At 33.2% G+C, this 43,134-nt stretch carries 36 protein-coding genes and 2 pseudogenes; 22 read left to right on the top strand and 16 right to left on the bottom strand.

The features are described 5' to 3' along the window. Nucleotides 1-378: 378 nt before the first annotated feature. Entirely contained in the window at nt 379-1,017 is a 639-nt protein-coding gene (locus tag F0000_RS20320) for a hypothetical protein (protein WP_149626560.1), read from the top strand. A gap of 440 nt (nt 1,018-1,457) precedes the next feature. Here the strand turns inward: F0000_RS20320 and F0000_RS20315 are convergent, their stop codons facing one another. Next, nucleotides 1,458-3,053, bottom strand: a complete 1,596-nt coding sequence (locus F0000_RS20315) for an arylsulfatase (protein WP_149626559.1) — start codon at nt 3,051-3,053, stop codon at nt 1,458-1,460. A 199-nt stretch (nt 3,054-3,252) separates the two neighbouring features. On the opposite strand from F0000_RS20315, the gene F0000_RS20310 reads away from it, so the two are divergent. The 5 genes from F0000_RS20310 (at nt 3,253) to F0000_RS20290 (ending at nt 8,508) form a co-directional block, all read left to right on the top strand. Then, on the top strand, nt 3,253-3,954 hold the full coding sequence (locus tag F0000_RS20310) for an SGNH/GDSL hydrolase family protein (RefSeq protein WP_149626558.1): 702 nt from the start codon (nt 3,253-3,255) through the stop codon (nt 3,952-3,954). 191 nt (nt 3,955-4,145) lie between these two features. Further along, nucleotides 4,146-4,994: a methylated-DNA--[protein]-cysteine S-methyltransferase gene (locus F0000_RS20305; RefSeq protein ID WP_149626557.1), complete on the top strand. Its 849-nt coding sequence runs from the start codon at nt 4,146-4,148 to the stop codon at nt 4,992-4,994. Nucleotides 4,995-5,006: 12 nt separating this feature from the next. Further along, entirely contained in the window at nt 5,007-5,720 is a 714-nt protein-coding gene (locus tag F0000_RS20300; protein WP_149626556.1) for a 2OG-Fe(II) oxygenase, read from the top strand. A 4-nt stretch (nt 5,721-5,724) separates the two neighbouring features. Continuing rightward, nucleotides 5,725-5,970 carry an Ada metal-binding domain-containing protein gene (locus F0000_RS20295; RefSeq protein WP_149626555.1) on the top strand — a complete coding sequence of 82 codons (246 nt, stop codon included), beginning with the start codon at nt 5,725-5,727 and terminating at the stop codon, nt 5,968-5,970. Between the two features lie 333 nt (nt 5,971-6,303). After that, the gene (locus F0000_RS20290; RefSeq protein ID WP_149626554.1) at nt 6,304-8,508 is read left to right on the top strand and encodes a radical SAM protein; all 2,205 of its coding nucleotides are present in this window, start codon (nt 6,304-6,306) and stop codon (nt 8,506-8,508) included. Here F0000_RS20290 and dprA read toward each other — a convergent pair whose 3' ends face one another. Further along, the gene (gene dprA, locus F0000_RS20285; RefSeq protein WP_149626553.1) at nt 8,509-9,612 is read right to left on the bottom strand and encodes a DNA-processing protein DprA; all 1,104 of its coding nucleotides are present in this window, start codon (nt 9,610-9,612) and stop codon (nt 8,509-8,511) included. A gap of 226 nt (nt 9,613-9,838) precedes the next feature. On the opposite strand from dprA, the gene F0000_RS20280 reads away from it, so the two are divergent. Together F0000_RS20280 and F0000_RS20275 are read left to right on the top strand one after the other, a co-directional pair. After that, nucleotides 9,839-10,831: an SPOR domain-containing protein gene (locus F0000_RS20280; protein ID WP_149626552.1), complete on the top strand. Its 993-nt coding sequence runs from the start codon at nt 9,839-9,841 to the stop codon at nt 10,829-10,831. Nucleotides 10,832-11,024: 193 nt separating this feature from the next. Beyond that, nucleotides 11,025-11,534 (top strand): acyl-CoA thioesterase, encoded by a 510-nt coding sequence (locus F0000_RS20275; protein WP_149626551.1) that lies wholly within the window; start codon nt 11,025-11,027, stop codon nt 11,532-11,534. A 108-nt stretch (nt 11,535-11,642) separates the two neighbouring features. Here F0000_RS20275 and F0000_RS20270 read toward each other — a convergent pair whose 3' ends face one another. Then, complete coding sequence (locus F0000_RS20270; RefSeq protein ID WP_255452821.1) at nt 11,643-12,473, bottom strand: DMT family transporter; 831 nt, start codon at nt 12,471-12,473, stop codon at nt 11,643-11,645. Nucleotides 12,474-13,080: 607 nt separating this feature from the next. Between F0000_RS20270 and F0000_RS20265 the strand changes: the two genes are divergently transcribed. The 13 genes from F0000_RS20265 (at nt 13,081) to F0000_RS20205 (ending at nt 28,569) form a co-directional block, all read left to right on the top strand. Then, nucleotides 13,081-14,373: a M12 family metallopeptidase gene (locus F0000_RS20265; RefSeq protein ID WP_223148927.1), complete on the top strand. Its 1,293-nt coding sequence runs from the start codon at nt 13,081-13,083 to the stop codon at nt 14,371-14,373. A 698-nt stretch (nt 14,374-15,071) separates the two neighbouring features. Next, nucleotides 15,072-15,971: a GTP-binding protein gene (locus F0000_RS20260; RefSeq protein ID WP_149626550.1), complete on the top strand. Its 900-nt coding sequence runs from the start codon at nt 15,072-15,074 to the stop codon at nt 15,969-15,971. Between the two features lie 826 nt (nt 15,972-16,797). Beyond that, complete coding sequence (locus F0000_RS20255; protein WP_149626549.1) at nt 16,798-17,280, top strand: 3-hydroxyacyl-ACP dehydratase FabZ family protein; 483 nt, start codon at nt 16,798-16,800, stop codon at nt 17,278-17,280. 41 nt (nt 17,281-17,321) lie between these two features. Next, nucleotides 17,322-18,590 carry a beta-ketoacyl synthase gene (locus F0000_RS20250; RefSeq protein WP_149626548.1) on the top strand — a complete coding sequence of 423 codons (1,269 nt, stop codon included), beginning with the start codon at nt 17,322-17,324 and terminating at the stop codon, nt 18,588-18,590. A gap of 12 nt (nt 18,591-18,602) precedes the next feature. Next, entirely contained in the window at nt 18,603-18,872 is a 270-nt protein-coding gene (locus tag F0000_RS20245; protein ID WP_149626547.1) for an acyl carrier protein, read from the top strand. A 10-nt stretch (nt 18,873-18,882) separates the two neighbouring features. After that, complete coding sequence (locus F0000_RS20240) at nt 18,883-19,911, top strand: thiamine-monophosphate kinase (protein ID WP_149626546.1); 1,029 nt, start codon at nt 18,883-18,885, stop codon at nt 19,909-19,911. Nucleotides 19,912-19,918: 7 nt separating this feature from the next. Further along, nucleotides 19,919-21,208: a pyridoxal phosphate-dependent aminotransferase family protein gene (locus F0000_RS20235; RefSeq protein WP_149626545.1), complete on the top strand. Its 1,290-nt coding sequence runs from the start codon at nt 19,919-19,921 to the stop codon at nt 21,206-21,208. After that, nucleotides 21,180-22,271, top strand: a complete 1,092-nt coding sequence (locus tag F0000_RS20230; RefSeq protein ID WP_149626544.1) for a DUF3089 domain-containing protein — start codon at nt 21,180-21,182, stop codon at nt 22,269-22,271. The genes F0000_RS20235 and F0000_RS20230 overlap by 29 nt, the downstream gene beginning before the upstream one ends. Beyond that, nucleotides 22,225-24,039 (top strand): carbamoyltransferase C-terminal domain-containing protein, encoded by a 1,815-nt coding sequence (locus F0000_RS20225; RefSeq protein WP_149626543.1) that lies wholly within the window; start codon nt 22,225-22,227, stop codon nt 24,037-24,039. Before F0000_RS20230 ends, F0000_RS20225 begins: the two co-directional genes overlap by 47 nt. A gap of 25 nt (nt 24,040-24,064) precedes the next feature. Next, nucleotides 24,065-25,066: a UbiA family prenyltransferase gene (locus F0000_RS20220; RefSeq protein ID WP_149626542.1), complete on the top strand. Its 1,002-nt coding sequence runs from the start codon at nt 24,065-24,067 to the stop codon at nt 25,064-25,066. 167 nt (nt 25,067-25,233) lie between these two features. Further along, complete coding sequence (locus F0000_RS20215) at nt 25,234-26,181, top strand: diacylglycerol kinase family protein (RefSeq protein WP_149626541.1); 948 nt, start codon at nt 25,234-25,236, stop codon at nt 26,179-26,181. A 26-nt stretch (nt 26,182-26,207) separates the two neighbouring features. Further along, nucleotides 26,208-27,422: a sterol desaturase family protein gene (locus F0000_RS20210; RefSeq protein ID WP_188112197.1), complete on the top strand. Its 1,215-nt coding sequence runs from the start codon at nt 26,208-26,210 to the stop codon at nt 27,420-27,422. Continuing rightward, nucleotides 27,409-28,569, top strand: a complete 1,161-nt coding sequence (locus F0000_RS20205; protein ID WP_149626539.1) for a DUF4105 domain-containing protein — start codon at nt 27,409-27,411, stop codon at nt 28,567-28,569. Before F0000_RS20210 ends, F0000_RS20205 begins: the two co-directional genes overlap by 14 nt. 377 nt (nt 28,570-28,946) lie before the next feature. On the opposite strand, the gene F0000_RS28370 is transcribed toward F0000_RS20205, so the two are convergent. The 13 genes and pseudogenes from F0000_RS28370 to F0000_RS20150 all read right to left on the bottom strand — a co-directional run bounded on the left by F0000_RS28370 (nt 28,947) and on the right by F0000_RS20150 (nt 42,396). Then, nucleotides 28,947-29,597 carry a Fic family protein gene (locus F0000_RS28370; RefSeq protein ID WP_255452820.1) on the bottom strand — a complete coding sequence of 217 codons (651 nt, stop codon included), beginning with the start codon at nt 29,595-29,597 and terminating at the stop codon, nt 28,947-28,949. A gap of 162 nt (nt 29,598-29,759) precedes the next feature. Then, nucleotides 29,760-29,894: pseudogene (locus F0000_RS28365) on the bottom strand (Fic/DOC family N-terminal domain-containing protein); the annotation flags it as partial. Between the two features lie 768 nt (nt 29,895-30,662). Next, nucleotides 30,663-31,892 carry a murein hydrolase activator EnvC gene (locus F0000_RS20195; RefSeq protein WP_149626538.1) on the bottom strand — a complete coding sequence of 410 codons (1,230 nt, stop codon included), beginning with the start codon at nt 31,890-31,892 and terminating at the stop codon, nt 30,663-30,665. Next, complete coding sequence (locus tag F0000_RS20190) at nt 31,889-32,662, bottom strand: DUF4292 domain-containing protein (RefSeq protein ID WP_149626537.1); 774 nt, start codon at nt 32,660-32,662, stop codon at nt 31,889-31,891. Before F0000_RS20190 ends, F0000_RS20195 begins: the two co-directional genes overlap by 4 nt. Nucleotides 32,663-32,668: 6 nt before the next feature. Next, a complete protein-coding gene (locus tag F0000_RS20185; RefSeq protein WP_188112196.1) occupies nt 32,669-34,042 on the bottom strand; it encodes a lipopolysaccharide assembly protein LapB in 1,374 nt (457 codons plus the stop codon). A 91-nt stretch (nt 34,043-34,133) separates the two neighbouring features. Next, complete coding sequence (locus F0000_RS20180) at nt 34,134-35,150, bottom strand: sugar nucleotidyltransferase (protein WP_149626535.1); 1,017 nt, start codon at nt 35,148-35,150, stop codon at nt 34,134-34,136. A gap of 101 nt (nt 35,151-35,251) precedes the next feature. Further along, nucleotides 35,252-35,686: a dUTP diphosphatase gene (gene dut / locus F0000_RS20175; RefSeq protein ID WP_149626534.1), complete on the bottom strand. Its 435-nt coding sequence runs from the start codon at nt 35,684-35,686 to the stop codon at nt 35,252-35,254. A gap of 33 nt (nt 35,687-35,719) precedes the next feature. Then, entirely contained in the window at nt 35,720-37,174 is a 1,455-nt protein-coding gene (locus tag F0000_RS20170) for a polysaccharide biosynthesis C-terminal domain-containing protein (protein WP_149626533.1), read from the bottom strand. A gap of 35 nt (nt 37,175-37,209) precedes the next feature. Next, nucleotides 37,210-37,725, bottom strand: coding sequence for a hypothetical protein (locus tag F0000_RS20165; protein WP_149626532.1), 516 nt, complete (start codon nt 37,723-37,725; stop codon nt 37,210-37,212). Next, on the bottom strand, nt 37,707-37,832 hold the full coding sequence (locus F0000_RS28360) for a hypothetical protein (RefSeq protein ID WP_255452819.1): 126 nt from the start codon (nt 37,830-37,832) through the stop codon (nt 37,707-37,709). Before F0000_RS28360 ends, F0000_RS20165 begins: the two co-directional genes overlap by 19 nt. Nucleotides 37,833-37,971: 139 nt before the next feature. Next, nucleotides 37,972-40,602: a carboxypeptidase-like regulatory domain-containing protein gene (locus F0000_RS20160; protein WP_149626531.1), complete on the bottom strand. Its 2,631-nt coding sequence runs from the start codon at nt 40,600-40,602 to the stop codon at nt 37,972-37,974. Nucleotides 40,603-40,737: 135 nt separating this feature from the next. Beyond that, complete coding sequence (locus F0000_RS20155) at nt 40,738-41,541, bottom strand: GLPGLI family protein (RefSeq protein WP_149626530.1); 804 nt, start codon at nt 41,539-41,541, stop codon at nt 40,738-40,740. A 51-nt stretch (nt 41,542-41,592) separates the two neighbouring features. After that, nucleotides 41,593-42,396 (bottom strand): GLPGLI family protein, encoded by an 804-nt coding sequence (locus F0000_RS20150; RefSeq protein ID WP_149626529.1) that lies wholly within the window; start codon nt 42,394-42,396, stop codon nt 41,593-41,595. 447 nt (nt 42,397-42,843) lie between these two features. Between F0000_RS20150 and F0000_RS20145 the strand changes: the two are divergent. Next, nucleotides 42,844-43,134, top strand: a pseudogene (locus F0000_RS20145) (IS4 family transposase); the annotation flags it as partial.

Here is a 43,134-nt window from a genome sequence, read left to right as displayed (position 1 = left end):
CTTCCCAGTCATAAACTGTTCTAGAGCTTTCTTTTCTAATTCTTGCTGTTCTGTCTTTGTCATCTTATCTGAATAATGTGTAAATTAAAAATTTAGTATTCAGACAAGGTTATATTTACACTCTCATCTTCAGCTTCTTTTTGTTTTTTTTCAATGCGTAATACTCCAGTAAAAGCAATCTTTTTTTACTTGAATAATACGTAAGTGAAATCTATTACTTTATAATTCATAACGAATACTAGATCAATCCTTACAAACAATAGTTTAGAGCTAAATTCTTAGCTTCTATTTTTCTATTTTTTTAATTTTGACTACTAAAATAGGTTTGCCTACAAAAATTAAAACCTGCAAAACTATTCACACTCAAATCTCTTAGTTATGAATACATTATACTCTTTTCGAACTTTCATCTTAGTGCTTTCATTAGGTATCTTTTTGACCGCTTGTACCAAGGAATCTACAGAAGATGAAAAAGAGGAAATCAATCAATCTTTACTCAAAGATTTTGTTGAAAAACAGCTTTCTTTTACCAATGACATATCTTTACTACTAGGTAACCAACAAGGATTTAATATTACCAGAGATGCATCTCCTCCTATTCATTATAGTTATGACTCTTTATTAGCTGAATTAGAAATGGCTAATATTGCAGATGCAGGATTAGTTGCTAAAACACTTTTTGTAATGCAAAATCGTGTAAATACATTTCTGGAAGAATTAAAAGCGTCTGATGATCAGATGACAGAAGATGCTATTAAAAGCACGATCTCTGACGAAATCACGAGACAAATGGTAGATAGAAGAAAATCGCTACAAAGCAAAGATTGTAATTTAGATCTTAGTGATTCTAAGTTTAACTGTGAAACAAATTACGCCATCACATTATTAGAAAACACTATTTCTAACTTTTTTGATAATGGGCCAGGTACTTTTATAGGTATCATTAAAACAGGATCCCTTTACGTAAGTTGTGGATCAGAAGCAATGGACACCTTCAGATCTTGTGTTGGTGATTAATTTGATAATTCAATTATTCCCTTAATAAGAAATCTATTATATACATAATATGTTTAGAGCTATCTTGATTATTTTTATTTCAAGATAGCTCTACTCTTTTTCGTTTTCAATTAAAAAATAGACTATCCATTATAATAACAACTCTTAGTTAGGCTATTAATGTAGAAGATAGAAGATAAAACCATCAATTCGAGTGCTACGGAATAAGGAGCAGTGTATTGAGATGCGATCAATACTACCCCCTGAAGTCTCGATACAATTTCTCTCCGCTATCGCTACGACAAACCACTACCAGACGTGTTGACTCCTTTTTATTATTCTGATGCCAAGTCTCATTGATTTCTTTGAGTATCGAGAATAGGTTTTTAAGCTCAAAAGCCTGTTTTGACATAAAATTCTTATCATAATTTCAATCAAACTGACGCATCATCAAATTCACATTACTTTAGTTCAAGTCGTTTTACATTTTTAGTATATTCTTCCCCTCTAATTTCTTCAAATACAGTCATCATTTCTGATAGCTTTTCTTTATGTGACTCACTTAAATCATTTGTCTGTCTCTGATCTTCCATTATGTTATACAACTGAAATTTTGAATCATTCCCTAATTCGATATTTACCTCTGTGTTGATTTTATTTCCATCATATGGTGGAATCATCACCCAATCACCCTTACGCAAGGCAGTTTTTAAGTTTGCTTCTACAATTAATGCTTCTCTTCCTTTCTTAGAATTCCCTAAAAAGACCTCCATTAATTCTTCACTGTCTTTGGTTCGTATATCACTCCCGGCAAATTTTGCCAACGATGATAACAAATCCATCTGGCAAACAAGTGCATCGCTGACTTGTGGCTTTATTTTCCCTTTCCAATAAGTAAAGAATGGTACTTTGGTACCTGCCTCAAACAAACTATATTTTCCTCCTCTTAAGTTTCCTGCCGGTTTATGATTTCCTATTTTTTCTACCGCATCGTCATAATAACCATCATTGAGTACAGGACCATTATCACTAGAAAAAACAATAAGCGTATTTTCTAAAATGCCTTCTTTTTCTAAGGTATCTATAAATTGCCCAATACACCAATCTGCTTCAAGAATCACATCGCCTCGCGGTCCCATGCCTGATTTCCCAACAAAACGTGGATGAGGAGTTCTGGGAACGTGCGGTTGCTGGAGAGCATAGTACAAAAAGAAAGGTTTTTCTTTATGAGTCACGACATATTCCTGAGCCTTCTTTAGGAAATTATCTGCCATATCTTCATCAATCCATTTCGCCTTTTCTCCACCTTTCATAAATCCAATTCTGGGAATCCCATTTACAATACTATTATTATGTCCGTGATGCCATTTTAATTTCAATAATTCAGGATTATCTATGCCAGTTGGTTCTCCATCAAAATTATGTGAATAGTCTATTTTAATAGGATCATTAGGATCCAGATTCACCACATTTCCGTTTTCGATATATACGGTAGGTACTCTGTCTTGGGTCGCTGCCATTATATATGCATAATCAAAGCCTACTTCATTAGGCCCCGGACTTACCTGAGTATTCCAATCTACTTTGCCTAAACCTAAGCCCAAATGCCATTTCCCTACAATCCCTGTATGGTATCCTTTTTCCTGAAGTATTTTGGGAATTGTCACTTGCGTTGTATCAATTATCAGGGGTGCTGTCCCTGGTAAAATCTTCGCATTCTTATTTCTCCAGGGATATGTTCCTGTAAGCAATGCATAACGACTGGGGGTACAGGTAGCCGAACTAGCATACCCATTGGTAAAACGTACACCATTATTAGCAAGCTTATCCATATTAGGCGTTTTCAACGCTGTTGCCCCGTTAAAACTAACATCTCCATACCCCAAATCATCCATATAAATCACGATAATATTGGGTTTGGTTTCTTTTTTGGTTGCGGATGCAGTAATCTCTGCTTCATTTTTAATTTTTTCTGAATCTTCTTTACAACTAACAAAAAATAATGCGAAGGCAAATACTAAGGTTATGGTAGTATTACATTTTAAATTATTGTTCATACTCATGTTTTAATAGAATTAAAAGATAAAACTATCATATTTTTAATCGTGCCCCTAATACATTTAGACATATATCTATAACAAAAGGTGTTATTTTCAGATTTGACTATTCATACTCAGAGTGCATTCGTCTGTAATAAAAAAGTTTTAATAATAATTAGTATCTTACAGCAACGATTCTCTTTTATGTTTTCATCAAATGAGTAAAAAAATAATTTGGATATTGATTTTCTTCTTGCAGCTGTTTATTTGTTGCTCTTCGGATACTGATGTTGATACGACTACTGAAGAAGAAATAAAAAAATTTTCATTTTTAGCCTTGGGAGACTCATATACTATTGGGCAAGGAGTAGAACAAAATAAAAGCTGGCCTTTTCAGCTAAGAGATTCTTTACAGAATACTACAAGAAAAATTCCACAACTCACGGTTATTGCAAAAACTGGTTGGACTACAAGTGATCTAATTCAGGCAATTGAACAGGAAGATCCAGAATCCCATGATCTTGTCTCCTTATTAATTGGAGTAAACAATCAATTCCAAAACCTTGAATTATCAGAATTTCAACAAGAATTCACATTATTACTAAATACAGCAGTATCTCTTGCCGGAAATAAGAATAAGGTGATTGTGATTTCTATTCCTGATTATGGCGTTACTCCTTTTGGTGGTGGATTGTTTGGCGATAGTGTTACCATCGCAAAAGAACTGAATGTATATAATGCGTATATAAGACAACAATGTCTGGAGCAAGATATTTCTTTTATCGATGTTACTACTATCTCCAGGGCATTCCAAAATGCTCCCATGGCATTAGCTCCTGATAATTTACACCCCAGTGGGTTTCAGTATAGTGAATGGGTAAAAAAAATTCTACCGGTTGCAGAAGAAATTCTAAAATAGTTTAACTTCAAAAACACATATTCAACATTAATAATTCTACTATCTTTTATACAAGCAGCTTATTTTCTGCCAAAATGAACCCTATATCATAACTTTGTTGGACACATTGATATTTATAAAAATATGCGCAAGTTTCGGATTTTATCACTATAAAATCAATGCTACTTTTGATTTATAAAATTTCGACAAACATGAGCGAGCAAGAATACATAAATTATAATCGGATAGCAGAGGCCATACAGTATATCCAACAGCATTTCACAACACAACCCACCCTTGAGGAAATTGCTAAAAAAGTACATGTAAGTCCTTATCATTTTCAACGACTTTTTACTAATTGGGCTGGTGTCAGTCCAAAAAAATTCTTGCAATATATAAGTGTTCAATACGCAAAGGAGATTTTACATACTACGCAATCTACCTTGTTTGAGGCTGCATACAAAACTGGGCTTTCTGGTACCGGGAGATTGCATGATTTGTTTGTCAAAATCGAAGGAATGACTCCTGGAGAATACAAAAACAAAGGACAAAACCTTACTATAAACTACAGTTATGCAGAAAGTTTATTTGGCAAAATATTAGTAGCATCTACTCATAAAGGAATCTGCTATATGGGATTTTCTGATGATAAAAATGATGTTTTTTCAGAATTAGAAAAGCGTTTTCCGAATGCAAATTTCAATATGCAAACGGATGAGATTCAAAAAAATGCTCTTTTAATTTACACACAGGATTGGAGCAATATACATGAAATAAAATTGCACTTAAAAGGTACTGATTTTCAGTTAAAAGTATGGGAAACACTTTTGAAAATTCCAATGGGAAATTTGGCGACCTATGGTAATATTGCTACTGAAATTCGAAAACCCAAAGCATCAAGAGCTGTTGGAACGGCAATTGGTAACAATCCGATTGCTTTTTTGATCCCATGTCATAGAGTTATTCAATCCACAGGAATATTTGGAGGATACATGTGGGGAACGACTCGCAAAACTGCTATTATTGGATGGGAAGCTTCCAGAATTAATACTCCAACATAAAAATGTACCGTCATGGAGGATCTTACAATCAAACTTACAAAAACCGACTGGCAATCTGTATCAGAATCCTTGAATGAAAGTGGTTTTGCAATTGTTCCAAAATTATTATGTGGCAGCCAATGTCTGGAACTTATAAATAATTATGATACCCAAAGTTTATATCGAAAAACTGTGAGCATGAAACGGCATCGATTTGGCTCTGGAGAATATAAATATTTTAAGTATCCACTTCCAAAAATCATTCAAACCTTACGAGAAACGACATACCCTTATCTTGCTCCAATTGCGAATCTATGGATGAAAACACTCAAAATTGATACATCATTTCCAAAAACATTTGAAGGCTTACAATCACTTTGTAATCAACACAATCAACTAAAACCAACACCTTTAATTCTAAAATATAAAAAAGATGGATTTAATGCATTACATCAAGATTTATATGGAGAAATCTATTTTCCATTACAAACTGTATTATTTTTAAACGAACCTGATAAGGAGTATACAGGTGGAGAATTTGTATTGATACAACAGACGCCAAGAGCACAATCCAAAGCTACAGTTTTAAGACCAAAGAAAGGAGATATGCTCATTTTTACAACCAATTTCAGACCGGTCAAAGGAACAAAAGGATATTATCGTGGAACTATAAAACACGGCGTTAGCAAACTAACTAGTGGTGAACGACATACCTTAGGAATTATATTTCACGAAGCAACCAGCTAATCCCATGATAAAACATATTGAAATAAAGGATACTGTTCTACATCAAAAAATAAAGCAGCAGGAGATCTTGTATGGCAGAAATCGTAAATTAAAGATATACGGAACGTTACATTGTAAATCCGGTAAAAGAATGAAAAAAGAAAATCGAGTGTTCTTCAATTCGGCTCAGCAGTCAAAAGCACAAGGATATCGCCCTTCTGGGCATTGTTTGAGAACAGCCTATAAAAAATGGAAAGACGGATATATTTGAGCGTAATTTCATTTCAAAATTTTTATAAATAAAGAATCCCCGAGGCAGAGCCATAGGGGTATTCAACGGAAGAAAGTTTTACAATTTAATGAAAACCATCCGTTTTCAAACTTTCCTCTAAAACCTCCGATGCAGAGCATCGGGGAATTCTATTGATTAAATTGGTATTGCTTATCAAAATTGATGTATGTTTTAGAATAAAAAACTATTCTTACATAATGAATGCTTTAAACCACTTCAATACTTGCTGTCTTAAGATAGGTTTTAATAAATTGCAGCACTTAGTCAGCTTTTTTTGCAATAAGACAGTTATAAGATTATAATATACTTTTCATGAAAGACGTTCTTCTCATCACACCACCATTTACTCAATTAAATACGCCTTATCCTGCTACAGCGTATCTTAAAGGGTTTTTGAATACAAAGACCTACAGTTCTTTTCAAATGGATTTGGGTATTGAAGTAATTTTAGCGCTTTTTTCAAAAAATGGGCTTACTACACTTTTTGAAGTTGCTTTTAGACAAAATAGAATGACAACATCCAATTCTCAAAGAATCTATGCATTGCGAGCAACATATCTGACAACAATAGATCCTATAATTAAATTTTTACAAGGAGAAAACCAAACCTTTGCCAGGCAAATCTGTAGTGATCAATTTCTACCCAAAGCCTCTCGATTTGAACAATTAGATGATATGGAATGGGCATTTGGATCGATGGGATTACAAGATAAAGCAAAGCATCTAGCCACACTCTATCTGGAAGATTTATCTGATTTTATCGTAGAATGCGTAGATGAAAACTTTGGTTTTAGCCGATATGCAGAGCGTCTGGGTAGAAGTGCTAATTCTTTTGATGAATTATACAACTACTTGAATACAAAACCTACCTATATAGATACTATTACCTTAAGAATTCTGGAAGATAGGTTACAGATAGAACAACCAAAATTAGTATGTATTTCTGTTCCCTTTCCCGGTAATTTGTATAGTGCTTTTAGATGTGCTCAATGGATTAAAAAGAAATATCCTACCGTCAAAACGGCTATGGGCGGAGGGTTTCCAAACACAGAGCTACGATCCATCACGGATATTCGTGTCTTTGATTTCTTTGATTACATCACTTTGGATGATGGAGAATTGCCAGTAGAACTATTAGTATCCAATATTGTCGCTCCTACTCCATCAAATCAGAATTACAAGACATATAAAAGAACTTTTTTTAGAGAAAATTCGGAGATAATCTATAGTAACTCTTCATCAAAAAAAGACTACAAACAAAGTGAAGTAGGCACTCCTGATTACACGGATTTGTTACTAGACCACTATATTTCTGTGATAGAAATTGCAAACCCTATGCATAGCTTATGGAGTGATGGCAGATGGAATAAATTAACGATGGCGCACGGTTGTTATTGGGGTAAATGCACATTTTGTGATATTTCTCTGGATTATATCAAAATTTATGAACCTGTTGCGGCAAAATTACTAGCAGACAGAGTGGAGCAAATGATCAAACAAACGGGAGAAAAGGGATTCCATTTTGTAGATGAGGCAGCCCCGCCAGCGCTGATGAGGGCTTTTGCTATAGAAATCATTAAAAGAAAAATATCTATAAGCTGGTGGACAAATATCAGGTTCGAAAAAAGCTTTACACTTGATCTTTGTATTCTTTTGAAAGCTTCGGGATGTATTGCTGTTTCCGGAGGATTAGAAGTTGCTTCTGATCGTTTGCTTGCATTGATCGATAAAGGTGTGACTGTAGCACAGGTAGCAAGGGTAACCAGAAATTTTACAGAAGCTGGTATTATGGTGCATTCCTATTTAATGTATGGATATCCTACCCAGACAATACAAGAGACAATAGATAGCCTGGAGATGGTACGACAACTATTTGAGCTTGGTATTATACAGTCAGGGTTCTGGCATCAATTTGCGCTTACCACTCACAGTCCAATTGGACTGAACCCTTCTGGGTATGGTATTATACCAGATTATAAGGATATTTCTTTTGCAAACAATGATGTAGAATTCAGAGATACAACAGGAATTGACCACAGTAAGTTTAGTTTTGGGCTAAAAAAATCTCTTTTTAATTATATGCATGGTATTTGTTTTGAACTCCCTTTACAAAACTGGTTTGATTTTAAAATTCCAAAAACTACTATTAAAAAAGACCTTATTATAAATTATCTCCAGACAGAAGCCGTGCTTTTACCTAAACCTAGTTCTAAGATTGTATGGCTAGGTACACAACCAATGATATCCGGCACTTCTCAATCAAAAAAAGGAACCAGCAGAACAATGGTTCATCTTACCTTTCATACGCCAGAAGAAAGCAATACTATAAAAATAGAAAAGAAAAAAGGGGAATGGTTACAACATACATTAGGAAAGCTATCAATTGCTCAAAATTCTACCGCACTTACTTTCGGTCAATTAAAATCGGATTTTGAGAATTCCTTTGATACTTTTGAAGTATTCTGGTACTCAAAACCAATAGATACACTTAGAGATCATGGTTTACTTGTTTTGTAATCAGACAATTTCGAATAATTTTCCTGGTAAGGGCCTGATAACACCTTTGAGTTCCATATTTAATAATAATGAAGCTACCTTAAATGTTGGTATTTCACATTGTAAAGCAATACTATCCAATAATTCTTTGCCATTTTTAGTAAGAAGATTATAGATTTTCTTTTCGTCTTCCTCTAATTCTACAAAGAGTTGTTTTTGCACTACTGGCTTTTGTGCATCTTCTACTTGCCAATTAAGCATATAGATCAGATCAGCTGCACTTGTGAGCATATGGGCTCTTTGCGTTTTTATAAGGGTATTACATCCTTTACTAAATGGATCTCCTGCCCTGCCGGGAACAGCAAATACTTCTCGATTATAAGAATTCGCAATTTCTGCCGTGACCAGTGACCCTCCTTTATCAGCACTTTCTACTACGATAGTGGCTTCACTAAGTCCTGCAATAATCCGGTTACGGCCCAGAAAATTCTTTCGATCAAAGGTATCTGTACTCCAAAAATCAGTGAAGAAACCGCCGTTTTCTTCGATCTCCGGCATGTATTTCTTGTGAACTTTTGGATATATCTGATTCAGCCCATGTGCAAGACACCCTATAGTTTGCAGGTTATGCTTTACTGCTGCACGCTGAGCGGTAATATCAATACCATATGCAAATCCGGAAACAATTACAGGATCTAATGGAACGAGCGTTTCAACAAGTTCTTCACAAAAGCGAACCCCATAACTAGTCACTTTTCTTGTTCCTACTACACTTATTATTTTTTTATGACTCAGATTAATATTTCCTCTACTGAACAAAAGAACAGGACTATCAATACAATATTTTAACTTTTCTGGATACTTAGTTTCATCATACCCCATATAGTTAATATGATTATCCTGGATAAAACTCAACTCATTTTCTGCAGCAATTCGATGCTCAGCATTATAAAGTCCTTTTATTTTTATGGTACCAATACCATCTATTTTTAGTAAGTTTTGCGGTTTTTCTTTTAATACTGCTTCTGCAGAGCCTATTTCTCTTATTAATTTTTTTATGGAGCTATCGCCAAGATTTGGTACCTTTTTTAGGGTAAGTAGTGCAATAAGTTTTTCAATAGTCATCTAATCAATTCTAAGTCAGCACAAGAAACGAAAAAAAACAAAACTGTTAATAAAATCAGAAGGTTTAGTTACAATCCCTTTCATTTTTTTTTACCTTTGAGGTATTCTAAATGAGAATGGTAAAACAGTTTAAGTGTCTTGTTTATTTAAGGCAAAATGTGAGAGTCAATAAAGTTTTTGACCTGTTGATAAACTATAAATAAAAGATTAGGAATTAAAAAAAGGAATGAATACTACTGCAAAATATATAAGTGATTTATTATATAGGTATGAATGTGTAATATTACCAGGGTTCGGAGCGTTTTTAACAAAACGTCAATCCGCTACTATTCAGGAATCAACACATGCTTTTTTTCCTCCTCAAAAACTAATTTCTTTTAATAGTCAATTGCAAAATAATGATGGATTACTTGCCAATTACTTGGCTTCTGTAGAAAATATATCCTATACGGATGCTGTTGCTAAGATTCAGCGATATGTCCTGTTCCTAAATAATAAAATGGCACAAGGCAAAAGGGTAGAATTAGACGGCATCGGTTCTTTTTTTACTTCTGTAGAAAATACATTGCAATTTGAACCCTCGCAAGAAGTTAATTATTTGACTGAAGCTTTTGGGTTAAGTTCTTTTATTTCTCCTTCTGTTATTCGGGAAGAGACAATTTTACGTGAGGACTATAAAGAACAGGTGGAAACTATTGAAAAAACTACTCCGATAGCTTTTACTCCCGAGAAACGTAAGGAAAGACCTTATCTGAAATATGCAGCAATAGCAGTAGTAGTTATTGGTATCACTGGTTTCTTAAGTGTTAATAGCATAAACAAAGCAAATAATAACTACAACACAACCATAGCTAACGAAGCTGATACCGAAATAGAAAATAAAATTCAGCAAGCTACTTTTGAGATCTCAAACCCGCTACCTGCAATCAATCTCAATATTGTAAAAACAAAGGAGGAGGATACTAATTTTACAGACAATAGTGCCCCCGAAAAATTTCATGTCGTCGCTGGTGCTTATCGAATAAAGGCAAATGCTAGTAAAAAAGTTAAAAAACTGATTGCTCAAGGTTTTGATGCACATCTTATTGGTCTTAACAAATATGGTTTACATCAGGTCGTTTATGATAGTTATGACAATCGCCTTGAGGCATTGCAAGCACTAAAGAGCATTAAAAAAGAACAAGATCGCCGTGCCTGGTTACTAATACAGGAATTTTAATTTTTCAAGCAAACTTGGTTGTCAATACTTTTTTTAATAATATTTCCTTGGGTTTATTATATAGTATCTTCAGCTTGTCATAAAAATCTAACAACAGTAACTAGTTCGTAAGAAATATACAGTACAGTTTTATATACCAGAATGGTGAAAATTTAGTCTACCTCAGTATCTTTACCAAAAAATTACTATGTTTATGGAAGCTAGATACCCCTCAGAATCTCAAACGATTCTTACAGACCTTGTACTTACCGGAGAAACGAATTCACTAAACAACCTTTTTGGAGGGGAACTTTTGGCTCGTATGGATAGAGCAGCAGGCATAGCTGCAGGGAGACATTCCAGACGCATTGTGGTCACAGCTTCTGTAAATCATGTAGCATTTAACAAAGCCATCCCTTTAGGAAGTGTCGTCACAGTAGAAGCAAAGGTATCCAGAGCGTTTACTTCATCTATGGAAGTTGCAATTGATGTTTGGATTGAAGACCGACAGAGCGGTGATAAAATGAAAGCAAATGAAGCTATATATACTTTTGTCGCCATGAATGAAAACGGAAATCCGGTTCCGGTGCCCCCTATTCAACCACAAACTGAATTAGAAAAAGAACGCTACGATGCTGCACTGCGTCGTAAACAGCTAAGCCTTGTACTTGCTGGTAAAATGAAACCAGATGATGCCACCGAATTGAAAGCATTGTTTATTTAATTTTTTCTCGATCATTGAGATTTAAAATTTACTGTTATAATTCAATAGATATCTATTATATCTAAAGGGTACAAAAAACATAAAACTATAAGTTCAGAATAATACTATTTATCCTTTTCTTTTAACCCATACATTTAATAACATACCCACTACTACTAATGTCATTCCGGCTATGGCCCAAAAGTCATAACTTTCATCAAACAAGAAAAATCCCAATACAAGTGCATAAGCCAACTCCATATATTTTATAGGGGCAACGGTATTGGTTTCTGCCAATTGGAAAGCGCGTGTTAAGAACACCTGACCTATTAAACCCAATATACCAATACTGCATACCCATATCCACTCTTGCCCCATTGGCATACGCCAGTATTTTATAAAAAATAAACTCCCTATGATAGAAAACACCATAAAATAATTGATAATAGTAAGAAAATGTTCTCTCGATCCTAAATATCGCACAATGGTAAAAACACCTCCTACCAGAAGTGAAGAGCCAATAATAAGAATAAAACTCAATGCATCAATCCTAAAATCGACACCTTTCATCACAAAAGCACCAACAATAGAGAGTAAAAGACTAAACCATTGCCAAGCTTTTACTTTTTCTTTTAAAAAGAAATAAGCCAAAATCACACTAAAGATAGGCGCTGTATATCGAAGTGCTACTGCTGACCCCAAAGGAATCCGTTGTATCACTATAAAGAATAATGCCAGAGACACAAAACTAAGCAGACCTCTGCAACTTAACCAGAATACATGGGCTCCAATAACAGGAATCTTCTTATACATCATGTATGGAAAAATAAATACAAAAGTTCCCAAAGCCCTAAAAAACACCACTTGTAATGGATGAAAATCAGTAAGATATTTTGCCAACAGATTCATCCAGGCAAACGCAAAGGCAGCAATAAGCATATAAACAATTCCCTTACCCACAAGAAAATCTTTTTGTTTCTTCAACGAAGGTACATAAATATCACTTACGAAAAAGGCAGGTTGTAACCTTTGATCAATGATTTCGCAGCAAGCCTACAAGCATTATACTTCTGAAAAGTTTTTTTGATTTCTAGACAATTCTTCTGGTATTAAATCCTCTATGAAAAATTAAATTCGACATATGCATTAGTTTTTGATAAGTAATACCATTTTAACATAGCAATCAAATCGGATAATTTTAATTATGTTTTTTGTTAGTAATTTCTTTTTTTAAGAGTATGTTTAAAAAGAATACAAATTGAAAATCAATAGTTTAAGGTTCTTAGGACACTTCAAATGATGAGAATATTGAGATATTTTAATTATTTGGAGTAAGCTCACGGTTCTTAAAATATTTGTTTTCAGGAAGTAAGGTTTTTAAACAAGCTCTAAGTTTAAGGTAGTAGGTCTTTGAATTTGTCAATATTTCTAAATGTCCTCATCCTTTTCTAATATTTAGATTTGCCCCCCTAAAAGCGGGATCTAAAACTCCCTGAAAAAGGGGAATCTTCGTAGTTAATTTTTATTGTTTATTTGCTTAAACTTTAAAAATTAGAAAACAAAAATTATGAGAAAACAAAAATTATTACATCTTAGTAAGTTGATTTGCAAATTACTACTGTTAGTTACCTCTTTCTTAAGTTGTGAAAAGGAAAACATCACTATGCCAGTATCCGAAATTAATTCGTCAGCAAATATTTTTTCACAAGAATTAGCATTTCCAAATAAAACTGGAGATCTAAAAGAAGTCCTTCTGAACAATCAAACTATCACTGTCGAAGAAATAAATGGAAATTATGTTTATCAAGGTGACATTTTAATTAATCCAAATACTGAAGGTGAAATTGAAGAAAAAAGTGTTGGCCGATCTTTAGATAAATGGAAATGGCCTAATCGAACTATATTTTTTACCATAGACAGGAATTTACCTAATCAATCCAGAGTTACGGATGCTATTGCTCATTGGGAACAAAAAACTGATTTTAGATTTGTAAGAAGAACTAATCAGCGGGACTTCATCCGTTTTAGAAATGGTAACGGATGTTCCTCAAACGTCGGGCGACAGGGAGGTGCCCAAAACATAACCCTTGCAAACGGCTGTTCTACAGGAGCCGCCATTCATGAAATTGGCCATGCAATTGGGTTATGGCACGAACAGAGTAGAGCTGATAGAGGTAGATTTATAAACATTAATTTTAATAATATTGAAAGAGGAAAAGCATTTAATTTTGAGACCTACGGTCAACAAAACACAGACGGAAATGAGTATACTGCTGCCTTGGATTTCGGAAGTATAATGATGTACGGACCATATGCTTTTTCTAAGAATGGACAACCAACTATTACAAGAAAAAACGGATCTACATATACCGTACAAAGAAATGCTTTATCTCAAAAAGATATAGACGGTATTGAAAGAAGATACGCCAATGTATCTTCCTGGTTAACAAATAATCGAAGAGGAGCTTCTAAAGGTCAAAAGATTATCGAAGGTAAGGTAAGAGGAATTAAAGTACGAGAACAATATGGCTATGGTGTTATTAATGCAGCTATCACCAGAGGCACCATTTCTTCTGCGTGGACAACAACCAATACTAGAGGACATATCAAATCTGTTTCTTTTAGCAACCCTAATGATTATGCTACCGGGATTGAGGTAAGAGAACAATATGGTTATGGAATTATCGATGTAAGACTTATTAGTCAAAACGGAAACAAAACTCCTTGGGCAACTAATAATACCAGAGCGACTAGAGTTCTAAGATACAATGCTCCTCATAGAAAATTTATTACTGGAATTGAGGCACAGGAACAAGGTGGATATGGAATCATTGATTTAAGAGTTTTTGTAAACAACTAGTTCAATAATCATTATCACAAATAACGTTTCTGATATTACAATCTAAATAAAGGCTGTCACTAATACGATTTGTGATTAAAAAATTCGTATAAATTCATTGAATTATTTTTTCTTTATGCAAGGCAAAAAAATCAAGCATAGCTATAGCTACGGTTTATTTTTTAAACGAAGTAGAAAGGAAAAAGAAACGATGAATATGCGAAATTTTTAGTTATAAATCGTATAACACTTAAAGTGCTTAGGACAGCCTTCTAATTTCATCAAATTCTCGAAAATAGTACCAATTAACTACTCCCTCGCAGAAAAATCAGAAAATACCCAAAAAGTATTAAATCAAAATATCATAAACATAAGATTTTTCCTTGTTACTTTGCGATAACAACTATTTTTGAATGACCAGTGTCACTCTATAAAGAAACTCTATTAATTTCTTTTGCTAACGGAGTAAATTTGGAGTTAAACTTTACCCTTAGAGTATGTTTAAAAAGAATACAAATTGAAAATCAATAGTTTGAGGTTCTGAGGACACTTCAAATGATGAGAATATCGAGATATTTTAATTATTTGAAGTAAGCTCGCGGTTCTTAAAATATTTGTTTTCAAGAAGTAAGGTTTTTAAACAAGCTCTTAGTCTGAATTTTAAGAAAAAAATTTGTATCGTCTATACAAAAAATAATAAAGACACTTACTGAAAACATATGGAAGCTATTATTACAGTTGTTGGTTTTTTGGGAGCAGGAAAAACAACCTTATTAAAACACTTGATGATCGACTATATTGATAAAGGTTGGAAACCTTTTATTATTCTCAATGATTATGAAAATGCAAATCTTGATGCCCAACAATTTATCGAGCAAATAGAGCCTAAACAAATCAAGGCACTTAGTGGCAGTTGTATTTGTTGTAGTGGTATAAATGAACTTAGAGATTTTGTCAATAGAGTTCCTAAGCGAACTAAGGGAATTACGCTTATTGAAGCTAACGGTACTTCTGATGCTTGTTCACTTATGAGCTTTCTTGGAGTTGGTCTCAATGATCGATTTCTGCCTCCTATTCAAATATCAGTCGTTGATGTAAAAAATTGGCAAAAAAGAGGAGAGCATAATGAACTTGAAGCAAATCAGATTCAGGTATCTTCTTTGATTGTATTAACGCATATTGAAGATATGCCATCAGACAGGGTAACCTTCGTAATTGAGGAACTATATAAACTCAACCCATTAGCAGAAATTATAAACATGGACGAGATTGATGTTTCTCTTATCCCTAAACTTTCTCCATCCAAAAACAATGCTCAACAATTTGAGCACCTCAAAACTCATTGGTCTTCTTGCTCTTCTGATCTACCAAACTTGCCAAATTCGAATTGCATTTATGATATTTGTGATGCACTTCCAAAGGGGATCCTTCGTGTAAAAGGCTGTACTCAAATTGGAAATGAAGAGGCGTATACCTATTTTGAGCGAACACCAAATGGCGAAGTATTTGTCAGACCATTTAGGGGAATACCAATAACCGGATCAAAATTGCTAACTATTGGCCCTGGAAGTGAACCTGAACTACTTGAAAAAGCAATCAAAATGTGCGTATTACAATAGAATCAAGGCGCCAAAAAATGAATTTAAAACACTGTATCTGAGTAAGGAAAGGGGAGCTTCACCCCTAAACCTCTAATAGAACCGTTCATAAACCTCTTGTCTCATATAGCTCTTATTATATATTATGTCGTCGATAGCTAGGTTAATTAGTTTATATTTTTTAAGAATGCTACATCTTTTTCGACTGATACTCTTTTTCTTCTTTTAGTAAATCTGTTACACACAATACTACTTCTACATTACTACCAACCACATTGATACTTAAAAGTCTTACGTAAACACATCTCAAATAATAGCAGACTACTGTAAACAAGTGTACCGATAGTACTTTTAGATGAATAGTAACAGGGATAGGAATTCCATCTAATAGATTATTTATCCGGGTAAAAAAGAAGTTTTTATCTTTCTTGATCGTAAATCGCAGATGTTATTTGCCAACGTAGGTTGTGACATTAATTGCATCTTACGAAATCACAAATTTATAAGCTAAAATACAAGTAAAACTAAAAACAAGCTTGCGATAATACAACAGTATTTATACGGATATTTTACCTGTACAAAAAACAGTTAAATCCCCCTATATATTTAAAAACTAATCATATAAATTTACATCATAATTAATTTAGCCTCATAGAACATAGAGGATAAACAAAATAAATTTCCCCAAGTTTTAATAGTGTTCAGTTTAAAGGAATCAAATATATTTTGTCACAAATATATTTAATTCTAGTATCAGAAATATCTGGTAATAATAATCAGGCCAATTTTCCCTTCCCCACTTGATTATAGCAGGAAATCAATTCATAAATCATAATACCAAATTACAATGCTTGATGAATTACTAAAAACAGAGACCACCATCATTGACAGAATGCCACATAAAAAACCATTCTTGTTCATTGATCAGATTACTCAACTTACAGAGGAGCGAATCGAAGGAAGCTATTTCCTGGATCAAAATTTAGACTTTTATAAAGGTCATTATCCCGAATATCCAATCACTCCCGGAGTGATTTTGACAGAAATTATGGCTCAGATAGGATTGGTAGCCCTTGGAATTCACTTATTAGACAAAAAAAGTGCTTTTTCATCTCCTGATATGAGTCAAAAAGTTCCTGTGTTGTCTACTACAGATATTAAGTTTAGAAAAATCGTAACCCCAGATCAACGTGTATATGTTGTTTCAGAAAAAAAGTTGTTTAAGCATAACAAATTAATATGTAAAACAAAACTATTAAATATCAATAATGAAATACTCGCAGAAGGAATATTATCGGGTTTTATTTTAGAAAAAACCAATAGACAATAAATAGAAAAAGTAAGTCTTAAAAATCATAAAAGAGGGAAAAAATGACAAGGGTCGTCGTTACAGGAATGGGAGCAATTACTCCAAATGGGAGGAATCTTGATGAATTCTGCCAATCATTACTTCATCATGTATCTGGAATCAAATTTCACAAACATCTTGAAGAAATTGGTATGCGTTGTTGCGTAGCTGGTATCCCCATAGAAGATGATACTATCCTAAAGACAAATTTTAGCACTAGCGATATCAAACATATCACAAGCAAAAATATAAAATATGCCTGCATTGCTGCGACTGAAGCCTGGATAGATGCAGGATTAGTTATAAATAATGACATTGAAGATCTTGAAACCGGTTGTATAATTGGCTGTTCTACAGGAGATATCCATCAGTTTAGAGAGGTAATCCAAAAAGTAGATAATCATCAGATCAAACGATTAGGCACACGTTTTATAGAACAACTAATGGTCAGTGGTGCCAGTGCCAAAGTAGCTGGTTTATTGGGCTTAGGCAACCGAGTATTCTCCAATAGTTCTGCCTGCGCCACCGGAACAGAATCTATTATAATGGGATATGAGTACATCCGTTCTGGAAGAGCCAAACGAATGCTTGCCGGTAGTTGTGAATCTCCTGACGAGTATATCTGGTCCAATTTTGATAACATGAGGATTTTGGCTCGTGGGTATAATGACATTCCAGAAAAATCTTCCAGACCACTCAGTGCTTCTGCAAAAGGTTTTATTCCCGGAGCAGGTGCAGGTATTTTGGTTCTTGAGACCCTGGAAACCGCAATACAAAGAAATGCAAAAATATATGCAGAAATTATTGGTGGTTTTTCTAATTCTGGCGGACAAAGGAGAGGTGGCAGTATGACCGCTCCTAATAAAAATGGTGTTGTGAATTGTATCAAAGGAGCATTAAAAGATGCCGCCATTCTTCCCGAAAACGTAGATCTAATATCAGGGCATCTGACCGCAACAATGGCAGACCCTATAGAAATCGAAAATTGGTCTGTCGCTTTAGGGCGGAAGCAAAAAAAATTCCCAAAAATTAATACCCTCAAATCTATGATAGGTCATTGTCTCAGTGCAGCAGGATCTATCGAGATCGTTAGCCTTATACTACAAGTGCATCATGAATTTATACACGCTAATATGAATTGTAAAGACATACACAAAGATATTCTAAAAAACATAGATGCCGGTTGCATTCCGCAAGAACGAGAATCTTATAAAATCCGCACTGCTTTAAAAGCCAATTTTGGCTTTGGAGATGTTAATGCAACCATAGCTATTAAAAAATATAACGCTTAAAATCAATATATTATGAAACGCAAAGAAGTATTAAAAACGTTTAAAGAAATTCTGAAAGAACATGTTTCTGAAGATGAAATGCAATTATTTGAAAATTTCAATGAAAATCTATCACTAAGCGATGACTTGGCAATTGATTCACTGGATGTTATTAACATAGTCATAGACATCGAAAATGAGTTTGACATTGAAATAAGCGATGAAGAGGTCAAACAACTCACTGATGTTGCAAGCTGTCTGGATCTTATAGAAAAATCCAAACAAATGCTCGTCGAAGAATAACAGTAGCGGTATGACACAGCAAGATGAATTAATATGGCATGAGAAACTAACCAGTCTGTTTCCAAGACATCCTTCACAACTGAATAAAGTAAATGAAGCAGATGCTGAAATCGTATTTCTAGAGCAAAATAGGTCTATACTAGCAATTACCACAGATATTATATGTGAAGAAATCCAAACAGGAATATATAAAGACCCTTTTTTAATGGGGTGGATGTCTGTCGTTGTAAATATTAGTGATTTATGTGCTGTTGGCGCGATCCCAAAATTTTTGACACTGAATGAGGTTTTTCAGAAAGACACAGAAGAGGCATTTATTACTAAAGTTCAGGAAGGAATTGCCGCGGCTTGCAGCGCATTTAATGTTTCTGTATTAGGAGGGGATACTAATTTTGCTGATCAGATCTTGCTGGGAGGCACTGCAATTGGTTTTATACCATCTCCTGATAAAATTGTACAACGCAAAGGAGCGCAAATAGGTGATCTTATTTATACAGGTAGTTCTATTGGGTCTGGAAATTTCTTTGCTTTCGCTGCATTACAAAACCTGGGAACAGCTATTGAATATAGACCATATCCTAATATTAAACTGTCTCAACTCATGGCATCTTATGCGAATAGTTGTATCGATACCAGTGATGGCCTTTTTCACGCCTTATATACTTTAATGAAAGTAAATACTATAGGTTTTTCTCTTAATGAAAATGCATTTTCCTGTATTCCGAAGCAGTTACTAAAGCATTGTAATAGATTGGAAATATCACCTATTACCCTATTTGCAGGAATTGTAGGAGAATATGAATTGATATATACGATTCCACAGGATAAGAATACAAGCTTTCTAAAGGAAGTAGAAAATCATAATATCAATGTTCATTGTATCGGCAAAGTGACAGACGCAAATGGACATTTATCCATCATATCCGAAGGACAAGAACAACCTATTGATCTGGAAGCCATTGTACAGGCTTTTACCATAAGTAAAGGGGATATCAAGGCATATATACATAACCTAAAAAAACAATTAGAATTTCAATAACAAATTCATGGAAACAAAAGAAATCACTTCAACCTATCAGGGAGGAGAAAATATAGATCTGAATACGGTATTGCTAATGAACCGAAATTCGACTTTCAGAGATCGGATCAAACATTTTAATGGGATGATCAAGGAGAGCATAGATGAAAAAAGCAATCTATACAGAAGAGTAATTCTATCACCTGCCGGATCTGAGGTACTGGTAAAAGATATCTATACTCATGAACCTCAAAAAATGCTTATGTTCGGATCCAATAATTACCTGGATCTTGCCAATCATCCTCTGGTACTAAAAAAAGTAAAAGATGCCATGTCAGCATTCGGTTTTGGGATTGGAGGACCTCCTTTATTAAATGGAACTACCAAATTACATGCAGAATTAGAAGAAAGACTTTCATACCTAAAACAGGCAGAAGACACCTTATTATTTTCTTCTGGATATAATGCCAATGTAGGCTTGGTAACTGCACTGATAAGCTCAAAAAATGACTGTGTCGTATATGACGAATATAGCCATGCTTCTTTTTTTGACGGAATTAAAATGGCTAAAGCTTCCGGAACTTCATTTAAACATAATAACGCCGCTGATTTAGAAAAAATCCTGCAAGACAATACTAAGCTTAGAGGGAAGAATAAGTTTATAGCCGTAGAAGGTGTATACTCCATGGATGGGGACACAGCTCCGCTAGATAAAATAGTTAGCATTGCCAAAAAACACCACGCAATGACCATCTTGGATGATGCCCATGGTACATTGATACTAGGAGACCAGGGTCATGGTACTGCAGAAGCATATGGTGTTCAAAAAGAAATTGATATTACTATGGGCACTTTTAGCAAGGCATTTGCAGTCACCGGAGGTTTTGTTTCGGGATCAAAAGAATTAATCAATTATTTGCGATTTTTCTCGAGGTCTTATATGTTTTCTGCCTCCATACCTATCCCGGTGGTAGCAGGCGTATTGGCTGGTATCGAAATTTCTGAAAATGAACCCTGGCACCGGCAAAAATTAATGGAAAATGTAACATATGCCAAAGAAAAGCTTAGTAAATATGGCCTAGTCACAGCACCTGAAGCAGCCATCATTACCTTAAGTGTTCCTCCTACTATGAATATTAGAAAAGCTTCTTACGGTTTTCATCAAAAAGGAATTTTTATTAATTCTATTGAGTATCCCGCGGTTCCGTTAAACGAACAGCGCTATCGTATCAGCATCATGTCCAGTCATACCAAATCACATATTGATCGATTAGTAGACACTGTAGATTATGTATGGAATAACTTTAATGACCATTGATATGATGTGGTATATCGCTAGCATATTAATCGTATTTACTTTGATTTGGTTTCTCTATAATTCACCATTGGCGCTGGTTGATATGATTCCATTTATTAAGGTGACCAAAGATTTTTCTGATGATTTTACGGATAAGGAAACTATCGACTATAGTAAAAAAGAAAACTGGTATGTAAATACTGCAAACAAAGGTATTGACCACAAAGCAGATGTTTTTTTTGTACACAGAACTACTTTTTTAAATAGAACTGCATGGAATGCTGATATTACAGAAAGCAGCTTAAATAAAACCACATACACCTATGCTGTCAAAATACAAACAAGAATTTTTGAGGGGATTGCAAATATTTACGCCCCAAAATACAGACAGGCCACTTTATATTCTTTTTATGACAAAAGTGCAAATAATAATGGTCAGAAAGCTTTGGATAAAGCCTATAATGATGTCAAGAATTCATTTCTACATTATCTAAAAACATATAATACCGGACGTCCGATTATACTTGCAGGACATAGTCAGGGAACGTTTCATCTTCAGAGATTATTGCTGGAATTATTTGATGAAAATCCTGCATTACGTAAAAAACTGATCTGCGCCTATCTGGTAGCGATGCCTATAGGTAAAAATTTATACAGACATATCTTCCCTTCCAGAATTAAGGACGATATTAATTGCTATGTGAGCTGGAGTACTTTTGGTAAAAATGCATACCCATTATACTTTAAAGGGCAATATGATGACGCCCTATGCACCAATCCCATTAGTTGGGAACACAATTCGGCAGTACTAACTTCTAAGAATAAACACAAAGGCGCTTATACGTATTATTTCAATATTCATGTAAAAAATAAAGTACAAGTATCTGTTGACAAAGGAGTACTACAAATTAATCGATTAGGCTTCGGTTTTTTCAAACTGAGAAAGGGAGATTATGTCCCCATGGACTATCATATTTTTTATGATAATATAAGAGAAAATGTACAGCAGAGAATAACAACATATTATAAGAAAAATAATGAAACACACAAAATATTACATAGGGATAGCAGCTACGTTTCATGATCCATCAATTACGGTGATGGATGAAACCGGTACCATTCTTTTTGCTGAAAGTACAGAGCGACATTTACAGAAAAAACGGGCAATGGGTTGCGCTGCGGATGCAGTCGTATGGATCGATAGTATTATCAAAAAATACTGTGACGCTGATGCAGAATTCCATATTGCAACTACCTGGAGTCATTCTTATAGCAGAATGCTACGTATGCTCAATACTTTTGGTTTATTACATAAAAAGCCCACTGGAATTATTAATTATGGTTTTAAAAAACTTGTGAAATCTATGCTCCCTGATGAAAACCTGCTATGGTTTTTAAGAAATCAGTCCGCAAGTCTCATACAATCCGGTGCTAATCTGGAGCGATATATCAGATGGGAACTGAATAACAAAAAAGTATACCGACATCAGTTCAATCATCATACTGCTCATGCTGCTTCTGCCATTTACGGATCAGGAATGGATCATGCAACCTGTGTGGTTATTGATGGTATAGGAGAATCAGGATCTATTTCTTATTTCTCTTATGATAATCAAAAACTTACACAACTGGGGCATCATAAAGGATTCGAGAGTTTAGGTTTCTTTTATACATTAATTACCTATTTATGTGGATTCGATCCTATAAAAGGAGAAGAATGGAAAGTAATGGGAATGGCTCCATATGGTAGTAAAAATCAATTCTTTTATGACTTATTAGCTTCCATTCTGGTGATTAAAGATTGTCATATCCAATTCAAAAATAATCCAAAAAATGTAGCATTTGTATTAGACGAAATTAAGAAACACCTGGAATTTTCTGATCAGAAATTTAAGCTTAGAGCTCAACTTGCTTATACAGGACAGTTATTGTTTACAGAGTATACGAATAAAGTGCTTCAAAGCATTCATAAAAAAGGAAACTCAGATCAGCTGATTTATGCTGGAGGTTGTGCCTTGAATTCGTCATTTAATGGTCAGATTACAAGTCAGACACCTTTTAAGAACGTGTATGTTCCTTCTGCTCCCGGGGATGATGGCACTTCTATAGGAGCTGCATATCTATCATACCTAAAAGATACTCCCATCCCTAAGAAACCTAATAAAACTATACTATCTCCTTATCTGGGATCCGAAATTGATGATAAAGAAATACAGCAGTTTATTAAATATGCCAATTATGAATTTGTAACATATCATCCAGAAGGAGTTTGTAAAGAAACTGCTCGTTTATTGGCTGACGGAGCACTGATTGGATGGGCACAGGGAAGAGCAGAATTTGGCCCCAGAGCATTAGGCAATCGTTCGATTCTTGCGGATCCCAGATCTCCAGAGATGAAGGATAAAATCAATGCCCGGGTAAAATTTAGAGAAGAGTTCAGACCTTTTGCACCGTCAATCCTTTCAGAATATGGGGAGGAATATTTTGAAAACTACCAGGAATCGCCTTATATGGAACGTACATTGGTGTTCCGTGAAGAAATGCGTCATAAAGTGCCTGCTGTGGTGCACGAGAACTATACCGGCCGACTACAGACCGTAAAGAAAGAATGGAACAGAACCTATTATGAACTCATAGAGGAGTTCTATAAACTAACCGGAGTACCCATACTATTGAATACCAGTTTTAATGTAATGGGAAAGCCTATTATTCACAATTTCAAGGATGCATTGACTGTTTTTTTCAATTCTGGATTAGATGCATTGATTGTCAATAATTACATTTTTAAAAAAGCAGCATTAACCAATAAATCGGTTACCAACATCGATCACAAAGAATATACAAGCTTATAATTTATCAATATTAAAAAACTTACAAATGAAACCTTCAGAATTATCAATTCATGTATACAGTCCCTTAAGTTTAGGGTTTATTCGTTCTTATGTCACTCATATGAGACCTTACCTTTTATTTGTCTCTGGAATAGCAGGTTATGCCGGGATGGCACTGTCCTTCTCAGTATCAATATCAGAAAGTATTCGCCTGGTAGTATGTCTTATCGCCTTCTTCTTAGGATATGGTTTTGGGCAGGCGTTAACCGATTGTTTTCAGATTGATACGGATAGTATATCATCACCATACAGACCATTGGTTCGGGGAATCGTAAAAAAAGGACACGTTATGGCGATTAGTATTATCGGTCTTATCGCTATCGGAGTTCCACTAATTCTTTTTAACATCTATAATTTGCCAATTTTTCTGCTTTCTGCTCTCGGGCTTATCACCTATACTTTTTTTAAGAAAAATGTAACACTTATGGGGCCTTTCTGGAATTCATGGATTGTGATGTTATTGCCCATCGCAGGATATTTATCTTGTAGTAATACGCTATCTATTAATACTATTGTATCGGATACTTCGATACTGGTTCTAGCGATCATGACATTTGCTTCTTATGCAAACTTCGTACTAATCGGATACCTTAAAGATATTAGCGCAGATCGAGAAACAGGATATAAGACTTTTCCTGTAGTATATGGATGGATAAAATCTATGTGGATGGGAAATGTGAATGTATTCGTGAGTATTGTCGCTGGTGGATTATTAATTAGTCAGCAATATACTTTGATAGGGATGCTAACTTTTATATTGGGATCTCTGATCGCCATAAGAGGACAGATATACGGATTGTTAACACTGGATCGTACCGAAGAGAATTCGGCAATTCCAGTAGCATCCACCGTTAGAAGTTTTATTTTATGGCATCTCGCCATCATATTTTCTTTTCAGTCTTCGGTTGCTGTTTTTATCTCTGGAGTCGTATTCTACCTTCTTTTTGAGCTAGTCATCTATAATCGCCCTCAAAAAGAGCAAATCTAAACTTATAATCGAAGAGTTCAAAAAGCTATACATACCCGATCAACACATGATATCCGAAGTATGAATCCAAGTTTTTTGAATTTTTGGACAATCTATCCAATAAGTGAACTCATCTTGACTTTTTATTTTTAAACGAAAATGAGTTCAGTATCTAAAATTTTAAACCAATGAAAATTGCAATATTAATAAACCTAAGCGCTAATCATAATAAAGCGACAGTAAAATGGGAAAAAATAAAGGATAAACTTTATTTTTTGGAAAAGGGAAATACCATTATTAGAATTCCTTACCGCGTACCTTTTGATATAAATGATTGCGTATCAAAATTATATAGTAACGAGGGTGTTACCTATTTTATTTCTGCTGGTGGTGATGGCAGTATCCATTATCTTATCAATGCTATTAAAAATATTGGTAAGAATAGTAAACTGGAAGAATTTACTATTGGTGGTATAGGATTGGGATCGAGTAATGATTTTTTAAAGCCTTTTGATCATATGATAGCAGGAGTTCCTGTAAAAATTGACTACGCACATTCTTATATGCAAGATATTGGATCGGTAGCATATGATACCGATACTCGTGGGAAACAACACAAACTCTTTTTGATTAATGCTAGTATTGGTCTATTGGCAAAGGCAAATCATATATTTAATAAAGGAGACCGTTTTATTAACTTTTTTAAACGAAAAAAACTGGAATGGGCGATCAACTATACGGCTGTGAAGACATTATTTACATATACCTCATCAAGTGTAAACATAATATCACCATTAGAAAAAAAGCGAGTAAAACTTACCAGTTTAAGTGTGCTAAAAAACCCTAATGTATCAGGAAGTTTCAGGTTTAATCAAAATATAACACCTAATGAAGGCTCTTTTGGGGTAAACTATGCGTATAATCAAAATTTTATCAGTGTAATCCGAACGATTGTTGACCTTGCTAATGGATGTTTTATTTCCAAAAAACCAAAAAAAGGCAGAGCATCCTATAAGTGTAATCAGCTGGAAGTTTCTTCTGGAAGTTCTTTGTATTTAGAAACTGATGGAGAAGTTGAAATTGCTAGAAATGTATCTTTTTCAATTTATCCGCATACCATCAGGATCATGAAATAATGTTATTCTGGTCAAAAAAAAGCAGTATGAACGATGAAAACTATTTTGCTTTAGCCATTCCATTTTTTATTGGAGGAATGCTCATTGAATTAGTATATCAATGGGTAACCAAACGTGCATTATATCGTTTTGATGATTTGATCACTAATTTATCTTGTGGAATAGGACAGCAAGTAATAGATATTTTCCTGAAAGTCATAATTCTTGGCATCTATTCATGGGTATATGAAAATCTGAGATTTTTCAAGATACAGCCTAATATATATACCTGGATCCTGTTATTTATTCTTATTGATCTCTGTTTTTATTGGTTCCACAGATTTGCCCATCAGGTAAATATTCTCTGGGGAACGCATATTGTACATCACCAGAGTGAAGAGTTTAATTTTTCGGTAGCATTGCGACAATCCTGGTTTGATAATTTATTCAATATTATATTTTATCTCCCCTTAGCGCTTATAGGTTTTGATACAATTTCATTTTTTGTCTTATTTTCTTTCAATACCATATATCAGTTTATTATTCATACTAAGTTAATTGGGCAGGTAGGTTTTTTAGAATATTTTCTTAATACGCCCTCACATCACAGAGTGCATCACGGCAAAAATCATCAATATATTGACAAAAATTATGGAGGTGTGTTTATCATCTGGGACAAATTGTTTGGAACTTTCCAAAAAGAGCAGGAAACTGTTATTTATGGGATCACTACTCCTATTCTATCTTTTAACCCAATGGTACTTAATTTTGCGTATTGGATACATTTGATAAAAGATTTAAAAAAAATTAGCATACCCTCGGTAAAAGTTGCTTACCTATTTGCAAAACCAGGAACCATTGCCTCAGACACCTTAGAATTGCCTCCATATATTGCTAAATTTTCTGTTCAATTAAAGACAATGACATCTCACATTTCTACATTAAAAGGCAGGTTATATATTGGATGGCATTTTTTACTCATCATTCTATTTTTTATCGTTCTCATAGATTTTGAACCCTTTTATACCTTCACAGAAAAAATACTTAGTGCGCTCTATATTTTAAGTACTTTAACCATCTTAGGTATTTTATTATCAGTGCGTAAAACTTTTCGTTTTGTAGAAGGGGTGAGAATTGTTTTCTCTATCTTTATTTTGTGGATTTTGATAAGAGATATTATAGCTTATAGTTTACATATTATCATCTTATATACCCTTATCAATTCATTGGTATTTATTATTCTGAGTGATGAAAAAAAATAACGTATTATTATATTTTCTCTTTTTTATACTCTATTGTTATAAAGCTTTTTCTTTTTCAGACCCTACGCTTTCTGATCAGGCGTATGTAAGTGTTCTGAGCTGTGGTAAATCCGAAGCATTATATGGTACCTTTGGGCATAGCGCTATTCGAATAAAAGACCCCGCAAACGCTATAGATCTATGTTTTAACTACGGTACTTTTAATTTTGATGATCCAAATTTTTATACCAAATTTCTACACGGTAAACTAAACTATTATCTTTCTGTAAATAATTTTAACGATTTTAAAATAAGTTATATAGAAGAAAACAGAAGTGTTAGTGAACAAAAACTGGCATTGACTCCGGCAGAAGTTAATTTGATCTATAAAAACTTATTAGAAAACTATAAATTAGAAAATCGTTACTACCAATATGAGTTTGTTGAGGATAATTGTGCTACTAAAATTCTGGAAATTTTAGAAAGATCTATTCCAAAGGAAAAATTAAGCCTGAAAAAACATGAATATACCCTCAATAAGAAAACTACGATAAGAAAACTGATCGATAGTTATACCGGTCATAATGATTTCCTTTTTGTGGGGATTAACCTCCTTTTTGGTTATAATGCTGATACTCCTTTTACGTATAGAAAAGCTGTATTTTTACCTGATTTTTTGAAACAAACAATCACCTATCTTCCTATTTATCAAGATGAAAAGGTACTTGTTCTGGGAGACGAGCATCCTTTTGAAAAGAAGCACTATTTTAAACTATTTTTTTGGACACTTTTTTTATTCCTCCTCATATCATTCATTTATGATCGTATGGAAAAAAATGTACTATTTGTCCATAAAATAGCTTTCTATATATATCATTCCTTTTTCTTGTTATTTGGAATTATAGGGTTGATATTAATATACTTATGGCTTTTCTCAGAGCACGAAATCCTAAAATGGAATATAGATTTATTCTGGAGTAACCCTTTAGTATTACTATTTCTCATTATAAAGAGAAGGACACTGCTAAAGACAATTATAAAAACATGTATCCTTTTATTTATGCTCCTAATGGCATATTTTGATCTCCAATATCTACTAACAATTCTCCCCGTGTTGTTTACCCTAATTTTGGGTCTATCGCAAAAAACAACCAATATCAGCCTTTGAATCTACTGGAGTTAAAAAATCATTTTTTTTATCTTAATTTCAGAATAAAAAGAAACGTAGTCAATGCTACATTTAGTTTTCTTTTTTGTCTAAACAAGAAATAGCTACTTTCTACTTTAGAGAGTTTAATACTCCAATAGAATAAGATCAATATTTATAAGGTTTTTAAGAGATTTTGTGTTCTTAATTTTATGAAGGAATTATTCGTTTTTTGTGCTTTTTTGCTGATTCCTACGCTACAATTGCACCTTGAAAACAACTCTAGAAAAACTCAATATATGGGGCACGCTATATTAATTCCACCAAAAGATACCTGCAAGACACGCTGGAAAACCTACATGAAATCGTTAATACCTTTCATCTGATTAGTTCATTTTTTATTCCAATATTTTCATTAACTCTTCATTTAGGTAAAGTTTCTCTTTGCCAACTTTAATTGATTTTAGAAAACCATTTTCTTCAAGTTTGATCAAATAATTTCCTACAGTTTTAGGTGTTCCTAATCCTTCATCAATAAGATGTTTCCTTTTTGTATAAGGAAGTCTGAATAATAATTCGATTAAATCTTTAGAATAAATTTTGGGTAATTTTTGTTTTATTTCATTACCCACAGTTGATAATACCGTCATTATAGATTCTAAGCGAGCCAAATCTTTTATAGCTGTTTGTTCAATCATATCCAACATATAAAGAATGAAACTATTCCAATCATTATTTTCTGTTACTGCTCTAAGATTCTTGTAATAATCAGTTTTACTATCCATTATATATTGACTAAGAAATATAGCGGGGACATCGAGTAATTTTTCAATTTTTAAACATAATAAGAGTAAAATTCTTCCAGTTCTCCCATTTCCATCAGCGAAAGGGTGAATAGCCTCAAACTGATAATGAATAATTGCCATTTTTATTAAAGGATCGTAAGTTTGATTATTATTGATGAATTTTTCCAGATTAGCCATTTTATCTCTAATATTCTTTTCCCCAGAAGGAGGTGTATAGATAGTTTCTCCATTTGAATTTGACAATGTAGTTCCTGACGTTTTTCGAATATTTGAATTATTTTGCTTTATTCGTTGGATTATGTCAATACACAAATTTGTCGTTATGAATGGTTTTTTATCTAATTGTTGTAACGCATACCAAAGCGCTTTTTTATAATTAAGGACTTCTTTTGTGGCAGGATTGTCAATTTTTTTTTCAGCAACAATAGATTGATAAATGTCGTCATTTGTGGTAATAATGTTTTCAATCTCAGAGCTTATTTTTGCTTCTTGTAAATGTAACGTATCTAGAAATAAACTTGGATTAGGTAAGTTTCGAATAGCACCATTTAATTGTGCGAGTGCTCTACTTGCAGTAATATTTTTTTTTAGAACCTCTTTTGTTTCTATTTCGATTTGAGGAGGTTAATAATGGTAAATCGTTATATGGAAGTTGCTTATCAAACATTTAGTAGGTGTAAAAATTACTCTTGAATTCAGAACAAGTGTAAATATAAACAAAATTTACCCTTGTTTGGTTTATGAAGGTAAAAATTACTCTCGTTGAAAATTATATACAGGTAAGCCAAGTGAAGCCTAATTATGAGAATTATAGAGTAATACAATTTACCATTTGAATTTACTGGAATAATCCCTAAATGAGAAATAATACGATTTGTGATTAAAAAATTCGTATAAATTCATTGAATTATTTTTTCTTTATGCAAGGCAAAAAAATCAAGCATAGCTATAGCTACGGTTTATTTTTTAAACGAAGTAGAAAGGAAAAAGAAACGATGAATATGCGAAATTTTTAGTTGTAAATCGTATAACGCTACTTGAAAAATTATAAACAGCAGCATATTGGGACTGAAGGTTTCAAAACTACTGAAAAAGCAAGCAATAGGGTGAAACAGACTACGCTAAAAGGCATATAAAAGTTTTTGATTTTTTGTGAATATTGAAACTTAGATTAAGTAACTGATGTACAGCTCAAAAAATACGACACCATATTTCTGTAAAAATTTTTAGAAAAGACCTTTTTTTGAGTGAAAATCTTCTCCTTATTTAAATTATCTATTTTGAGTATTTTTTTAAACAGAAATGGTATTACATCTTATAGATCCAGCTTTGGGGATTTTGTTTTTTAGTATCTTTAAAAATGAGGAATTTCATAATAGCCCGACCATTGGTAGGATTTACTCGTACCTCACCAATACTTTGTTTTGTAGATACTTTCTGACCTTCTTTTACGGCAATATTCTCCAGATTATAGTATATCGTAGTATAATTACCGTGTCGCACATGAACTAATCTACCTGCTCCTTTTAATTTTTGAATTGCAGAAACTTCTCCTTCAAAAATAGCTCTTGCTTTTTCTCCCGGTCTGGTCTCTATCTCCACACCACTACTATTAATCTGTATATTAGGTAATGTAGGGTGAGGTTGACGACCAAATTTCTTTGTTAATTTTCCTGTTCCTACTGGCCAGGGTAGTTTTCCTTTATTGGTTGTAAATCCATCTGCAAGTTTCTGACCTTCTGGTGTTAAGGCAAAGGTAGTCGCTGTTCCTTTTTTTGCAGCTTTTTTACCTACTTTCTTATTTGCTCTGGCTATCGCTTCTCGGATTAATTTTTCTATCTCTCTATCAATAGCACTTGCTTGCTCCTGTTTCTTTTTAATTTCTTTTTTATAGGTTCCTTCTTTTTTTCTAATAGAAGCCATCAGGACTTGCTGCTGTTTTTTCTCTTCTTTTAATCGTTGTTGTGCATTCCGGTTTTCATCTACCAGATTTTGTTTCTCTTTTTTACGTCTCGATAATTGTTTATTGAGCGTTTGAAGCTCTTCTGCACGGTTCTGGATCTGATTTGCCTGTTCTTTGCGATACTCATTGTACTGCTTCATATACTGCAATCTTTTATACGCTTGCGCAAAATCAGTAGATGATAACAAAAACATTATTTTACTTTTATGTGACTTACTTTTATAAGATTTCACCACCATTCTGGCATAATCTTCTTTTAATACCTTTAATTCTTTTCTATAAGACTGTATTTTTTTAAGGTTTGTATTGACCTCACGTGTGAGCAGATTAGCCTGTTGGTTTGTGATTTTTATAAGGTTTTCTCTGGTATTAATTTTAGAACTCAGTGTTTCTACTTCATCGAGCACAGATCGTTCTTGTTGCTTATTATTATCAAGCAAAATTCTCATCTGTTCGATCTGAGCTTTTAGCTGTTTGCGTTGTTTTTCTAGCTGCTGCTGCTTTGTACTTTGAGAAAAAGACGAAATACTGATGAGAAGTAGTCCGAATGTATATATAAGCTTTTTTAATCTCATTTTATAGTAACTTGCTCGTATCCTGATGGTATTTTAAACGGGAAACTCACACTGGCATTGTAGTCTACTGTTCGATAGTCAATTTTAATACTGGTTTTTTGTTTGGCTTCTGAAGCCTCTATATAGATTTCTTTCGGAAAATCCTGATTTCCCACTTTTTGATATGCCGTATACCCGATTGTTAAGTTTCTATTTTCTACTGGTTGTTTTAATTGTTGAGAAGCCATTTTAAAACTATCAGGGTTTATCAGAAAAAGTCTTTCGAATAGTTCTAATTCTTTTTTTGGTCTAAGTTGATATTTTTGGTTTTCTACAGAAGATAAATACTTATCTTCTCTTAGATTAAAGAGGGTTTGCCCCAGCAATAATTGTTGTACTTTCTGAAAATCCAGCTCTGTACCTAACCAAGCACTCAGCACTTCAAAATTACCATCAAAATATGTGTTATTTGCCTTCTCATAATAACTTACTTTTTCTGGGGTTATTAAAAGTTTTGCTACGGTAATTCCTAAAAGTTTTGCGCTTATCCATATTTTTTTGTCTTTCTCCATTCGCAAGGAAACGTTAGGACTAAAGGATTGTTCATCATCCTCATACCGAACTTTTAACTTAGCATTAAGTGTCTTAAAATTAAAAGCCCTATTATAATGGTTAGCAATTATTTTCTCTGCCTTCAGTTTTTTTACATTTGATCCGGTAACAGCTTTGGTACCTTTACAAGAGGTGAGTAGCAAGAAGAAAAAACATAGTAGATACAATATTCTATTCATTCTTTTTTATGATTTTTTCTTTAGTTGCAGGGATTTTTCCTTATACTGTGCCGCTTTGACTGTATCACCTTTTTTTAGATATGCTTCAGCTATCTGATTGTAAAAGTCTGATTCCATTTTAAGATCGTCAATAACATAATCGATGCCAACACTTAATATATCAATGGCTTCTTCATAATTAGTAAGATGTACCAGAGAAACTCCATTCACCAGGTACAAAATAGGTTGAGAAGGATACAATTCTATTGCCAACGTACTGCCTTCTTTTGCTTTTTCATATCTCTTAAGGTCTAATTGGAGCAGTAATACTTTTCTTAGCACATCAAAACTCTGAAAGCTATCCTTAATTCCTCTTTCATAATAGTTAAGGGCTAGCTCTTTTTTATCTTTTTCATAAAAATAATTACCAATTTCGGTAAATACCTTGGTACTTCCCGTATCATCAGAAAATACATTGGTTATCTCAATAAGTTCCTTTTCGTATCCCGGGTTTTTATCTACAAATATTAGAAAATCATTGATAACTTTATACTTAGAATCACCTTCTAACTCATCACTAGACAAAGCAATTTTCATAGATTTAATTGCTTTATCAATAGCACCATCATCTAGATAAAACTTATACAAAGCAAGATGTACCAGTTTAGATTTTGGTTTTTTCTTTAATAGCTTTTCTGCAGTTTCAAAAGCTTTTTCTTTTTGATTATTCTTACTATAGAGATATATTAGGTTAAGGTAGTTTTGTTCTTCTTTAGGAGAATCTGCTATCTTTTGTTCTAATCGCGCTATCTGAGAGTTCGGGTTACTAATTTTTAGTGTTATCTTCTTTCTGAGTTGTTCTCTATATTTATCAGTTCCTATTTCATCAATCAAACTATTCAGCATAGTAAGTGCCTTATCATACTTTTTGTCCAGAAAATACAGATTTGCCAGTTGTTCTTTATAGATTATATCAAAAGCTACCAGTTTTTCTACTACTTCTGTAGCACTTGTATAGTTTCCTTGTATAAAATATACCTCAAATAATTGTTCTAAAACAAAACGGTCATTGGGCTGTTCTTCTAACACTTTCTTAAAATTGGTAGCAGCCAGATCATACTTTTTTAATGCTGCGTAGTTTTTACCTAATTCTCCATATAAAAAATTAAGCCTGGGATCAATTTCTATACATTTTTCCAGTGCTGTAATAGCTTTTTCATAATTGGTAATAGCCTTTTGTTTTAATGCTTCAAAAAAGTTTTCCTGAAACTCATCAGATACATCACCCAGATCATCTATATTGATTTCTTGCTTTGGCACTATCTCCTGTGAGGAGATACTTTGTATCCCAGCACCAAGAAAGGCCAAACAACATCCTATATGTAACCAATACCTATTCATAAAAACTCTTTCAGGTTTACTCGATAATCGAGATGTTTTTTTCAGTAAATGCCTCATAGGCTTGCTCCGAGGTAGTTTACTGCTTCATAAACTATTCCAAAATAGAATAATCACCAATACTAATTGTAGTATACTTACCGTCATAAAGAACGTGATTTCCTATCATAGCATTGTCTAAGGTAGCATTTTTTATAACTGTTTCTGTCTGTACTAAACTATTTTTGATTGCTGTATCTTCTACAGTACACCCATCACCAATAGAAACATTAGGCCCAATAGATGCATTTTTAATGACAACCCCATCTCCTATATAACAGGGAGGTATAATAGTTGCATTTTTTTGAGTCACTGAGTCACTTATTAATTTTTCTCCATCTTTTTCAAGAAAACCAAGCATTCTAGTATTGGTTTCTACTGTAACGTTTTTGTTTCCGCAGTCCATCCATTCATCTACCTGACCTGTAACAAAAACTTTTCCATCAGCCATCATTCTTTTGATTCCATCATTGATTTGATATTCTCCTCCATTAATAATTTTATTATCAAGTACATATTGTAATTCATCTTTTAAAACTGCAACATCTTTAAAATAATAAATTCCTATCACTGCCAGATCTGATACAAATTCTTTAGGTTTTTCTACCAATTCTACAATCTGCTTTTGATCATTTAGCTTTACTACCCCATAGGCTTCTGGTCTATCTACCTGTTTTACCCAAATAACAGAATCGGCTTCTTTATCGAGATTAAAATCTGCTCTGATCAGGGTATCTGCATAGGCAATCACTGCTGGTCCGGAAAGAGAATCTTTGGCACACATAATCGCATGTCCTGTTCCCAGTGGTTGATCTTGTCTATAAATAGAAGCTTTTGCTCCCAATCCTTCTGCCAGTTCTGTCAAACTTTCTACCACGTCATCACCAAAAAATGCCGGATCTCCCAAAACAAATGCTATTTCTTCAATCGGTTCTCCTAATACTTTTGCTATATCAGAAACTAATCTATGTACTATTGGTTTTCCTGCCACAGGAATTAATGGTTTAGGAACTGTAAGTGTATGAGGTCTTAATCGAGAACCTCTTCCTGCCATGGGTACGATGATTTTCATTTTATTTTTTAATTGGTTTGATTGAATATTCTTATTGAATTGATCTTCCTTATTATTTTTTCTGTTTTATTCCAAAAATCACTTGAAATTAACTGTTTTGACTATTTTACGCCTGTACTCCCAAATCCTCCTGCTCCTCTGGTAGTTTCAGAAAGTGTTCCTACTTCATTCCATGTCGCTCTTTCGTGTTTTGCTAGTACCAATTGGGCAATACGTTCTCCATTTTCTATGGTAAAATCTTCAGTAGATAAATTTACTAAAATTACCCCAATTTCTCCTCTATAATCGGCATCAACTGTACCTGGAGCATTTAATACGGTAATTCCTTTTTTTGCTGCCAATCCGCTTCTAGGACGTACTTGTGCTTCATAGCCTACGGGTAACTCTATAAATAATCCGGTTTTAACAACGGTTCTTTCTAAAGGTTTTAATACGATAGATTCACTCAGGTTTGCCCGTAAATCCATTCCTGCAGAAGCAATAGTTTCATAATTTGGTAACTCATGGGATGATTTATTGATAATATTTATTTGCATATGTATATTAAAAAGCTCTGCATACAGAGCGTATTACTTTTTTAAAATTTGTTTTAATTCCTTGTTTTCAGAGATGTACAAAATTACTAAAAACACAAGTAATAATGGGATAGAAATTATATAATTACTATGGAACACATAAAATGATAAAATAGAAAAACTTATGGATAACCCGATATACATTCCGATTTTCTTTAGATTATACGGAATAGGATAATATTTTCTTCCAAAATACCAGGATACTACCATCATAGTAGCATATGCTATCAAGGTAGCGATAGCCGAACCAACATAACTATATTCTGGGATTAATAGAAAATTAAGCACTAAGGTAATAACCGCTCCGACAATCGATATATAGGCTCCAAATCTAGTCCTATCTGTTACTTTGTACCAAACTGATAGGTTATGATAAATACCTAAGCAAAAATTAGCCAATAGAATTATAGGAACTACGACCATTGCTTCCCAGTATTCAGGTTTTTTGATCATTATTTCTTTCAATAACTCAGAAAATGTAATAACGATAATTAAAATAAAAGAACCGAAAATAACAAAGTATTTAGTGATAATTGCATACGTTTTGGGTGCATCCTTCTCCTTTGCATGACTAAAAAAGAAAGGCTCAATCCCCATCCTGAATGCCGTTGCAAATAAAGTCATAAACAATGCCAATTTATAACACGCAGCATAAGCTCCTGATTCGAATAACCCTTTCTCCCCTTCCAGAATTCGTTCCAGAAGAATTTTATCAAAATGTTCATTGATTGCAAACGCAAGACCCGAAATCAAAATAGGTGTTCCATAAAAAATCATCTTGTTCCATAGGCGCTTATCAAATTGATATTTTATTTTAAAATAAAAAGGAAACATTAATAAAAGTGTGATACCACTAGCTATCACATTGGCGATAAATATATATTGAATCTGAAAATCTTCTTTATAAATTACCTGAAGCCATACTATTTCCTCTGACCATCTTTTCAAAAAAATCAAAAAGAAAACATTAAGAGTCGCATAAATTACAATGTTTATAATCTTAATGACTGAATATCGAATAGGTCTCTCACGAGCTCTTAAACTAGCAAATGGAATGATCACCAAAGAATCTAACGCCAAAATTAGAACAACATATCCTAAAAATTCTTTATCTATATCAAGAAGAGACGACACCTGATCCTGCGCAATAAAAGCAAGAATTAAAAATAGTAGTGTGGTCAATACAATAGAAATTGCAGAGATACTGGTAACTTTATGTTTATATTGATCTATATTAAAAAATCTAAAAAACGAAGTTTCCATTCCATATGCCAACAGTACATTAAATACGAGTATCCAAGAAAACAAGATAGTAACCCTACCATAGGATATGGGACCATCAAGATATTTAGTATGCACAATTACCAAAAGAAATGACAACATGCGTGGTAACACTGTCGCCAGCCCATAAATAAAAGTTTGCTTAAAGAGTTTCTGAAAAATTCCCAACTGGTCTTTAGATTGTGGTTCTAAAAATACAACTTTTATTGCCGTATCTGCATGGGAATTCCCTTCATTTGTTTTTCTGGCAGACGATCCAATTTAAAATATCCTTTCTTTCCATTTTTAGTGTATCCAATCATACACTCATTCTCTTGTAACTCAAAAGGTATTTTTTCTTCTAATGCCGGCACTTCATTTTTAGCTTCTTCCTTAGGATCATCACTCATTATAAGATCTCTTACCACCGTGCCGGGATTTGTATACCTCCCTATATAAACAGCCTGATTTTTTTTACGCTCTAATTCAATTTTTTTTCCTTTAAAATATACTTCTTCCAATACTATACTGGTATCTTCGTTTACCGGAAGATATACTATAAATCCAGATCCTCCCTCTCTAATACCAGATACCCATTCCTGGTAATAAGGTGAATTAAAAGTTATTGGCGCTTGTTTATCCACTTGTTGACTGCTTGCACATTGTGTAAAAATAATTAATAGACAGGCAATACTTAATCCTGTCATAATCGATTGTATAGTTATTCTTTGTTTTCCCATTTTTTCTTTAATCTTTCGCGATGTTTTTCTTTCATTTTCTTGGTTTCTTTGATATTAAAAACAATATTCATACCAAGATTGACTGCAAGACCAGAAAATAGTTTCATATCTGCTCCATTCGTTTTATTGAGTCCATACTATGATTTTAAAATGTACTGAATACCCCAAACGATTGATTCTCAATTCGTATTCTTTTAAAAACTGTGTTAAAGATACTAAACTGGTGATAAGCTTACTTAAAAAATCTTAAAATTTATAGCTTGCTTTAAGTAGTACGTATCTGGGTAGTAATCTGTATTCGGTACTGGAAACGTAGGTGTCATTTACAGTAAAATTTCTAAAAACACTAGTATTCAACAAGTTATTTCCAATCAAAGAAAAATTTATATTTTTATTTTTTGGTTTGTAGTTTAACTCAAAATCTGTAAAACAATAATCCTTATCACCTTTTTGAAGATTATCAAAATAATAAAATTCTGATTGTATTTGTAAATTTAGTTTAGGGCTGAATACGAAAGAAAGGTCTAGAAAAGTACTGTTTTGATTGGAGGTATTGGTAGTTGAAGTTTTGACCTGTGTAGTGTTCCAAGTAGTTCCAGCGTGATAATTAAAAATTCCTCTAAAACCAGATCTAAGTTCCAAGCCATATTCATAAGTTTCATATAGGACATTTCGCAAATTATTATTTACAATGTTTTTAAACTCTGATTGAGAATAATTAAGTTTAACTTTAAAATTAGAACGAATCCATCTAAAATACCTATCCAATTTGCTACTTACTTTATATAGTTCTTTATCCTTAACTCTAATTGCCGTTGATTGTATTACGTTCTGAGATATTCGCGAATTTGTGCTAATAAAATCATTTTCTTTGACATACAACAAGGATATATTCGCAATAAATCGATCCCCAAAATTTCCTAAGTTATAGCCTGTAAAAATAGTTGTAGTATTTAATTGATTAAACGTTCCCAAACCTCTTGAAAAATCCCGAAAACCTGTCAATACATTACCACTATATACATCAACAATAGAGGCATTAGAAGTTTTATTTTCTGCAAATGCATTAATGGTATTGGTTTTATTAATTTCCCATTTAAAATTAAATTTAGAATTAAACAGAAAAGGGGATTCTTTTCTATTTTGTGATTCTTGACTAAGATCATTAAACAATTGATGCCCTTCTAAATTTAGCCCAATAGCTACCTTATCAAGTTTTTTTCTATAACCAGTTCCTATGTATAAATCGTGCGCTGTGTATTCTATATTATTACTAAAATCATCAGGTCTTACTATAATATTTTGGTCTTCTTTTAGAAAAAAATCGGATACTAAATTATCTTTTCGAAACTCATACCCCATGCTAAAATCCCAAAGATCGTTGTTCTCCTTTCGATCTAGTAGTTGTCCTTTAAAACCCGCATACTTAAATTTGTTTTCACTAAGTTGATTGATATTATTCACTTCATCAACCGTTGGAAAGAATTCTTGAAATAAAAATTGATTAGTTCTATATTCTTGTGGTTTATTCTCCTTTATATACCGACCTGATAGAACAAATACTTTATTCTTTTGAAACCTATTGCTAAAGGTGACCTTATGATTGTGTAACTCAAATTTATTCTCTAAACTTTCATTGTTATCCTGATCATTAAATAGCAATTGAGTTCCTGTGTTAATGACTGAATTATTATAAGTCCCTTCATATTCTAATAATCTTGATTCTGATATATCATAGTCTACTTCTACGCGACCATAGCCTATATTCGTATTTTTAGAAAGCGTATAATTTTCTGTATTGGTAAATGCTGCTCCCTCAATAAAAAAATTTTCAAATCCATTACTGAAAAAATTATTGTCATCAGAATTAAAAAGCCCCAAGACTTTTAGATTTACTTTTGGAGATACCTTAAAAATAGAGTTTAATGAAAGTAGTTCTGCATTATTAAAATTAGTTCTCGACTTTTTTAATCCTGGCACTTGTGAGTTTAGAGATATTAATTCATATCCTTTTTGGTTTTCTCCTACATTTCCAGGTTCTCCATAATTTCTGGAATCGATCAATCCCCGAACATCTTCTGTAACGTCTTCTCCAATATTATTAAGGCTCCCGATAAGAAAATATTTATTTTTTTTACCGAAACTAGAAACGGTTGCATCTACATCATAGCTATTTTCTAAGACGACGCCATATCCTGGCGCGATGGTACCAAACCAATCTCGTCTGAAATTTTCATCAAGTTTAAGATTAATTGCTACCTTTTCACTTTCTTCGATACCTTTAAGTAATTTATTATTAGAATACCTACGTAATACTTCTACTTTATCAACTGCATTAACGTCCAGGTTTTTAGTTAACAGTTTGTATCCCTTTCTAAAAAAATCATCCCCCTCGACCATAACTTTTTCTACCTCTCTACCGTCTACTTTAATAATCCCAGTATCTGAAACATCAACCCCTGGCAATTTTTTAAGTAAATCCTGTACTACAGTTTCTTCTCCTTGCTTAAAAGAAGATGCATTGAATATAATCGTATCTTTTTTTTCTGTGATGGCGCGTTCTGAAATGATGACAACTTCTTCTAAGTTGTATGAACTCGGATTTAATACTACGTCTTTTATAATTCTTGAATCTTTTTCTAATACCACCTCACTATATGAAGTCTTATATCCGAGTGCTGAAAAACTAAGAATAACCCCCCCTGACTGCTCCGTTTTTAATGTATATCTACCTCTCTGATCAGTATATGCAAAGGTAATAATGGCATCTGTAGAAACATCCTTTAGATAAACATTTGATGATGTTATGGGATTAGCTAGCGTGTCTTTTACTACACCAGTAATTATAATCTGTCCATACGAAAAACTGCTTAACATATTTATAATTAAGCAATTAAAAAATAAAAAAATATGTGTTCTAACCACTATCTCTCTTTAAATATACATTCGGAAATAGAAGATTATTATATATTTTTGCTAACCAATAACCTCCGTGATTTAAAATTTAAACTACTAAAATGATTCTTGTGTTCGATTTCTAGTTTTATCTAAGTCATCACAATCTAGCATTAACGTAGCTCCCTTAGGCAGAGATGCTAATGCTCTAGAACGAGTATTTTCACATTCATTCTGGATCGCTTTTATATATACGTTCATATCATCAATACGTTTTACATCCTTTGGTAAAGCTAAAACAGTTTCAATTTCTTCTTTAGAAATATTAAATTGCATTTTTAATGCCCTGTATTGGTATTTCCCCTTATGATCCGAGGCTTCTAGGATTAGACCAGGCAAACCATTCAGTTTCCAAGGTCCATAAGGAACCGGTATCTCCTTTGCAAACCAAACGGTATATATCCTACCCCTAAAAGGAGCTGTTGCCTTTTGGCATTTATACTCGCCTACTTGCTTAAACTCCTGATATAATTGCCACGAAATCGGAGTTAGGGTATCTCTGACTGTATAATTCTCCATACCTACTGAAGTTCTGAAAATAATCTTTTTAGTTCTATTATTAATGAAAAAAAATTTTGTCAAACTATTTCGAATAATTTTTGTTTTTCTAATAGTACCCATAGAATCAACAGTATCTTTATTCGACTCCGAACTCATATTACTCCCTTTTTCTGTATTGGAAATAAACATAGTTAGATCATTAGAAAAGTAAAGATTATTTATCGAATTAGTTATAACGCCCGTTTGATTCGTGATTTGATATTCATACGCTATCTTACCATTTTGAATAGTATACTCTTGGGCAATACCATATCCTGAAATATTCATAAAAAAGAATATCAGTATTATTTTATTCTTCATATTTTATCCACCCTACATTCAGGGAATATTCTTTAAAAAATTCAACTTATTTTATTCAAAAATCTCAAGGTTAAGATCTTCTGCTTTTGGACATTCCTCACAATTCTTTTTTACTTTAGTACCTCTTGGCATCGAAGCCAATATCATAGCCTCGTAATCTCTTAGTTTGTTCTTGATCGCTATTTTATACTCTTCCATACTTTCTTGTTTATCCTCATTTGGTTCCTTAAGACTATTTTTTACAGAATCATACTCAGGGTTTAAATCTATTTTTATAGCTCTAAAACCATATAAACTTCTTTCATCAGAAGCTTCTAATATTAATCCAGGAAGCCCTCTCAGTTTCCAAGGACCGTGAGATACTGGAATATCAGAAGTAAACCAAATTGTATACGTTCTTCCTCTATAGAAACCCTTTGCTTTCTGGCAAGCATACTTACCAATTTTTTTTCGTTCATCAGATAATTCCCAATTAATAGTTTCGATTTCATCTTGTACTCTAAATGGCTTATTATTTAATTTTTCTCTAAAAATCAAAGTATTACCAACAAAATTACTGTATACATAATTAGAAGGAAGAGTACTTATTTCTATATTCTCTACTATTTTTTCATCGTTTAAAAATTGATCTTCTTCTTTTTGTGTATTCTTTAATTTTATTGGGGTTTTACTAATTCCCTTATAAAATGATGCCTGATTATTAAAATAAAGTAAATAAGGATTTGCAAAAGAAGTACCATTTGGATTATTTATGATAAAATGGTATTCTACAATACCAATGATAGAATCTTGAGCTTGCACATTAATTACATAACTAAGTATTGACAATATGAATGCAATAATGGATTTTTTCATGATTTAAAATATTTGATTAATAAACCGTTTCTGTACAAAAATTTAATCTTGAATAATTCTAATTCCTTAGTACTTACATTTTATAAACAGCAAAAGTATAAAACCTAAAATTCTAATAATAAGAAATTAAAATAAACACTTAATCAAGTGTTTTATTAAATAATCACCTGGATTCGCATCACAAGGAACATCTGGTATAATCGTCATTAGCTGACCAGCATCGTTATATTTATATATAGTCATTGTACACCCAAAGTCTTCTTGATTAATTAAATTTACTGCATAACTTGAATATGCAGACATAATTATTCCTAAAGTTACTGAAGTTTCGCACCTAGTATTTACAGGTTTTTAGGGGTGTTAAAAAAGGAAAAAAGTAGCATGAAAACCTTGGTGAACCCTTGATTTTATTGTATTTTTAAGTTGAAAGACAAACAAATACAAAACATGCTACCTAACAAAGATATCGCTAAAATTGAAGAAATAAAAGGGATTTTCGATCGCAAATGGATTACCCCTGAATATCTGTCCAACCACTTAGGGATTTTGAAGTTTAAGAAAACTAGCAAATCTTTTACTTGGGTAAAAAAGAGTGGTATTCCTTTTCAAGAACTCTTGGTTTTACCGGTCTTAGGACATCAAACAATTCATTCCTTTGTGAGAAATTCTGAAAAAGGTATTTTTAATTTTGGTAAGGATGCCTACTATCGGATATTGTCCAATCAAAAAATAGACTGG

The sequence above is a fragment of the Aquimarina sp. RZ0 genome (genome assembly GCF_008370685.1).
Classification (GTDB): domain Bacteria; phylum Bacteroidota; class Bacteroidia; order Flavobacteriales; family Flavobacteriaceae; genus Aquimarina.
Note: the sequence above shows the minus strand (reverse complement) of the source record. Positions and strands in the feature narration are given on the sequence as shown.

Excerpts from the sequence above, each read along its gene's own strand:
- F0000_RS20320 (WP_149626560.1), top strand. The coding sequence starts at position 379 with ATGAATACATTATACTCTTTTCGAACTTTCATCTTAGTGCTTTCATTA.
- F0000_RS20315 (WP_149626559.1), bottom strand. The coding sequence starts at position 3,053 with ATGAACAATAATTTAAAATGTAATACTACCATAACCTTAGTATTTGCC.
- F0000_RS20310 (WP_149626558.1), top strand. The coding sequence starts at position 3,253 with ATGAGTAAAAAAATAATTTGGATATTGATTTTCTTCTTGCAGCTGTTT.
- F0000_RS20305 (WP_149626557.1), top strand. The coding sequence starts at position 4,146 with ATGAGCGAGCAAGAATACATAAATTATAATCGGATAGCAGAGGCCATA.
- F0000_RS20300 (WP_149626556.1), top strand. The coding sequence starts at position 5,007 with ATGGAGGATCTTACAATCAAACTTACAAAAACCGACTGGCAATCTGTA.
- F0000_RS20295 (WP_149626555.1), top strand. The coding sequence starts at position 5,725 with ATGATAAAACATATTGAAATAAAGGATACTGTTCTACATCAAAAAATA.
- F0000_RS20290 (WP_149626554.1), top strand. The coding sequence starts at position 6,304 with ATGAAAGACGTTCTTCTCATCACACCACCATTTACTCAATTAAATACG.
- dprA (WP_149626553.1), bottom strand. The coding sequence starts at position 9,612 with ATGACTATTGAAAAACTTATTGCACTACTTACCCTAAAAAAGGTACCA.
- F0000_RS20280 (WP_149626552.1), top strand. The coding sequence starts at position 9,839 with ATGAATACTACTGCAAAATATATAAGTGATTTATTATATAGGTATGAA.
- F0000_RS20275 (WP_149626551.1), top strand. The coding sequence starts at position 11,025 with ATGGAAGCTAGATACCCCTCAGAATCTCAAACGATTCTTACAGACCTT.
- F0000_RS20265 (WP_223148927.1), top strand. The coding sequence starts at position 13,081 with ATGAGAAAACAAAAATTATTACATCTTAGTAAGTTGATTTGCAAATTA.
- F0000_RS20260 (WP_149626550.1), top strand. The coding sequence starts at position 15,072 with ATGGAAGCTATTATTACAGTTGTTGGTTTTTTGGGAGCAGGAAAAACA.
- F0000_RS20255 (WP_149626549.1), top strand. The coding sequence starts at position 16,798 with ATGCTTGATGAATTACTAAAAACAGAGACCACCATCATTGACAGAATG.
- F0000_RS20250 (WP_149626548.1), top strand. The coding sequence starts at position 17,322 with ATGACAAGGGTCGTCGTTACAGGAATGGGAGCAATTACTCCAAATGGG.
- F0000_RS20245 (WP_149626547.1), top strand. The coding sequence starts at position 18,603 with ATGAAACGCAAAGAAGTATTAAAAACGTTTAAAGAAATTCTGAAAGAA.
- F0000_RS20240 (WP_149626546.1), top strand. The coding sequence starts at position 18,883 with ATGACACAGCAAGATGAATTAATATGGCATGAGAAACTAACCAGTCTG.
- F0000_RS20235 (WP_149626545.1), top strand. The coding sequence starts at position 19,919 with ATGGAAACAAAAGAAATCACTTCAACCTATCAGGGAGGAGAAAATATA.
- F0000_RS20230 (WP_149626544.1), top strand. The coding sequence starts at position 21,180 with ATGTATGGAATAACTTTAATGACCATTGATATGATGTGGTATATCGCT.
- F0000_RS20225 (WP_149626543.1), top strand. The coding sequence starts at position 22,225 with ATGAAACACACAAAATATTACATAGGGATAGCAGCTACGTTTCATGAT.
- F0000_RS20220 (WP_149626542.1), top strand. The coding sequence starts at position 24,065 with ATGAAACCTTCAGAATTATCAATTCATGTATACAGTCCCTTAAGTTTA.
- F0000_RS20215 (WP_149626541.1), top strand. The coding sequence starts at position 25,234 with ATGAAAATTGCAATATTAATAAACCTAAGCGCTAATCATAATAAAGCG.
- F0000_RS20210 (WP_188112197.1), top strand. The coding sequence starts at position 26,208 with ATGAACGATGAAAACTATTTTGCTTTAGCCATTCCATTTTTTATTGGA.
- F0000_RS20205 (WP_149626539.1), top strand. The coding sequence starts at position 27,409 with ATGAAAAAAAATAACGTATTATTATATTTTCTCTTTTTTATACTCTAT.
- F0000_RS20195 (WP_149626538.1), bottom strand. The coding sequence starts at position 31,892 with ATGAGATTAAAAAAGCTTATATATACATTCGGACTACTTCTCATCAGT.
- F0000_RS20190 (WP_149626537.1), bottom strand. The coding sequence starts at position 32,662 with ATGAATAGAATATTGTATCTACTATGTTTTTTCTTCTTGCTACTCACC.
- F0000_RS20185 (WP_188112196.1), bottom strand. The coding sequence starts at position 34,042 with ATGAATAGGTATTGGTTACATATAGGATGTTGTTTGGCCTTTCTTGGT.
- F0000_RS20180 (WP_149626535.1), bottom strand. The coding sequence starts at position 35,150 with ATGAAAATCATCGTACCCATGGCAGGAAGAGGTTCTCGATTAAGACCT.
- dut (WP_149626534.1), bottom strand. The coding sequence starts at position 35,686 with ATGCAAATAAATATTATCAATAAATCATCCCATGAGTTACCAAATTAT.
- F0000_RS20165 (WP_149626532.1), bottom strand. The coding sequence starts at position 37,725 with ATGGGAAAACAAAGAATAACTATACAATCGATTATGACAGGATTAAGT.
- F0000_RS28360 (WP_255452819.1), bottom strand. The coding sequence starts at position 37,832 with ATGAAACTATTTTCTGGTCTTGCAGTCAATCTTGGTATGAATATTGTT.
- F0000_RS20160 (WP_149626531.1), bottom strand. The coding sequence starts at position 40,602 with ATGTTAAGCAGTTTTTCGTATGGACAGATTATAATTACTGGTGTAGTA.
- F0000_RS20155 (WP_149626530.1), bottom strand. The coding sequence starts at position 41,541 with ATGAAGAATAAAATAATACTGATATTCTTTTTTATGAATATTTCAGGA.
- F0000_RS20150 (WP_149626529.1), bottom strand. The coding sequence starts at position 42,396 with ATGAAAAAATCCATTATTGCATTCATATTGTCAATACTTAGTTATGTA.